Origin of the sequence: Bradyrhizobium sp. BRP19 (assembly GCF_020194195.1) — a bacterium.
In the GTDB taxonomy this organism is placed as follows: domain Bacteria; phylum Pseudomonadota; class Alphaproteobacteria; order Rhizobiales; family Xanthobacteraceae; genus Bradyrhizobium; species Bradyrhizobium yuanmingense.
This window is the reverse complement of record NZ_JADYVZ010000005.1, coordinates 277,335-335,005: the sequence shown is the minus strand read 5'-3', so window position 1 is coordinate 335,005 and position 57,671 is coordinate 277,335. Positions and strand designations below refer to the sequence as shown.

At 64.3% G+C, this 57,671-nt stretch carries 50 protein-coding genes (2 of these 50 cut by a window edge); 23 read left to right on the top strand and 27 right to left on the bottom strand.

Features of this window, described 5'->3' with window-relative positions; genetic code table 11:
• The 3 genes from fmdA to I6F36_RS19065 form a co-directional block, all read left to right on the top strand.
• Nucleotides 1–606, top strand: the 3' portion of a protein-coding gene (gene fmdA / locus I6F36_RS19075; protein WP_028133835.1) for a formamidase. The gene continues 624 nt to the left of window position 1, outside the view; only the last 606 of its 1,230 coding nucleotides appear in the window; its start codon lies beyond the left edge, outside the window; its stop codon occupies nt 604–606.
• A 109-nt stretch (nt 607–715) separates the two neighbouring features.
• The gene (locus I6F36_RS19070; RefSeq protein ID WP_036038468.1) at nt 716–1,093 is read left to right on the top strand and encodes a zinc ribbon domain-containing protein; all 378 of its coding nucleotides are present in this window, start codon (nt 716–718) and stop codon (nt 1,091–1,093) included.
• Nucleotides 1,094–1,127: 34 nt separating this feature from the next.
• Complete coding sequence (locus tag I6F36_RS19065) at nt 1,128–2,168, top strand: aliphatic amidase (RefSeq protein WP_036023905.1); 1,041 nt, start codon at nt 1,128–1,130, stop codon at nt 2,166–2,168.
• Nucleotides 2,169–2,370: 202 nt separating this feature from the next.
• Here the strand turns inward: I6F36_RS19065 and I6F36_RS19060 are convergent, their stop codons facing one another.
• From I6F36_RS19060 to I6F36_RS19045, 4 genes are all read right to left on the bottom strand, one after another.
• A complete protein-coding gene (locus I6F36_RS19060) occupies nt 2,371–3,198 on the bottom strand; it encodes an MlaD family protein (protein ID WP_225157966.1) in 828 nt (275 codons plus the stop codon).
• Between the two features lie 154 nt (nt 3,199–3,352).
• Nucleotides 3,353–5,569, bottom strand: a complete 2,217-nt coding sequence (locus I6F36_RS19055; RefSeq protein ID WP_225171950.1) for an acetate--CoA ligase family protein — start codon at nt 5,567–5,569, stop codon at nt 3,353–3,355.
• 134 nt (nt 5,570–5,703) lie between these two features.
• Nucleotides 5,704–6,273: a class GN sortase gene (locus I6F36_RS19050; RefSeq protein ID WP_225171949.1), complete on the bottom strand. Its 570-nt coding sequence runs from the start codon at nt 6,271–6,273 to the stop codon at nt 5,704–5,706.
• Between the two features lie 216 nt (nt 6,274–6,489).
• Complete coding sequence (locus tag I6F36_RS19045) at nt 6,490–8,751, bottom strand: marine proteobacterial sortase target protein (protein WP_225171948.1); 2,262 nt, start codon at nt 8,749–8,751, stop codon at nt 6,490–6,492.
• Between the two features lie 186 nt (nt 8,752–8,937).
• On the opposite strand from I6F36_RS19045, the gene I6F36_RS19040 reads away from it, so the two are divergent.
• From I6F36_RS19040 to I6F36_RS19000, 9 genes are all read left to right on the top strand, one after another.
• A complete protein-coding gene (locus I6F36_RS19040) occupies nt 8,938–9,708 on the top strand; it encodes a helix-turn-helix transcriptional regulator (RefSeq protein ID WP_036002093.1) in 771 nt (256 codons plus the stop codon).
• 130 nt (nt 9,709–9,838) lie between these two features.
• A complete protein-coding gene (locus I6F36_RS19035) occupies nt 9,839–10,975 on the top strand; it encodes an acyl-CoA dehydrogenase family protein (RefSeq protein WP_225171992.1) in 1,137 nt (378 codons plus the stop codon).
• A 116-nt stretch (nt 10,976–11,091) separates the two neighbouring features.
• The gene (locus tag I6F36_RS19030; protein WP_225114810.1) at nt 11,092–12,255 is read left to right on the top strand and encodes an acyl-CoA dehydrogenase family protein; all 1,164 of its coding nucleotides are present in this window, start codon (nt 11,092–11,094) and stop codon (nt 12,253–12,255) included.
• The gene (locus tag I6F36_RS19025) at nt 12,255–12,911 is read left to right on the top strand and encodes a glutathione S-transferase family protein (protein WP_225171947.1); all 657 of its coding nucleotides are present in this window, start codon (nt 12,255–12,257) and stop codon (nt 12,909–12,911) included. The genes I6F36_RS19030 and I6F36_RS19025 overlap by 1 nt, the downstream gene beginning before the upstream one ends.
• Nucleotides 12,912–13,097: 186 nt before the next feature.
• Nucleotides 13,098–13,898, top strand: coding sequence for an AraC family transcriptional regulator (locus I6F36_RS19020; RefSeq protein ID WP_036023887.1), 801 nt, complete (start codon nt 13,098–13,100; stop codon nt 13,896–13,898).
• Nucleotides 13,899–14,116: 218 nt separating this feature from the next.
• Complete coding sequence (locus tag I6F36_RS19015) at nt 14,117–14,983, top strand: 3-keto-5-aminohexanoate cleavage protein (RefSeq protein ID WP_225152359.1); 867 nt, start codon at nt 14,117–14,119, stop codon at nt 14,981–14,983.
• A gap of 110 nt (nt 14,984–15,093) precedes the next feature.
• Nucleotides 15,094–16,710 (top strand): acyl-CoA carboxylase subunit beta, encoded by a 1,617-nt coding sequence (locus I6F36_RS19010; protein ID WP_225171946.1) that lies wholly within the window; start codon nt 15,094–15,096, stop codon nt 16,708–16,710.
• The gene (locus tag I6F36_RS19005; RefSeq protein WP_225171945.1) at nt 16,707–18,683 is read left to right on the top strand and encodes an acetyl-CoA carboxylase biotin carboxylase subunit; all 1,977 of its coding nucleotides are present in this window, start codon (nt 16,707–16,709) and stop codon (nt 18,681–18,683) included. The genes I6F36_RS19010 and I6F36_RS19005 overlap by 4 nt, the downstream gene beginning before the upstream one ends.
• A 244-nt stretch (nt 18,684–18,927) precedes the next feature.
• Nucleotides 18,928–19,731 (top strand): hypothetical protein, encoded by an 804-nt coding sequence (locus tag I6F36_RS19000; RefSeq protein ID WP_036002177.1) that lies wholly within the window; start codon nt 18,928–18,930, stop codon nt 19,729–19,731.
• 105 nt (nt 19,732–19,836) lie between these two features.
• Here the strand turns inward: I6F36_RS19000 and I6F36_RS18995 are convergent, their stop codons facing one another.
• On the bottom strand, nt 19,837–20,811 hold the full coding sequence (locus tag I6F36_RS18995) for an ABC transporter substrate-binding protein (protein ID WP_036002174.1): 975 nt from the start codon (nt 20,809–20,811) through the stop codon (nt 19,837–19,839).
• Nucleotides 20,812–21,296: 485 nt separating this feature from the next.
• Nucleotides 21,297–22,268, bottom strand: a complete 972-nt coding sequence (locus I6F36_RS18990) for an ABC transporter substrate-binding protein (RefSeq protein WP_036023876.1) — start codon at nt 22,266–22,268, stop codon at nt 21,297–21,299.
• A gap of 627 nt (nt 22,269–22,895) precedes the next feature.
• On the opposite strand from I6F36_RS18990, the gene I6F36_RS18985 reads away from it, so the two are divergent.
• Complete coding sequence (locus I6F36_RS18985) at nt 22,896–23,129, top strand: hypothetical protein (protein ID WP_306469161.1); 234 nt, start codon at nt 22,896–22,898, stop codon at nt 23,127–23,129.
• A gap of 30 nt (nt 23,130–23,159) precedes the next feature.
• Nucleotides 23,160–23,540 carry a hypothetical protein gene (locus I6F36_RS18980; protein ID WP_225114829.1) on the top strand — a complete coding sequence of 127 codons (381 nt, stop codon included), beginning with the start codon at nt 23,160–23,162 and terminating at the stop codon, nt 23,538–23,540.
• A gap of 402 nt (nt 23,541–23,942) precedes the next feature.
• Here the strand turns inward: I6F36_RS18980 and I6F36_RS18975 are convergent, their stop codons facing one another.
• On the bottom strand, nt 23,943–24,314 hold the full coding sequence (locus I6F36_RS18975) for an SPW repeat protein (RefSeq protein WP_225131527.1): 372 nt from the start codon (nt 24,312–24,314) through the stop codon (nt 23,943–23,945).
• Nucleotides 24,315–24,851: 537 nt separating this feature from the next.
• On the opposite strand from I6F36_RS18975, the gene I6F36_RS18970 reads away from it, so the two are divergent.
• Together I6F36_RS18970 and ftsH are read left to right on the top strand one after the other, a co-directional pair.
• Nucleotides 24,852–25,133: a hypothetical protein gene (locus I6F36_RS18970; RefSeq protein ID WP_225157611.1), complete on the top strand. Its 282-nt coding sequence runs from the start codon at nt 24,852–24,854 to the stop codon at nt 25,131–25,133.
• A 227-nt stretch (nt 25,134–25,360) separates the two neighbouring features.
• Nucleotides 25,361–27,202, top strand: coding sequence for an ATP-dependent zinc metalloprotease FtsH (ftsH, locus tag I6F36_RS18965; protein ID WP_225171944.1), 1,842 nt, complete (start codon nt 25,361–25,363; stop codon nt 27,200–27,202).
• Between the two features lie 6 nt (nt 27,203–27,208).
• On the opposite strand, the gene I6F36_RS18960 is transcribed toward ftsH, so the two are convergent.
• Nucleotides 27,209–27,442 carry a hypothetical protein gene (locus tag I6F36_RS18960; RefSeq protein WP_128262508.1) on the bottom strand — a complete coding sequence of 78 codons (234 nt, stop codon included), beginning with the start codon at nt 27,440–27,442 and terminating at the stop codon, nt 27,209–27,211.
• A gap of 376 nt (nt 27,443–27,818) precedes the next feature.
• Here I6F36_RS18960 and rpoH point away from each other — a divergent pair, with 376 nt between their 5' ends.
• Entirely contained in the window at nt 27,819–28,706 is an 888-nt protein-coding gene (gene rpoH, locus I6F36_RS18955; protein ID WP_225171943.1) for an RNA polymerase sigma factor RpoH, read from the top strand.
• A gap of 344 nt (nt 28,707–29,050) precedes the next feature.
• Here the strand turns inward: rpoH and I6F36_RS18950 are convergent, their stop codons facing one another.
• From I6F36_RS18950 to I6F36_RS18895, 12 genes are all read right to left on the bottom strand, one after another.
• On the bottom strand, nt 29,051–29,383 hold the full coding sequence (locus tag I6F36_RS18950) for a hypothetical protein (RefSeq protein WP_225153563.1): 333 nt from the start codon (nt 29,381–29,383) through the stop codon (nt 29,051–29,053).
• 79 nt (nt 29,384–29,462) lie between these two features.
• On the bottom strand, nt 29,463–31,082 hold the full coding sequence (groL, locus tag I6F36_RS18945) for a chaperonin GroEL (RefSeq protein WP_225171942.1): 1,620 nt from the start codon (nt 31,080–31,082) through the stop codon (nt 29,463–29,465).
• 36 nt (nt 31,083–31,118) lie between these two features.
• Nucleotides 31,119–31,433, bottom strand: a complete 315-nt coding sequence (gene groES / locus I6F36_RS18940; protein WP_036002037.1) for a co-chaperone GroES — start codon at nt 31,431–31,433, stop codon at nt 31,119–31,121.
• Nucleotides 31,434–31,794: 361 nt separating this feature from the next.
• Nucleotides 31,795–32,781, bottom strand: coding sequence for an ABC transporter ATP-binding protein (locus I6F36_RS18935; RefSeq protein ID WP_225171941.1), 987 nt, complete (start codon nt 32,779–32,781; stop codon nt 31,795–31,797).
• Complete coding sequence (locus I6F36_RS18930; RefSeq protein WP_036002031.1) at nt 32,778–33,785, bottom strand: ABC transporter ATP-binding protein; 1,008 nt, start codon at nt 33,783–33,785, stop codon at nt 32,778–32,780. Before I6F36_RS18930 ends, I6F36_RS18935 begins: the two co-directional genes overlap by 4 nt.
• A complete protein-coding gene (locus I6F36_RS18925) occupies nt 33,785–34,678 on the bottom strand; it encodes an ABC transporter permease (RefSeq protein ID WP_036020171.1) in 894 nt (297 codons plus the stop codon). Before I6F36_RS18925 ends, I6F36_RS18930 begins: the two co-directional genes overlap by 1 nt.
• Before the next feature lie 9 nt (nt 34,679–34,687).
• Nucleotides 34,688–35,635: an ABC transporter permease gene (locus I6F36_RS18920; protein ID WP_036002026.1), complete on the bottom strand. Its 948-nt coding sequence runs from the start codon at nt 35,633–35,635 to the stop codon at nt 34,688–34,690.
• Between the two features lie 33 nt (nt 35,636–35,668).
• On the bottom strand, nt 35,669–37,267 hold the full coding sequence (locus I6F36_RS18915) for an ABC transporter substrate-binding protein (RefSeq protein ID WP_225171940.1): 1,599 nt from the start codon (nt 37,265–37,267) through the stop codon (nt 35,669–35,671).
• Between the two features lie 413 nt (nt 37,268–37,680).
• Nucleotides 37,681–39,231: an AMP-binding protein gene (locus I6F36_RS18910; RefSeq protein ID WP_225171939.1), complete on the bottom strand. Its 1,551-nt coding sequence runs from the start codon at nt 39,229–39,231 to the stop codon at nt 37,681–37,683.
• An 18-nt stretch (nt 39,232–39,249) separates the two neighbouring features.
• Entirely contained in the window at nt 39,250–40,404 is a 1,155-nt protein-coding gene (locus I6F36_RS18905; protein WP_225171938.1) for an iron-containing alcohol dehydrogenase, read from the bottom strand.
• A 353-nt stretch (nt 40,405–40,757) separates the two neighbouring features.
• The gene (locus tag I6F36_RS18900) at nt 40,758–41,003 is read right to left on the bottom strand and encodes a PilZ domain-containing protein (RefSeq protein ID WP_036002017.1); all 246 of its coding nucleotides are present in this window, start codon (nt 41,001–41,003) and stop codon (nt 40,758–40,760) included.
• Between the two features lie 345 nt (nt 41,004–41,348).
• A complete protein-coding gene (locus I6F36_RS18895; RefSeq protein ID WP_225171937.1) occupies nt 41,349–42,683 on the bottom strand; it encodes a DUF2235 domain-containing protein in 1,335 nt (444 codons plus the stop codon).
• A gap of 314 nt (nt 42,684–42,997) precedes the next feature.
• Between I6F36_RS18895 and I6F36_RS18890 the strand changes: the two genes are divergently transcribed.
• Complete coding sequence (locus I6F36_RS18890; RefSeq protein WP_225114889.1) at nt 42,998–43,525, top strand: hypothetical protein; 528 nt, start codon at nt 42,998–43,000, stop codon at nt 43,523–43,525.
• A 277-nt stretch (nt 43,526–43,802) separates the two neighbouring features.
• Here the strand turns inward: I6F36_RS18890 and ftsZ are convergent, their stop codons facing one another.
• From ftsZ to rpmB, 6 genes are all read right to left on the bottom strand, one after another.
• Nucleotides 43,803–45,059: a cell division protein FtsZ gene (gene ftsZ / locus I6F36_RS18885; protein WP_225171936.1), complete on the bottom strand. Its 1,257-nt coding sequence runs from the start codon at nt 45,057–45,059 to the stop codon at nt 43,803–43,805.
• 148 nt (nt 45,060–45,207) lie between these two features.
• Nucleotides 45,208–45,723: a hypothetical protein gene (locus I6F36_RS18880; protein WP_225171935.1), complete on the bottom strand. Its 516-nt coding sequence runs from the start codon at nt 45,721–45,723 to the stop codon at nt 45,208–45,210.
• Nucleotides 45,724–45,804: 81 nt separating this feature from the next.
• Nucleotides 45,805–46,035, bottom strand: coding sequence for a DUF2235 domain-containing protein (locus tag I6F36_RS18875; protein ID WP_346656663.1), 231 nt, complete (start codon nt 46,033–46,035; stop codon nt 45,805–45,807).
• A 140-nt stretch (nt 46,036–46,175) separates the two neighbouring features.
• A complete protein-coding gene (locus I6F36_RS18870; protein ID WP_225171934.1) occupies nt 46,176–47,030 on the bottom strand; it encodes a 3'-5' exonuclease in 855 nt (284 codons plus the stop codon).
• Nucleotides 47,031–47,125: 95 nt separating this feature from the next.
• The gene (locus tag I6F36_RS18865) at nt 47,126–48,238 is read right to left on the bottom strand and encodes an ATP-dependent endonuclease (protein WP_225171933.1); all 1,113 of its coding nucleotides are present in this window, start codon (nt 48,236–48,238) and stop codon (nt 47,126–47,128) included.
• A 202-nt stretch (nt 48,239–48,440) separates the two neighbouring features.
• Nucleotides 48,441–48,749, bottom strand: coding sequence for a 50S ribosomal protein L28 (gene rpmB / locus I6F36_RS18860; protein ID WP_036045358.1), 309 nt, complete (start codon nt 48,747–48,749; stop codon nt 48,441–48,443).
• 595 nt (nt 48,750–49,344) lie between these two features.
• Between rpmB and I6F36_RS18855 the strand changes: the two genes are divergently transcribed.
• The 5 genes from I6F36_RS18855 to I6F36_RS18835 all read left to right on the top strand — a co-directional run bounded on the left by I6F36_RS18855 (nt 49,345) and on the right by I6F36_RS18835 (nt 56,209).
• A complete protein-coding gene (locus I6F36_RS18855; RefSeq protein ID WP_109145579.1) occupies nt 49,345–50,163 on the top strand; it encodes a DUF3108 domain-containing protein in 819 nt (272 codons plus the stop codon).
• A 694-nt stretch (nt 50,164–50,857) separates the two neighbouring features.
• Entirely contained in the window at nt 50,858–54,289 is a 3,432-nt protein-coding gene (locus tag I6F36_RS18850) for a helicase-related protein (protein ID WP_225171932.1), read from the top strand.
• Between the two features lie 28 nt (nt 54,290–54,317).
• Nucleotides 54,318–54,569 (top strand): RNA-binding S4 domain-containing protein, encoded by a 252-nt coding sequence (locus I6F36_RS18845; RefSeq protein ID WP_074447665.1) that lies wholly within the window; start codon nt 54,318–54,320, stop codon nt 54,567–54,569.
• Between the two features lie 132 nt (nt 54,570–54,701).
• The gene (gene fdxA, locus I6F36_RS18840) at nt 54,702–55,040 is read left to right on the top strand and encodes a ferredoxin FdxA (RefSeq protein WP_018643465.1); all 339 of its coding nucleotides are present in this window, start codon (nt 54,702–54,704) and stop codon (nt 55,038–55,040) included.
• 344 nt (nt 55,041–55,384) lie between these two features.
• The gene (locus tag I6F36_RS18835) at nt 55,385–56,209 is read left to right on the top strand and encodes a CarD family transcriptional regulator (RefSeq protein WP_074447640.1); all 825 of its coding nucleotides are present in this window, start codon (nt 55,385–55,387) and stop codon (nt 56,207–56,209) included.
• Between the two features lie 84 nt (nt 56,210–56,293).
• Here I6F36_RS18835 and I6F36_RS18830 read toward each other — a convergent pair whose 3' ends face one another.
• Nucleotides 56,294–57,671, bottom strand: the 3' portion of a protein-coding gene (locus I6F36_RS18830; protein WP_225128588.1) for an adenylate/guanylate cyclase domain-containing protein. 11 nt of this gene lie beyond the right edge of the window; 1,378 of the gene's 1,389 nt are visible here — the last part of the coding sequence; the start codon falls outside the window, past its right edge — the gene reads right to left on this strand; the stop codon is at nt 56,294–56,296.

The window sequence follows — 57,671 nt, the reverse complement described above, 5'->3', positions numbered from 1 at the left end:
GCCGAGGGTGCGCGCACCGTGCCGCCGCGCGAGCATGGCGGCAATTGCGACATCAAGGATCTCTCGCGCGGCTCGAAGATCTACTTCCCGGTCTACGTCCCCGGCGCGGGTCTTTCGATGGGCGACCTGCACTTCAGCCAAGGCGACGGCGAGATCACCTTCTGCGGCGCGATCGAGATGGCCGGCTGGCTGCACCTGAAAGTCGAGGTGATCAAGGACGGCATGTCGAAATACGGCATCAAGAATCCGATCTTCAAGCCATCGCCGATCACGCCGAACTACAAGGACTATCTGATCTTCGAGGGCATCTCGGTGGACGAGGCCGGCAAGCAGCACTATCTCGACGTCCACATCGCCTATCGTCAGGCCTGCCTCAACGCCATCGAATATCTCAAGAAGTTCGGCTATTCCGGCGCCCAGGCCTATTCGATCCTCGGCACCGCGCCGTGCCAGGGCCACATCTCCGGCGTGGTCGACGTGCCCAACGCCTGCGCCACGCTATGGCTGCCGACCGAGATCTTCGACTTCGACGTGATGCCGTCGGCGGCCGGACCCATCAAGCACATCACCGGCGACATTCAGATGCCGATCTCGCCGGACAAGTGACGCCGCGCTCCCTCTCCCCGTTCTCACGGGGAGAGGGTTCGGGGTGAGGGGCTGTCTCCACACGCACGGTGGCAGCGAGTTGTGTTGAGCACAGAAGTGGGATGATGCGATGCCGGTCTACGAATATCTCTGTGACGACTGCGGTCCCTTCAAGGACCTGCGCCCGATGGCGGAATGCGACGATCCGCAGAGCTGCCCCCACTGCGAGACGATGGCGCCCCGCGTCATCCTGACGGCGCCGAACTTCTTCTGCATGCCGGCGGAGAAGCGCAAGGCGCACGCCGTCAACGAGCGCAGCACGCACGCACCGCAGACGCTGGCGCAATACAAGGCCTCGCACGGCCCGGGCTGCGGCTGCTGCTCCTCGGGCAAGACCGTGAAGGACAAGAGCGCAGCGGACAGGACAAAGCCGGCGCGGCTGGTGACCAAGACCAGGAGCGGTGCCAAGGGCTTTCCGACCGCACGCCCTTGGATGATCAGCCACTAACCCACGCCAGCATCAGACAACAGGAGCGCTCCACATGCTTCACGGTGACATCTCCAGCAGCAACGACACGGTCGGCGTCGCGGTGGTCAATTACAAGATGCCCCGCCTGCACACCAAGGCCGAGGTGCTCGACAACGCCCGCAAGATCGCCGACATGATCGTCGGCATGAAGGTCGGGCTGCCCGGCATGGATCTCGTGATCTTCCCGGAATATTCCACGCAAGGCATCATGTACGATGCCAAGGAGATGTACGAGACGGCCTCGATGGTGCCGGGCGAGGAGACCGCGATCTTCGCGGAAGCCTGCCGCAAGGCCAAAGTGTGGGGCGTGTTCTCGCTCACCGGCGAACGCCACGAGGAGCATCCGCACAAGGCGCCCTACAACACCCTGATCCTGATGAACGACAAGGGCGAGATCGTGCAGAAGTACCGCAAGATCATGCCCTGGGTGCCGATCGAAGGCTGGTACCCCGGCAATTGCACCTATGTCTCCGAGGGGCCCAAGGGTCTGAAGGTCAGCCTGATCATCTGCGATGACGGCAATTATCCGGAGATCTGGCGCGACTGCGCCATGAAGGGCGCGGAGCTGATCGTGCGCTGCCAGGGCTACATGTATCCGGCCAAGGAGCAGCAGGTCATGATCTCAAAGGCCATGGCCTGGGCCAACAACGTCTATGTCGCGGTCGCCAATGCCGCCGGCTTCGACGGCGTCTATTCCTATTTCGGCCACTCCGCGATCATCGGTTTCGACGGCCGCACGCTCGGCGAATGCGGCGAGGAGGATTACGGCATCCAGTACGCGCAGCTGTCGAAGCATCTGATCCGCGACGCGCGCCGCAACGGCCAGTCGCAGAACCATCTCTACAAGCTGGTTCACCGCGGCTACACCGGCATGATCAATTCCGGCGACAGCCCGCGCGGCGTCGCCGCGTGCCCGTATGATTTCTACAAGAACTGGATCAGGGATCCCGAAGGCACGCGCGACATGGTCGAGGCAATGACCCGCTCGACGCCCGGCACCGAGGAATGCCCGATCGACGGCATTCCGAACGGCGCGGCGGCCAGCAATTACTGAGCCGTCGCCGATTCCGCCTTACCCTCCCCTGGAGGGACCCTGGAGGGGGAGGGTCGATCGCGCGTAGCGCGAGCGGGGTGGGGTGATCCCTCCTCTCGGGCGCTGTTGGATGGGGAGAGACCGTCACCCCACCCCGTCTCACATTTCGCTACGCTCCATGTGAGCCGACCCTCCCCCTCCAGGGGAGGGTAAGAAAGAGGCGTTACCGCTTCTGCTCCGTGGGCCTGCGCGGCGGGCGCGGGGGTGCAGGCGCCGGCGTGCCGCTCATCTTGTTGGCGGCCTCGCTGACGTCGAGCAGCGAGCGGCGAATGTCGTCGAGGTAGGCCGCCGATTTCTTCTTCATGGTGCCGGCAAGCTCGTGCAGTCCCTGGATCTTCTCGAACAGCTCGTCGGCCTTGCCGTCGACGAAGCCCGGCACCGCGCCCTCGATCTTGGCGACCGCCTTGTCGAAGCCCGCAAAGGCGCTGTCGACCTTGGCCATGACCGAATCGATCTCGGCGCCCTTGCTCCTGAGGTCGGCGGTATAGGTCTCGAACGTGTGCAGGCCCTCCTTGATTGCGGGGGCGTTGTTCACGATGGTGCGGTCGACGCTGTGCAGGGTTTCGACGATGGTTTCGGCGTCGCTGAGATCGGCCGTCAGCACCGGGATGCCGTCCGCGTCCAGCGGCACCGGCGGTGCAGAGGGGGCGCCGCCGATGAGTGAGATCGCGGCAATGCCGGTGAGGCCCTGGAACTCGATTCCGGCCACGGTGTCCTTGCGGATCGGCGCGGTGTTGTCGAGCATGACGAGTGCCACGATCCTGCGCGGACTATCCAGCTTGATCGACAGGATCTGGCCGGCGGGCACGCCGTCGAAATTGACCGGCCCGCCGCGGCGCAGCCCGCTGGCGGAGCCGCCCTCGAACACCACGCGCAACTGGCTGCGGCTCTGGATGGTGCGCCATTTCTGCGCGCCGAGCAGGCCGCCGAACGCCACGGCGATCGCCGCCAGCGTTGCCGTTCCGATCACAAGATTGCTCGCGCGTGCCATGAGGCTGAGTTTAGGGCCAAAGCGGGATGGTTGGAAGAAGGTCACGATGGTACGTAGGGCGGGTTAGCGAAGCGTAACCCGCCAACGCCTCGCGCGTGGATGCACCGAATTGGTGGATTACGCTGCGCTAATCCACCCTACGGACCTACGCACCTCAATGCCCGGCCGCCCGCTTTGCCGCAGCATTGTTCAGCACGATCAGGGCGTCGACGGCCACACCCGTCCTGGTGTTGATCAGGAACGGGTTGATGTCGATCGAGGCGATGCGATCACCCGCATCCGCGATCAGGTTGGACAGCCCGACCAGCGCCTTCACCGCCGAGGCCTCGTGCAAGACCGGCCTGCCGCGATAGCCGCGCATCTTGACGCCGGCCTTGGTGCGGCCGATCAGGAGCCGTGCCTCGCTCTCATCCAGCGGCGCGCCGGCGAGCGCGACGTCCTTCATCAGCTCGATGTCGATGCCGCCGGTGCCGAACAGCACGACCGGCCCCATCTCGGCGTCGAGCGAGGCGCCGACCACCAGCTCGAGCTCGGCCTTGACCTGCTGTGCGATCAGGATGCCGTCGAGCTTCGGCTTGCCCTTGAGCTTCGCCACCCGCGCGGTGATGTCGGCGAACGCCTTCTTTACCTCGGCTGCGCTGTTGAGGTTCAGCACCACGCCGCCGATGTCGGACTTATGCAGGATCTCCGCACTGACGAGTTTTGCCACGACCGGAAAACCGATCTGCTTCGCAATCTTCACGGCGTCCGCCGCAGTCTGCGCGATCGCCTCCTTCGAGATCGGGATCCCGTAGGCCTTGAGCAGCTTCTTCGAGGCGACCTCGTCGAGCGCAGCACCGGTCGCCGATCTCAACGTCTTCTCCAGCACGGCGCGGGCGGCGGGTTTCGAGCTCGAGACGATATCGGGCACCTCCTTGCGCAGCTTCGCATAGGCGAGCAGCGACTTGATCGCGGTCACCGCGCGGTCCATGCCCTGCATGACCGCGAGATGCGGCAGCGATTTCCGCAAGTCCTTGGTGTATTCGGTGAAGCCGATCGACATCGCGCTGATGTAGATCACCGGCTTGCCCGCCTCGCTCGCCATCTCGTTGACGATGCGCAAATTGCGCTCGCGCAGCTCGTGCGGCGCCTTCGGCAGCTCGGCATCGACGATGACGATGTCGATATCGGGGTCGTCGATCATCAGCTTGATCGACTTCATGTAGACGGAGGGATCGACCACTGCGGCGAAGCCGGCATCGAGCGGATTGCCGACGATCGAGCCGGGGCCGAGCATCTTCGCCAGCTCCGCGCTGACATGCGGGCTCAGCGGCGTGAAATTCAGGCCTGCGGCATAGAATGCGTCGATCAGCATGCCGCGCTTGCCGCCGGACAGCGTCACCGCGGCGAGCCGGTCGCCTTTCGGAACGGCCGCGTGCACGAAGCACTCGGTGGTCTCGATCAGCTCGTCGAGGCCGCCGACCCGGATCACCCCTTCGCGCGTCGCGATCGCGTCGAACGTCTCGATCGAGCCGGCGAGTGCGCCGGTATGCGCCATCGCCGCGGCGCGGCCGCCTTCGGAGGCGCCGAGCTTGAGCGCGATCACGGGCTTGCTCGCCGCGCGCGCCGCCTTGCAGGCATCGCGGAACGCCTTGGTGTTGCGCACGCCTTCGAGGTAGACGACGATCACCTTGATGCTCGGATCCTCGGCGAAGTAGCGCATCAGATCCGGCGTCTCGAGCCCGGCCTCGTTGCCCGTGGTCACCATGTAGCCGACGCCGACACCCCGGTCTTCCAGCGTCTGGCGGATCGCCATGACGATCGCGCCGGATTGGCCGGCGATCGCCACCGCGCCCTGTTCCATGGTGACGATGCGATCGTCGATATTGGTGAAGAGCTTTTCGCCGGCGCTCAAATTGCCGAGGCAGTTCGGGCCCGTGACCGCGAGCCCCGTCTCGCGCACCGCAGCCTGCAATTCGGCAGCGAGCTTCTGGCTTTCGTCATCCTGCAGCTCGCTGAAGCCGGAGGTGACGATGGTGGCCGACCGCGCGCCGGCTGCGGCGGCGTCGCGGATCACCTGCACGGCAAAGCGCGCAGGCACCAGCACCAGGACGTGATCGGGCTTCTCCGGAAGACTCGCAAAGTCCTTGTAGCAGGGAACGCCCCAGACGGTGTCGCGCTTGGCGTTGACCGGATAGAGCCCGCCTTCGAAACCATACTTGATCAGATTGTTCCAGATGCGCTCGGCATAATTGCCGGGCTTGTCGGTCGCGCCCACCAGCACGATGTTGTGCGGGTGCAGCATTGCGTGGATGCCCTTGACGATGTCGCTGGCATCTGGCGGCGGAGACCATGGACGTGATGCGGGCGCAGCAGACACACGGGCTTCCATGGCGTGACCTCACCTGTTGTTCTTATTGGTGTCGCGTCACTCTGTTCTATGGCGAGTCCTTTGGCAACTGTGTGGCTGGTATGCCGTGTGGTGGAATGAAGCGCGCACCGGTGCGTGTCAGTCCGATCGGCGATCTAGCCGTCGGCGCCAATCAATGTCGCATGCACGATGTAGCGCTCGGGGCCGGATGTGACGGCATCGAATGGCCAGCAGGTCGCGAGAACAAGCTCGAAACCCTGTGCCATGGGATCGATGCCGGATGCATCGAAGCGAACCACGGCCGAGGAATCCGCGCGATAGCGAAAGTGTCGACCGTCACTGCGCGTGACGTCGATGACGTCGCCAATGGCAACATCCTTCAGGAAGCGGAAATGAGTGTCGCGATGGGCGGCATAGACGGCAATCCCGCGTTCGCCCGCATCAGCCGTGTGCTCGATATGACCGGGCCCGAAAGCGAGCGCCTGTCCGCTCGTGCCTTCCAGCACGATGGCGCTGGCACCGATCCGCTTCACCTCGATCCGCGCGACCGGCCAGATGTCGGCCCAGGACCAGGGCTTTACCGCCTGTCCCGTGGCAATGCTCCGGTCGAAGGCGCGCTCCAGCAGCACCTGCGCCAGCCACGCCTTGGCATGGATATAGGCGCCGTCGCCGAACAGGAAGAGGCCGACAAGCGCGAGGACCGGCGGAGAGATGAAGCGGGGCATTGTGTTTCGTCTCTCGTCATTGCGAGCCACCGGGTCCGCGCGAAGCGCGGCCCGATGACAGGCTCCGCGAAGCAATCCAGACTGTCTCCGCGGCGGCAGTCTGGATTGCTTCGTCGCTTCGCTCCTCGCAATGACAGTGAAAAAAGGCGCGCGCGGCCGTTTGGAGGGGACGGGCAGCCGCGCGCGCTAACAGAGGAGTTCGGGGGAGCTCCTCTCTCAAGCGGCGTCGGTGAGCAAGGTCCGACGCCGGTTGAACACGAACAGGATCAGGGCGAGCACGATCAGGATGAAGCCCGCGATCATCTTCAGCTCGGCCGAGGTCGCGGTCTTGGGCAGGCGGATCGCATCGGGCGCAGCAGGCATAGGCCGTCGCGTTGCCGGCTGATTGCGCGCATCGGCATGGCGCTCGTGCAGCTGTGTCGGCGTCAGATGCGGCCGCTCGCCGAACACCTTCTCGAAATCCCAGCCCGCGGGCAGGTTGATCGGCAGCTCGCTGAGCTTGAGCGGTTCGCCTTCGGGACGGCTTGGCGTCTTGTCGACCGCGACGAGGCTGGTCAGCCGCGTGACGATCTGATGGTCGAGCGCCAGCGCCAGGATCGCCTTGTCAGCTTCCTCCGGCGTCATCTCGCGCAGGGTGCGCGCGACCTCCGCATCGGCGATCTTCCGCCTGGCCCAGAGCTTCGACAGGCCCTTGCCTTCGGCTGCGTTTTGCAGCGGCAGCGTCACCGACCACGGACGGTCGCCGACGCGGCCCTTGATCTCGAGCGAGCCTGCGAGCTTGTCGAGTCTCGCCGCCAGCACCAGGGGCTCGTCGCGATAGACGTCGGGGATGATCGCCGGGGTGACGTCGGCATTGGCCTCGGAAAACCTTGCGGTGAGGCCGGTCACGGCCGGATTCTCCAACTTGGCGAACAGGCCGCGCATGCGCTCCTCCACCTGCTCGGTGGAGCCGATATGGGTGAAGGCGCCGCGGCCGAGCTCGGCGGCACGGGTCATCAGATAGGTGTTGGGCGCGGACCCGATGCCGACCATGAAGACGCGCGAGCGGCCGCGCATCGTCGTGATCGCATCGAACAATTGCTGCTCGTTGCCGATCGCGCCGTCGGTCAGGAACACGACCTGGCGGACCATGCCGGTGTCGCCGAGCCTGTCGGCCAGTGCCGCGCGCATCGCCGGCACCATCTCGGTGCCGCCGCGCGCCTGCAAGGCGCCGACGAAGGAGGTCGCCTCGCCGATATGGGCGGCATCGGCCGGCACGGCGGCCGGAAACAGCATGTCCATGGTGTCGTCGAAGCGGATCACGTTGAAGCGGTCATTCGGCTGCAGGCGTCCGAGGGCGTAAAGCAGGCTCGCCTTGGCCTGCACGATGGACGTGCCGCCCATCGAGCCGGAATTGTCGATCACGAACACGACCTCGCGGGGCAGCGGCTTCTGCGTCGCCTGCTCGGCGCTCGGCGGGGTGACGAAGGCGAGCAAATAATCGGCATCGCCGATGTGCTCGCGGAACAGTCCGACCGACGGCGCTGTCTCGGCAGCCGGCTTCCAGGTCAGCTCGAAATCACGGTCGGCGGGCACGGCACCGTCGGCGAGCGTCACCACGCGCGTCATGTTATCCGGGCTTTCCGTCTTGACGTTGTGATGGTGGCTCTTGACCTCGCCGAGCGCAAAGCCGGCCTGCAGGCGCACAATGATGCTGGTCGGATTGAGCGGCGCATGTTTGGCGGGATCCAGCACAGGGGGCGAGATGCGCTCGCGATCCGGCACCGGGTCCGACGTCGCGCCCCAGCCCGAGCCGTCCTTGCGGAAATCGACGCTCTGGATGATCGGTGCGGGATTGTAGCGCGGCCCGACCACGAGCGGCAGGCGCAACGAATATTCGTTGCCGACTTGATGCACCGGCTCCTGGTACTCGATCTGCACCAGCACGGTTTCGCCGGGACCGATATTGGCGACCGAGTTGGTGAAGATGTTCGGCCGCTCCTGCTCGGTGAGCGCGGCCTTCTGGCCGGCGCGGCGCGCCTCCTCGTAGATCACGCGCGCTTGCTGCCGTTCCTTGATGTCGCCGATGATGACGCGGTCGCCGACCACCATCTTCAGTGTGTCGACGGCGCCGCCGGCCGCGAGCGGATAGACGTAGGTGGCCTCGACCCAATCCTTGGTCGGGTTGCGAAATGCTTGCGTGACGCGGGCGCGCAAGGTCGGGCCCGACACGGTAATGTCGATATCGGTCCCGAGGCGAATCGCCTCCGTGGTAGTGCCGTCCTCTTTCAGTAGCAGGCTGCCCGACCGTGCTTCGCCGGGCTGGAGCAGGCTGGCCTGTTCGGTCGTCGCCGACCAGCTCGCCCCGAAACTCACCAGCAGGGCCAGGAAGGCGACCAGCATCACGGCGATGCCCTGCGCCAGAAGGAACAGTCCGACCTTGATGAGGCGGCTCAACAGCGGGTGTTCGTCGCTATCGGCCGTGTCGTAGGCGTTCATTTGGCTTGCTCCGAAGCATGTTTGCTGGTCCTCAGCATCCGCCGGCGGGGCGGGATTTCGCGAGCAGAATGATCGGCAATGTTCCGCCGCGGCCGGCCCAGGCTCGCTTGAGCCGGGGCGGTCATGTGCGGTTTTGTGCTGGTCTGTCCGCCCTGCTAAAGTGACCGGCCTGGAGCGGGGCTGACGATGCAGATGCAGGACAAACTCACGGACAAGCAGCTTTCGGACGAGCAGAGCCGCGAGATCGCCGAGACCATTCGCGAGGAGCTCGCCCGGCGCCGGATGTCCCGGCAGGCGCTGGCCGAGCAAGCCAAGCTCAGCCTCTCGACGCTCGAGAAGGTGCTCGGCGGCCGGCGGCCGTTCACGCTGGCGACGACAGTCCGGCTGGAGCAGGCGCTCGGCGTTTCCTTGCGCAAAAATGTCGTCGCGGCGGCGCCTCCCGCCGCAAACGACGTCGCGCCCGACAGTCTCGGCTCCTATGCCCATCGCGCGGTGACCTGGCTCGAGGACGTCTACATCACCCTGCGGCCGTCGTTCGGCGACAAGGATGCGATCTTCGCCTATCGCACTGAGATCGCCTGGGAGCCGAAGCTCTCGTCGCTGGTCTTCCGCGAGGGTGAGCGGACCGATGCCGCCTACGAGCATACCGGCGAGGTCGCCGTCCCACATCAGTCCGGCTTCATCTACCTCGTCATCATCAAGCACGGCCAGCACCGCGTGATCACGGTGTCGCGGCCGACGGTATCAGGCGAAATGTACGGCATCATCTCGACGCTGCGCGCCGGGCCCGGCTCGCAGCTCACGCCGATCGCCGCGCCGATCGCCTATGTGCCGCTCAGGAATATCCCAAAACCTTCCTTGGGCCGGGTTGCGCCCGAGGATCCCAACCACGCCTTGTATCGAAAGCACTTGCGCCGCACGGTGGAAGAGCCGTTCGCGTTGTTTCTGACGCTGTGACAGCAATCCGCTGGGGGTGCGTTGCTGGCTTGCTCGAAGCGTTCGCGCCCGATCAGCCACTCCGCGCAAGTGAACGGCCCAGGTTAGAGCCATGGTGGCTGAGACGAAACCGTTCGAGGCAAGTCTCGCGATGAAGAGCCCGTTCTATACCGCCGAGCACGACGCGTTCCGCGACGTGATGCGGCGCTTCGTCGAGAAGGAGATCACGCCCTTTGCCCATGAATGGGACGAAGCGGGCGAATTCCCGCGCACGCTCTATCGCAAGGCGGCCGAAATTGGCCTCTTGGGACTTGGATTCCCGGAAGAATATGGCGGCATCGCCGCCGAGCAATTCATGAAGATCGTGGCGAGCCAGGAGCTTGCGCGCGCCGGCGCAGGCGGCGTCAGCGCCAGCCTGATGAGCCACACCATCGGCTCGCCGCCGATCGCGCGGGCCGCACGCGCCGAGGTGAAGGCGCGCGTGCTGCCGCAGGTGCTGGCCGGCGAGAAGATCTCCGCACTGGCGATCACCGAGCCGGGCGGCGGCTCCGACGTTGCCAACCTGAGCACGCGCGCGCGGCGCGACGGCGATCACTACGTCGTCAGCGGGGAGAAGACTTTCATCACCTCAGGGATGCGTGCCGACTACCTGACCGTTGCGGTGCGGACCGGCGGCGAGGGCGCCGGCGGCGTCAGCCTGCTCCTGATCGAAGGCGATACGCCCGGACTGTCGCGCACCAAGCTGAAGAAGATGGGCTGGTGGGCCTCCGACACCGCGACGCTGCATTTCGACGCGTGCCGCGTGCCCGCCGCGAACCTGATCGGTGAGGAGGGCCAAGGCTTCAAGATCATCATGCAGAACTTCAACAGCGAGCGCATGGGCATGGCCGCGAGCTGCACCGCCTTTGCCCGCGTCTGTCTCGACGAGGCGATCGCCTATGCCAAAGAGCGCACGACCTTCGGCAAGCCGCTCGCGCAGCACCAGGTCATCCGCCACAAGATCGTCGATATGGCGCAGAAGGTCGCGGCTTCGCAAGCGATGCTGGAGATGCTGGCCTGGCGGCTGGAGCAGGGCGAGAGCCCGGTCGCCGAAATCTGCATGATGAAGAACCAGGCGACGCAGACCATGGCGTTCTGCGCCTCGGAGGCCGTGCAGATCTTCGGCGGCGCCGGCTTCATGCGCGGCATCAAGGCCGAGCGCATCTACCGCGAGGTCAAGGTCAACGCCATCGGCGGCGGCACCGAGGAGATCATGAAGGATCTGGCCTCGCGGCAGATGGGGTTGTGACTACGGCCGTCATTCCGGGGCGCGAAGCGAGCCCGGAATCCATCGGGCCGCAGACACCGTAGACAAATGGATTCCGGGCTCGCGCTACGCGCGCCCCGGAATGACGAGAGGACAAAATGTTATTCACCGCCGATCACGACGACATCCGCCGCTCCCTGCAGAAATTCATTGCGGGCGAGATCAATCCGCACGTCGATGCGTGGGAAAAGGCCGACATCTTCCCCGCGCACGAGCTGTTCAAGAAAATGGGCAGCCTCGGCTTCCTCGGCCTGAACAAGCCGGTCGAATTCGGCGGCTCGGGCCTCGACTATTCCTACGCGCTGATGATGGCGGAGGAGCTGGGCGCCATCACCTGCGGCGGCGTGCCGATGGCGATCGGAGTGCAGACCGATATGGCAACGCCCGCACTGGCGCGGTTCGGCTCGGATGAGGTGCGGCGCGAATTCCTGGCGCCGTCGATCTCGGGCGATTACGTCGCCTGCATCGGCGTCTCCGAGCCCGGTGCGGGGTCGGACGTCGCCTCGATCAAGACCCAGGCGCGCTCTGACGGCGACGATTACGTCATCAATGGCGGCAAGATGTGGATCACCAACGGCACCCAGGCCGACTGGATCTGCCTGCTCGCCAACACCGGCGACGGCCCCGTTCACCGCAACAAGTCGCTGATCTGCGTGCCCATGAAGGCCAAGGGTGTCACTGTCGCGCGAAAACTCGACAAGATGGGGATGCGCTCCTCCGACACCGCGCAAATCTTCTTCGACAATGTCCGCGTGCCCAAGCGCAACCGGATCGGCGAGGAAGGCCAGGGTTTTACCTACCAGATGATCCAGTTCCAGGAGGAGCGGCTCTGGGGCGCGGCCGCCTGCCTCAAGGCGCACGAATACATCATCGACCAGACCATCGAATACACCCGCAACCGCAAAGCCTTCGGCAAGTCGATCCTCGACAACCAGGTCGTGCACTTCAAGCTCGCGGAGATGCAGACCGAGGTCGAGCTCCTGCGTGCGCTGATCTATCGCGCCGGTGAGCAGCTGGTCGCCGGCGAGGATGTGACGCGGCTCGCGACCATGGCCAAGCTGAAGGCCGGCCGGCTCGGCCGCGAGCTCACCGACGCCTGCTTGCAATATTGGGGCGGAATGGGCTTTACCAACGAGACGCCGGTCAGCCGCGCCTATCGCGACAGCCGCCTGACCTCGATCGGCGGCGGCGCCGACGAGGTCATGCTGATGGTCCTGTGCAAGATGATGGGCACGCTGCCCGGCAGCAAAGGAAACGCCTGATGATCACGCTCTATCATTGCGACGCTGCGCGCTCGTTCCGTCCGCTCTGGATGCTGGAGGAGATGGGGCTGCCCTATGAATTGAAGATGCTGCCGTTCCCGCCGCGCGTCTTCGCCAAGGACTATCTCGCGCTCAATCCGCTCGGCACCATTCCCTTCATGATCGACGGCGAGACCAGGATGACGGAATCCTCCGGCATCTGCCATTACCTCGGCATCACATACGGCCCGACGCCGTTGATGGTCGGTCCTGAGGATCCCGCCTACGGCGCGTTCCTGAACTGGATGTATTTCAGCGATGCCACGTTAACCTTCCCGCAGACGCTGGTGCTGAGATACACCCAGCTCGAGCCGGAGGAGCGCCGCAACCCGCAGGTCGCCACCGATTACGCGAAATGGTTTCTGGGAAGACTGCGCGCCGTTGAGGCAGCGACGGCGAATGCCGAAACATTGTGCGCGGGCCGCTTCACCGCTGCCGACATCGTCATCGGTTACGCGCTTCGGCTCGCGAGCAATATCGGGCTTGCCAAGGATTTCGGGCCAAACGTCGCAGCCTATTGGTCGCGTCTGCAGCAGCGCGAGGGTTTCAAGCGCGCGGTTGCTGCGGAGCAGAAGGCCGGGCAAGAGCAGAATGTCGCGCCGAGGGTGAGGGCGTAAGGTCTAGGCTGTCATTCCGGGGCGCGGAAGCGCGATCCCGGAACCTCGAGATTCCCGGTTCGCGCTATTGCGCGTCCACGACGCGCCATGTCTTTTGACAGCGCTATCCTACCGTGACAGCGCCCAAATTTCCGCTAAGGTGACCTCCGTCCGCAGCGGCCAGAGAGCCGCGCGAGGAGGAACCCAATGGAATATAACGGTCGCGAATCCGACCACCTGATGCTGATCACGCCGGAGCGGGTGTTTTATGCGGGCCTGCTTGGTCGTCCGCGCAAACGGACACCCGGCTGCTGCCATGTCTATGTCGCGGTGAAGGGCAATCTGCACCTGACCATCGACGACGTTCTCGCCACCGGCGAGCTGTTCGTCACCCTGCCGAACCAGCGGCACTCCATCGCCAGCGACTATCGCACCGTCATCAGCGTGACGCTGGAGCCGGAAAGCATGGCGGATGGCGTGATCGAAGCCTTGGCCGCACGCCTGACCGGACCCGACCAGGCCGCCTATGCCCGCAAGATCCTCGCCGCCTACGCACTTTTGCGTCAGCGCCGCTATGGCGACATCACCACCGCCGAGTTCGACGAGATGTGCTTTGGCGAGGCGCTGCCGCGCCGCGTGCTGGATCCGCGCGTGATGCGTGCGGTGGCCCGCATCGAGCGCTTCTCCGGCGAGCCGGTGACGGCGGATACCTGCGCCGCTGAAGCCGGCCTCTCGGCCTCGCGCTTCCTGCACCTGTTCAAGGAGGAGACCGGCATCTCGTTCCGCTCCTTCCGCGCCTGGAAGCGCGCGCGGTATCTGCTGCACTTCGCCAACCAGGACCTCAACCTCGCCCATCTGGCGCAGGACATCGGCTATCCCGATTCCACGCATTTCAGCCACTCGATCCGCCGCTTCTACGGATTGAAGCCGCGGGCGATCTTCGTCGGCTCGCGCGATCTTGCGATCTATCGCAGCACCGAGACCGTGCGGATGGCGGAGGCTTCGTAGCTTCGTAGGGTGGGTTAGCCGATCAGATGCGCGAAGCGCAGCTGCTCGGCGTAACCCACCTCTTCAATGTCCACGGAGGCAGACAGTGGTGGGTTACGCCTTCGGCTAACCCACCCTACGAAAGCTCGTCTTTTCCCAGCTTCTCCGCGCAAGAAGCCGCATGTCGCGCGTCACATGATCGCAAGCGTTGAATTCTCAACGTGCGAGACATTGAACGCATGAGCGACAAGGCCGTCATCACCTGCGCGCTGAATGGCGTGCTCACCGACCCCAAGCAGCACAACGTGCCCGTGACGCCCGAGCAGATGGCGCGCGAGGCCAGGGCTGCGTTCGAGGCCGGCGCGTCCATCATGCACATCCATCTGCGCCAGCAGGCGCCGGGCAAGGGACATCTGCCGTCCTGGGAGGTCGCGGTCAGCAAGGAGATCCAGCAGGCGATCCGCGAAGCCTGCCCGGGCGTGATCATCAACCACACCTCGGGCGTGTCGGGGCCGAATTACTCAGGCGCGCTCGACTGCATCCGCGAGACGAAGCCCGAGATTGCCGCCTGCAATGCCGGCTCGCTGAATTATCTGAAGGTGAAGGCCGACAACAGCTGGGCCTGGCCGCCGATGATGTTCGACAATGCGGTCGAGAAGGTGAAGGACTATCTCGACGTCATGAACGCGGTCGGCACCATCCCCGAGTTCGAGTGCTTCGACGTCGGTATCGTCCGCTGCGTCGGCATGTACCACCAGGTCGGCATGTACAACGGCCCGCTCGAGTACAATTTCGTCATGGGCGTCGCCTCCGGCATGCCGGCCGATCCTGAATTGCTGCCGATCCTCTTGAAGCTGAAGCGCCCCGAGGCGCATTGGCAGGTCACCGCCATCGGCCGCGAGGAGATCTGGCCGCTGCACCAGCGCTGCGCCGAGCTCGGCGGTCATCTGCGCACCGGCCTCGAGGACACCTTCTATCTCGCCGACGGCAAGAAGGTGACGTCGAACGGCCAGCTGATCGAGGCCGTCGCCGCCTGCGCAAGGCGCGCCGGCCGCGAGATCGCGAGCCCCGCCGAGGCGCGGAAGATCTTTGGGACGAACAGGTAAGGTATCGCCCCGTCATTGCGAGCGAAGCGAAGCAATCCAGAATCTTTCCGCGGATGCAGTCTGGATTGCTTCGTCGCTTCGCTCCTCGCAATGACGAGCAGGATCAAGTCATGTCCATTCTCGAAAACACCATCTCCCCCGGCAGCGCCGCCTACCAAGCCAACCGCGACGGCATGCTCGGCCTGATCGACCGCATGCGCGCGCTCGAGGAGCGCACGCGCGCCGCGTCCGCCGCGGCCAAGGACCGCTTCCACAAGCGCGGCCAGTTGCTGCCGCGCGAGCGCGTCGCGCTGGTGCTCGATCCCGGGGCGCCCTTCATCGAGCTGTCGACGCTCGCCGGCTACATGTTCGACGTGCCGGATGCGAACAAGAGCGTGCCGGGCGGCGGCGTCATCGCCGGCATCGGCTTCGTCTCGGGCATCCGCTGCATGGTCAGCGCCAGTGATTCCGGCATCGACGCCGGTGCGCTGCAGCCTTACGGTCTCGACAAGACGCTGCGGGTGCAGGAGCTCGCGCTGGAGAACAAGCTGCCTTATGTCCAGTTGGTCGAAAGCGCCGGCGCCAATTTGCTGCGCTACCGCGTCGAGGATTTCGTTCGCGGCGGCAACATCTTTCGCAACCTGGCGCGGCTCTCCGCTGCCGGTCTGCCGGTCGTCACCGTCACGCACGGCTCCTCCACCGCGGGCGGCGCCTATCAGACCGGCCTCTCCGACTACATCGTCATGGTCCGCGGCCGCACCCGCGCCTTCCTCGCCGGGCCCCCGCTGCTGAAAGCCGCGACCGGCGAGATCGCGACCGAGGAAGAGCTCGGCGGCGCCGAAATGCATACGCAGATCTCCGGCCTCGGCGATTACCTCGCCGAGGACGATCGTGACGCATTGCGCATCGCGCGCGAGATCATGGCCGCGCTGCAATGGGAGCGGCCGGGCAAAGCGGCGGCGCAGTTCAAGCCGCCGCGCTATGACCAGGACGAGCTGCTCGGCATCATGCCGATGGACCACAAGCGCCCGGTCGACATGAAACAGGTGATCGCGCGCATCGTCGACGATTCCGATTTCACCGAGATGGCGCCGAATTACGGCCCGGCCACCGTCTGCGGCCATGCCCGCATCGAGGGCCATGCCATCGGCATCATCACCAACAATGGCCCGCTCGATCCCGCCGGCGCCAACAAGGCGACGCATTTCATCCAGGCCTGTTGCCAGACCCGCACGCCGATCCTCTATCTCAACAACACCACCGGCTACATGGTCGGCAAGGCCTATGAGGAGGCCGGCATGATCAAGCACGGCTCCAAGATGATCCAGGCGGTGACGTCGGCGACGGTGCCGCAGATCACCATCTATTGCGGCGCCTCGTTCGGTGCCGGCAATTACGGTATGTGCGGTCGCGGCTTCCATCCGCGCTTCTGCTTCTCCTGGCCCAATGCCAAGACCGCGGTGATGGGCGGCGAGCAGGCCGCCGAGACCATGGCGATCGTGACCGAGGCCGCTGCCGCGCGCCGCGGCAAGCCGATCGAAAAGGACAAGCTCGACGTCATGAAGGCGCAAATCATCGGCGTGTTCGACGGCCAGATGGATGTGTTCTCGACCAGCGCCCGCGTGCTCGACGACGGCGTGATCGATCCGCGCGACACCCGCGCGGTGCTATCGGAGGTGCTCGCGATCTGCCGCGAGGGCGATGCGCGCACGCCCCAGCGCATGCAGTTTTCGGTGGCCCGCCCATGAGGAACGGATCAGTGCAGCACCGGCCGTTCTCTAGGGTTCTGGTTGCCAATCGCGGCGAGATCGCACTGCGCGTGATGCGCAGCGCGCGAAAACTCGGCCTCGGTGTCGTCGCGGTCTATTCCGATGCGGATCGCGATGCGCTTCATGTGAAGCAGGCGGACCAGGCCGTGCGCATCGGCGAAGCCTTGCCGGCGCAATCCTACCTCAACATTCCCGCGATCATCGAAGCGGCCAAGGCCAGCGGCGCGGATGCCGTTCACCCCGGCTATGGCTTTCTCGCCGAGAACGAGGCGTTTGCGCGCGCCTGCAAGGATGCCGGCCTCGTCTTCATCGGCCCGTCGCCGCAGGCGATCGAGGCGATGGGCAACAAGGCAGGCGCCAAGGAGATCATGAAGAAGGCCGGCGTGCCCATCGTGCCCGGCTACCAGGGCGCTGAGCAAGGCGACGAGGTCATGCTCGCCGAAGCCGGGAAGATCGGCTTCCCCGTGATGATCAAGGCGGTCGCCGGCGGCGGCGGCCGCGGCATGCGGCTCGTCACTGACGCTGCGTCCTTCCCCGAAGCCCTGCGCAGCGCGCGGTCGGAAGCGAAAGCCGCGTTCGGCGATGCGGCCGTCATCCTCGAGCGTGCGATCCAGAATCCGCGCCACATCGAGATCCAGGTGTTCGGCGACAGCCACGGCAATGCCATCCATCTCGGCGAGCGCGATTGCTCGGTGCAGCGGCGGCACCAGAAGCTGATCGAGGAGGCGCCGTCGCCGGCGGTCACGCCGGAGCTGCGCGCGAAAATGGGCGAGGTCGCGGTGTCAGCGGTCAAGGCGCTGCGCTATGAAGGCGCCGGCACGCTGGAATTCCTGCTCGATGCCAGTGGCGCGTTCTACTTCATGGAGATGAACACGCGGCTGCAGGTCGAGCATCCCGTCACCGAGGCGATCACCGGGCTCGATCTCGTCGAGCTGCAGCTGCGCATCGCGCGAGGCGAGCCGCTGCCGATCAAGCAGCAGGACATCAAGTTCTCCGGGCACGCCATCGAGGTGCGGCTCTGCTCGGAAGACGCCGCGCAGGATTTCATGCCGCAGTCGGGTCGCATGGCGCGCTGGCAGGTGCCTGAGGGCATCCGCGTCGAGCACGCGTTGCAACCGGGCTCGGAGATTCCGCCATTCTACGATTCCATGTTCGCCAAGGTGATCAGCCACGGCGCCAATCGCGAGGAGGCGAGGGGGCGGCTGATCGTCGGGTTGGAGCAGCTTACGGCGTTCGGCGTGACGACCAATCAGGCGTTCCTGTTGTCGTGCCTGCGTCATCCCGGCTTTGCCAAGGGGGAAGCGACGACGGCTTTCATCGGCGCCCATCGCAACGAGCTGCTTGCGCCGCGTGCGGACGCGGCATTCGAGATCGCGCTGGCAGGCCTGCTGCTCTACGTCACCAACCCGCGCGCGCCGTCGTGGCAGGGCGGGCGGAGCCTTGCCGCCACCTTTCCGCTGCCGGCGAAAATCGACATCGGCGGCGATGCGCACGAGCTCGACATCATGCGCGAGCGCGACGGCAGCTACACCGTCGCCGTCGAAGGCCGCCAGCATAAGTTCGAGATCGACCAGCTCGATCTCGACGCCGTCCGCTTCCGCCACGCCGGCGTGATGGACAGCGCAAAATTCCTGCGGGATGGCGATCGGCTGTACGTCCAGCACCGCGGCATCCCGCTGGTGGCGAATGATCTCACCCTCGCCGCGCCGAAGGCGACTTCAACGAATGGCGGCGACGGCAAGGTCCGCGCCGCCATGAACGGCCGCGTGGTCGCCGTCCTGGTCAAGCCCGGCGACCGCGTCACCGCCGGCCAGCCGGTGCTGACGCTGGAAGCGATGAAGATGGAGCACGTCCACAAGGCCGGCATCGACGGCGTGGTCAGCGCGATCGACGTCGCCGAAGGCGAGCAGGTCACGACGGGCCGCATCGTCGCGGAGATCGGGGCGGGTTAGCGCCACAAACGCGGTCTCGTAGGGTGGGCAAAGGCGCGCAGCGCCGTGCCCACGAATGTCGATCATAAGCGGAATGGTGGGCACGCCGCTTTGCCCACCCCACGGCTGCGGTGGCCGCTCACGTTGAAAAACAAAAGCAATTTCAATATCTTGCTTGTTGCGGAAATTTCGCGACCTTTCCCATTGAACATAGTTCATTTTCGAGCTACTAATATTGAACAATGTTCAATATCTGGAGCTATTCATGCTGCGCGCGCGCGACCAAGCTCAACCGGCCAATGCACTGGTCCCGCCAGTCGTTCGCCGACTCTCGTACGCCCCCCTTCAAACCGGCGAGAAATATCTTATCGGTGCCCTCCTCGTCCTGACGCTCACCGCGCTTCTGGCGCCCACGATGCCCGCCGCCGCCTGGCACATCCCGCATTTCGTCGATAGCCGCACCTTCCTCGGCGTGCCCAATGCCGGCGACGTGCTGAGCAATCTCGCCTTCCTCGCGATGGGCGTCTGGGGCTCGGAGCGGCTGCGTGCCCGCCACGATGCGCCGGTGGGTGCGAACTGGTTCTTCGTCGGCCTGATCCTCACGTGCCTCGGCTCGGGCTTCTATCATCTCGACCCCGACGTGCCGCAACGGCTCATCGCCGATCGTCTCGGCATGGCGGTCGCGTTCGCGGGCTTTCTGGGCATCGCGGCCAGCGAGCGCATCAGCACGCGCGCAGGCGAAGCGGTGCTGGTGCTGACGATGATCGCGGGCCTGTTGGCGGCCTGGGTGGCACGCGAGAATCTCACGCCCTGGGTGGTCGTGCAGTTCGGCGGCATGGCCCTGGCCGTGGGCCTCGCGTTCACACGCCCGCGACCCGGCGCGCTTGGCGTGCCGCTCGGCGGCGTGATGGTCTTCTATGTGCTGGCCAAGCTGTTCGAACTCGGCGACGTGACCGTGTTCGAAGCGACCGGCCACATGGTCTCGGGCCATACGCTCAAACATCTCGCCGCCGCGCTCGCGGCCTGGCCGGTGATCCGGGCACTGGGATCTAGGCCGTGTACGCATTAAGCGGCTGGCCGTCGACTGATGTCCGCTTAAGCCCCAACACCAGCGGAGAAGCAGCAATCTTCCAATGTCGCTGAAGGGCCACATGCGGACTCATGCAGCGCAGCATCATTCAATCACCTCGTCAGCCGTCGCGAGTAGCGCGGTTGGAATATTCAGACCGAGAGCGCGAGCAGTCTTAAGATTGATCACCAATCGGAAGCGTTCCGGCTGCTGGATCGGGAGTTCGGCCGCTTTCGCGCCCCGCAGCAGTTTTGCAACATAACCGGCGGAGCGGCGATTGAGGTCAATGATGTCAGGGCCATACGCGAGAAGGCCACCTTCGACCGCTTCTTCACGCCAGTGATACACCGCCGGAATGCGGTTTTGCGCGGCGAGCTCGATGATCTTGCGCCGGTTGGCGAACCCGATGGGGTCCACAAGCACGAGCAGGCCCTGAATATCCTTCGAAGCTATGGTCTGGAAAGCAGGGCCTATGTCCTCCACCGAGCGTTTGATCACCGGAAGTATCTCGACCTGCCGGTCCGCGGCGGTTTTCTGGAAGTCGGCCATCAGCCGTGCATGATATTGGTTGTCGGGGTCGAGGAGCACCGCGAACCGCGACGCCCGTGGCAGTAACTCCAACAGAAGCCCGAAATTCTTGCCGCTGCTTGCGACCCCGGTCAGTCCCGTCACGTTTCCACCCGGCCGCGCAAGACTTGCCGCAAGGCCGACACCGACCGCGTCTGCGGTGGCAGTCACGATGGGGATCGTGCCGGTGACTGCCCTGGCGGCAATTGCCTCGGGCGTGCTGGACGCCACAATCACCTCGACTTCGAGAGCCACCAGCTCGGCGGCAAATCTCGCCAGTTGTTCCCGGTCATTCTTCCAGAACCGGCGCTCGATGATGATGTTCGCGCCCTCCACATATCCCATCTCGCGGAGTCCGCGATCGAAGGCTTCGATTCGTTGGTGCGGAACTGACGCCAGGAAACCGATGCGAGGCATCTTCTTCATGAGCTGATGGGCGGGCTGCGCGATCAAGCTGCGCGGCCAAACGGCACCGATGGCCCCGATCAGTGCAATGAACTCCCGCCGCTGCATGTACCCTCCAAGGACCACGCCTGGGGACATTAGCATTTTGCCATGGGACCGTGTGATCGACGGAGGTATGCGGGATTGAGATGGGCCGTTTGGGTTGAATAAGTCGAAAATAACGTCACAGCAAGAACCTCGCTGAATTAGGTCAGAGCGAGTGATGAAGTTCTCGCCTTCAACCCAACTATGCTCTCGGAGCTTTCGCAGAAAAGCATCGAGCGCGCGTTGTACCAACTCCCGGCTCGGAGCACTTAGATAAACAATTCGATGGACACGTTCCTTTTGCCAGGCGCGCGGCAACTGGCCAAATTGCAGCCAGTCCGCCGAGGGTCGACATGAAATCGCGTCGCCTCATGACTAGCCTCCAAATAGCGGAGCATTATGGGACGCAATCAGGACCGAGGATAGGGTAATGAGTCCGCAATGGGTCGAATGCAGACGGTCGCGGTCGCGCGGCAAGGTCGCTACGGGCCGACATGGGGCGTAGAGCCTTATTCGATCACCTCGTCCGCACGGGCGAGCAGTGATGGCGGGATTTCGATGCCTAACGAGCGCGCGGTTGCTGAGTTGAGAACCAAACTGAACTCCGTGGGCTGCTGAATGGGCAAATCCTCCGGCCGAGCACCTCCCAAGATTCGTGCGGCGTAGATGCCGGCTTTTTCAAAGTTTGCGACAAGGCTCGGCCCGTAGCTCATCAGGCCACCGGCCGCCGGAAATTCGCGGAATTCATAGGACGCCGGAAGCGAATGACGATCGGCCAATGCGACAAGTTGCGCACGCAGGTTGAAAAATATCGCATCGTTGCTGACGAGGACCGCCCCGACTTGGGCACTAACAAGCTGCCTGAAAGCTGGCTCTAATTCATCCTGGTTGCGCGCCTTGGCTACTTTCAAGGTCCGCCCGGTCGAACGGGCAACTTCGTCAATTTCCTGAAGCAAGTCTTGATTGTCAGGGTTCACCAAAAATCCGACGGTAGCCTTTTGCTGGAGCAGCTCCTGGATCAGTTCGAGGCGCTTTAGGACAAGCCTCGCTGTCATCATAGATATGCCCGTGGCGTTGCCCCCGGGGTGAGCGAAGCTCTTTGCCAGTCCGAGCTTCACGGGGTCTGACGCGATTACGAATACGATCGGAATGGTTGAAGTCACTTTCCTTGCGGCGAGCGCAACCACATTGCCCCCTCCGATGATCAGCGCTGGATTGAAATGCAAGAGCTCCTGAGCGAGCTCCGGAAGCCTACTGTGGTTTCCTCGTGCCCACCTACGTTCTATCGTAACGTTTTTGCCAACTACGAAACCCCTCTCCGCGAGACCTCTTTCGAATGCTGCGTCATAGGGACTCGCAATGTCAGGGGAACCCACGGACAACACACCGATAACAGCTACCGCTGAACGTTGCGCGCTCGCCGTCAGCGGCCACAGAGGTGCCGCGCCGACAAGAAGCGTGATGAACTCCCGCCGTCTCATGTGCGCTCCTAAGCTCTCTGGTGACGGCATCGTAGCCGTTCAGGCGAGCTCATTGAAAGTGGCCAAGGTCAAAAGTGTTGCATCCGCGAACCGCCGCAGACTTCTGTCTCCCCAGCTCCACGAAGCGAGAAGCATTTGTTCCCGCTCCTAGAATTGCAATATGGCAAGCCAATTTGCGACAGCATTACTGCTACACATCTCGCTGGGATTGCTGACCATGCCATTGTTTAAGGAGATCAGGGACCCTGACGATGCTCACGTTCCGGCGTCAGGCACGTGCAACCGCAAGAATGAGTTTCGACCCGGGCGGTTGAGGGGTTGGAGTGCAGGCTCAGACTTCTGCTACGGGTCAAAAGCGGTGCTCGGAGGGCGAGGTCCCAATGGTCGGCTGAGGGCCACAAGCGGACATCAACGGGACGATGCAAGAGCACATGGCGGATTTTCGGTTGCCATGATCCGGCCCCGCGCTGGGGAGCACGGAGCGTACAGAACGCTGGCTTGAGGTTGAGGCAATTGGTCCAATCTTCTGATCCATCTTGAAACAAGATCAAGCCTCTCTAAGTCTCACGCCGGAAGGCTCCTCCGACCTCTTTTGGAAAGGATTGCTTGTAACCGTCGAGGACGACGATGATGACTCTGGAAGAAAAGCTCGCCCGCTTGCGCACCCACCGCAATAGCATTCACCGCTACCACCGGCTGCTCAAGACCCGCCTTTCCGATCTGGAGCGCGAGTACATCGAAAGCCGTCTCTCCGAGGAACGGGCGGCGCTGGTAAGCCTCGCGCGCACGCCGTTCCCCATTCCTTTTAAAATGCCGCCGCCAGAGCAGCAGCCGCAGACCTTCAAGCCTGAGGTGACCTGAGCTTGCCGTGGGCATCAGGAGGTCGCTCCCGTGCGACAGCGGCCCATCAACGGCGTCGAGCCGGAAAGAACCGAGGATGACATTACGCGTGAGCTGCTCGGCCCCAGGGGCGTTCCGGGCGGTCCCGATCCCGCCCGCATGGTCCCGCAGGTCGAGAAGAACACGCCAAAGCACATAAGGTGGAGAACCCCGAGCTCCCGCGATGAACCGAGCGCCAGAAACCGGAACCTTGTTGATCTGGTCAAGGGCAGAGAGGCGGAACGGGTAGTGACAAATCAACGTTGCTCCGAATTGCGGGGCGCCTTTGATTGCGGTGCAATGATGCAGGACGCTCAGAAGTACATCAACATTGCCGCTCTAATCGCGCTCGCTGGTTGGCTTGGTCTCTGTTTCAAGATGGGCTGGTACTGATGGGGCGGCTTACGCCCGGAGTAGACCACATCGGCCCCAGCCTGGAGGTTTTTCCGGATCGAAAAACGAGCTGGGACCGAGAGGTCTGCCGTCGGATGGCAAACGCAGCTTGGTCCCAAAAATCATGCCACGTGGCATTCAAAATTTGGGAATCCGACGCAAACGGAATGCCCGATGAACCTAGCCCCGGAGCAAGGCCTTTCCATCGGCACTTTCGGAATTTGGCGCCGGGAGTAAGCCGTCCAGCAAGGCTAGCTCGAGCTACGGCACTTGCGGCTGACCCAAGGCCGACTGCGCTGAGTAGCTGCCGGCCCCAGGTCCGCACCGAATTTCGTCCGCGTCGGCTGGACAGGTTTTTCCGGTGACGGCGAAGCTATGCCACGAGCCAAACGATCCAGCTTCTCAGCTACCGGTGGTCAGCCGCGGCGGGTTGCGGGACATAATCCAGAGCTCGATCGCTGCCAAGATTGCGACCGCCGCGCCGATGATCACATGCACGGTCATCGCGGTGGTTCCCTGGAAGCCCAATATCCAGGGCGATACCAGTGCCCACAAGCCGACGACGAGGTTCAGCCATTCCTCCCACACCGCGAACGCCGCCAGCGCTGCGACCGCAAGGATCGCGATGGCGATACCGGTGATAACGGCGTTCTGAGAGACCGTCCCCGCATCGAAACCGAATATCCAGGGCGAAACGAACAGTACCGCGCCGAGGATCAGGTTCGCAACATCACAAAACTTTGCGTTCGTCCAATTCCCTTCCCAATTCTGCATGGCACCCTCCATTGGAGGTTTCGATGCCAAATCAACCGCGTAATCGCCGAGCCGGTTTCCATCGCGGCCCGCGGCATAATGGCAACGGAGAGGCGGACCCGCCGCGCCGGTGCTGTCCTAGGCTGTGTGCTCATTAAGCAGCTGACCGCCTGCGGTCCCAACCTTAACAGCGGCGGGAAAGCGGACGGCTCCGGAGGTCGCTGAAGGGTCAAAATGCGAAGAACTCAGGTTGAGCAAATCTGGACCGCTCTGCCGCGATAAGCAGACCTCTGTGAGACGCAGCGCAACTTCGCAGATGGACCAAAGGCTGAATTTACGGACTTAGTCACTATTGGCACGCGCCAGCAGGGACGTTCGAAGCCCTTCTTCGATTGACACGATCTGACTGTTCTCTCCACTTGGCCAATTGTCGGTTAGAGGCTTGAAGTCGTCGCCGCCCATCCTAAGTTCAGACGCTGCCGGCTGTGTCCGGCAAAACGAAACTCATGCAAAGGATCGAGAAGCCCGCTTGCGCGGGCATAAGTCGAGGGAAGTCACATGAGAAAGCTTGCTCTTGCAATCGCCGCGGCAGCAACGCTCCTCATCGGAACCGTTGCGCCGGCCTCGGCCCATTGGCGGGGCCATCATCATCATTGGGGCAGTCCAGGCATTGGTCCGGCCATCGCGCTCGGCCTGTTCACCGGAGCGCTGGCCGCCGCGGCCGCACCTCCGGTCTATTATGCGCCGGTCTATGGTCCGCCGCGATACTATTATGGCCCCCGCTATTATCGGACCGTCCGGTATTATCCGGCGGCATATCCTTACTGGTATCCCTGGTGAACTGATGCAAAGGCCCGGCCCGCAACCGGGCCTTATCGCTGTCCGGCATCTCGATCGCCTGCGTCCAGCGCTGCCGAGCCCGCGTTTGGGATGACTGGAACCGATGGCAGCAGGAGAAGTTCTGTCGTGAACATGCAGGTCCGGAGGCGCACCGGGCCCGAGCGAGCGCGCCAAATGCGCCTCGACGCTAGCCCGGCCCGCGTAACACGATCGGATCTGGTCTTCGCATGAACAAGAATGCCCGTTTCAATATCGGATACGCCATCGCCGCAATTTTCGCGGTCTTCCTGATTCAGTATCTGATCTCGGCGGCGAACCAGATCGCGGTGATCCCCTACAGCGAATATCAGCAATTGCTGCGCCAGGGGAAAGTTGAGACGGTCGGCATCTCCGACCGCACCTTGCAGGGCACGCTGAAGGAGCCGCTGTCCGGCGGCCAGAAGCAATTCGTCACCACGCGCGTCGACCAGGACGTCGCCCAGGAGCTCGAGAAGCACAACGTCCGTTTCACCGGGCAGATCGAGAGCACGTTTCTGCGCGACCTGTTGTCCTGGGTGATGCCGGTTCTGCTGTTCTTCGGCGTCTGGTGGTACATCGGCCGCCGCATGGCCGAGGGCGGCGGGATCGGCGGCGGGCTGATGGCGATCGGCAAGAGCAAGGCCAAGGTCTACGTCGAATCCAACACCGGCGTCACGTTTGCCGACGTCGCCGGCGTGGACGAGGCCAAGGACGAGCTGCGCGAGGTTGTCGATTTCCTGAAGAACCCGACCGACTATGGCCGGCTCGGCGGCCGCATGCCGAAAGGCGTGCTGCTGGTGGGCCCGCCAGGCACAGGCAAGACCTTGCTGGCCAAGGCCGTGGCCGGCGAGGCCAGGGTGCCGTTCTTCTCGATCTCCGGCTCGGAGTTCGTCGAGATGTTCGTCGGCGTCGGTGCGGCGCGGGTGCGGGACCTGTTCCAGCAGGCGCACGAAAAGGCGCCGGCCATCATCTTCATCGACGAGCTCGATGCGCTGGGCCGCGCCCGCGGCATCGGCCCGTTCGCCGGCGGCCATGATGAAAAGGAGCAGACACTCAACCAGCTGCTGGTCGAGCTCGACGGCTTCGATTCGCGCTCCGGGCTCGTCATCCTCGCCGCCACCAACCGGCCCGAAATCCTCGATCCCGCCCTGCTCCGCGCCGGCCGCTTCGACCGGCAGGTGCTGGTCGACCGGCCCGACAAGAGGGGCCGCATCGAGATCCTCAATGTGCACATGAAGAAGGTGCGCCTCGCCGACAATGTCGATGCAGACGCCGTTGCCGCGCTCACCCCTGGTTTCACGGGAGCGGACCTCGCCAATCTCGTCAACGAGGCCGCGCTGCTGGCGACGCGCCGCGGCGCCGATGCGGTGACCATGAGCGATTTCAACAATGCGGTCGAGCGCGTGATCGCAGGCCTGGAAAAGCGCAACCGCCTGCTCAACCCCAGGGAACGCGAGATCGTCGCCTATCACGAGATGGGGCACGCCCTCGTCGCACTCTCACTGCCGGGGACCGATCCCGTGCACAAGGTCTCGATCATCCCGCGCGGCGTCGGCGCGCTCGGCTACACCATCCAGCGGCCGATCGAGGACCGTTTCCTGATGACCAAGGAGGAGCTGGAGAACAAGATGGCGGTGCTACTCGGCGGCCGCGCCGCGGAGCTTATCGTGTTCGGGCACTTGTCGACCGGTGCGGCGGACGACCTGCGCCGCGTCACCGATATCGCCCGCAGCATGGTGACGCGCTACGGCATGTCGGAGCGTCTCGGCAGCGTCGCCTATGAGCGCGATCCCGGCAACTTCCTGGCCGGCCCTGACCGCCCCTATCCGACGCGCGAGCGCGACTATGCCGAGGAGACCGCGGCCGCGGTCGACCACGAGGTGAAAACCATCGTCGACCAGGTGTTCCAGCGCACCCAGGGCATCCTGACCACGCGGCGGCCGATCCTGGACCGCGCCGCAAAAAAGCTGCTCGAGAAGGAAACGCTGGAGCAGAGCGACATCGATGTGCTGATCCGGGAGATGCCCAAGGAAGGGCTGCGGGCGATCTAGGGCCACTCACGCGGCGCGCTTGCGCCTGATCTCGGCGGGAAGCTCGATCATCCGCCTGTCCGGAGGCGAACCGTTCGAGATGAGCGGCGCGGGCGCGCCCTCGCGCTTCGGCGCCTCGATCCCGATGCCGGGATCGGTGCTTCTGGCGTGCCATTCGATCAGGAGATGGCCGGCCACCAACATCAAGCCGGCGCAGAACAGCGCAAGAGCTGCGCTCACGAGATCACGATAGTCATCCATCCCACGAACCAAGCATGCGTGCAGCCTCATCGGCGCCTGCGTGGACCAGATTGGAATGAAGGCTCCGCGTTTCAAGAGCCTGTCTGCAGCGGCAAAGGCATACGGCAATCGCAATTTCCGTCACGACCGTTCACGCTGGAACATTCCGGCCATTTCCAAATTCTAGTGGCGCCCACCGGCCTGAGGCGTCTGGGTGCCATGATCGGGCTCAGCGGATCAGGTTCGCGGTGGTCCAACCATCTTGCTCTAACGAGGATTTGGCCATGAAACCTGACTGCGCTCGGACCGCGCCGCTCTCGGCGCTTCACTCAGATTATCGCTTGGATCGGCAAGGCGCCCCTGATCGGGGCGAACGGTGCTCGTGAGGGAGGGCGCGATGTTGGTTGCCTCACTTCCTGCCCTTCACAGGGAAAGCGGGCTATCCCGCTATCTCAAGGAGATCCATCGTTTTCCGCTGCTCGAGGCATCGGAGGAAGCCGACTATGCGAGGCGATTGCGCGATAGCGGCGATCGTGACGCCGCCTATCGGCTGGTGACGAGCCATTTGCGGCTCGCGGCGAAGATCGCGCTGCAATATCGCCGCTATGGCCTCGCCATCGCCGACCTCATCTCGGAGGCCAATGTCGGGCTGATGCTGGCCGTCAAGCGGTTCGATCCCGAGAAAGGCTTCCGGCTTGCGACCTATGCCTCCTGGTGGATCAAGGCCTCGGTTCAGGAATACATCCTGCGATCATGGTCGCTCGTCAAGCTGGGCACCACTGCTGCGCAGAAGAAGCTGTTCTTCAACCTGCGCAAGCTGAAGAACAAGCTTGGCGTTGCGGAGGATGGCGAGCTCCGGACGGATCAGCTGACATCTATCGCGAGGCATCTCGACGTCAGGGAAGCCGACGTCGCCGAGATGAACGGCCGGCTGCGCGGCGACATCTCACTCAACGCGCCGATCAGCGTCGAGACGGAAGGCGACCAATGGCAGGACCGGCTGGTGGATCTCTCTCCCGATCCGGAGAGTCTGCTGCTGGACGCGGCCGACCGTGAACGCACCAAGGCTGCCCTCGCCGATGCACTCGCTGCGCTGACACCGCGGGAGCGCAGCATCGTCGAGGCGCGATATCTCGGCGAGCCGCAGCAGACGCTGGATGCGCTCGCCGGCAAGTTCGGCATCTCGCGCGAGCGCGTCCGGCAGATCGAGCAGCGCGCGTTGCAGCGGATCAAGGCGAAGATGTCCGCGCGTCTCGATGAGGCGCGCCTTGCGACGTCGCGTTAGGCGAGCGAAGAAGAATGCTGATCGGCCAAGGCCGATCAGCATCCTCTGCAGATATCGGGGACAAGACGTTCGGGCGAAAACTCCCGGCTCCTGCGCTCGGTCTGGCCGGACTTCTCAGGATTGCTCCGAGACGCTCCGACGGAACTGGTCGCAAGCTGCCGGGCGGGCTCGGCCGAGCTCCGCATCTCGGCGCGAGGCGTGTCGGCCTCCTTGGCCTGGAGCCCATTGGCCATGCCCAACAAAGCGACGGCGAGGACAATGCCTCTCATCTGATGATCCTCCTTTCGCGTGAGCGATGAGTGGCTGCAACGATGAGGAGCGGCCTCGCCGGCCGCTCCCCCGTATCAGCTGGTGGCAGGCTCCGGCCTGTCCCGATCAGGCGGCGTGAGGTCGAGCCGGATCCCGGATGGCCCGAGGACCGGCAGCAATGTGTCCACCTTCATGGTCGGGCTGCCCCGGTCCCAGCTCGACCACGGCATCGTGTCCAGGTACGGGATCGGCGGCAAGGCGAGCCGCTCGAAACTGTCCGCCGTCTTGGCGGCAGGGCCGGGGCTTTCGGCGCCAAAGGCCGCAAAGGGCACCAGCGAGAGGCCAGCCCCAACGGCCAAGGCGGCGAGCCGCCGCAACGTTTTCCGAGTGGTTTCCCCGCGAGCGGAGAAAGCACGATCCTTGATCATTTCATCCTCCTTTCGTTCGAGAACACAGTCACAGATCCATGGCAAACGAGCCCGGCCGTTCGGCCGGGCTCGCCCGTCCTTAGAAGTCCATCGCGGGAGCGCTCGGCGCTTCCGTCTTCTTCGGCTTCTCGGCCACCAGCGCTTCGGTCGTGATGAGCAGCGAGGCCACCGAGGCCGCATCCTGCAAGGCGGTGCGGACGACCTTGGCAGGATCGATCACGCCGGCCTGCACCAGATCCTGGTACTCGCCAGTCGCGGCATTGAAGCCCCAGGTGTAGGTCTGGTTCTCGAGCAGCTTGCCGACGACGACGGAGCCGTCCTCACCCGCATTCTGCACGATCTGCCTCGCCGGCACCTGGATGGCGCGCCGCACGATGTCGACGCCGGCCTTCTGGTCGGCATTGGCGGTCTTGACGCCGTCGAGCGCCTTGAGCGCGCGCAGCAGTGCCACGCCGCCGCCCGGCAGGATGCCTTCCTCGACCGCGGCCCGGGTCGCATGCAGAGCGTCGTCGACGCGATCCTTGCGCTCCTTGACCTCGACCTCGGTCGCGCCGCCGACCCGGATCACCGCGACGCCGCCGGCGAGCTTGGCGAGGCGCTCCTGCAGCTTCTCGCGGTCGTAGTCCGAGGTGGTTTCCTCGATCTGCGCCCTGATCTGCTGGCTGCGCGCCTCGATGTCCTTCTTGGCGCCGGCGCCGTCGACGATCGTCGTGTTCTCCTTCTCGATCACCACTTTCTTGGCACGGCCCAGCATCTTCACGGTGACGTTCTCGAGCTTGATGCCGAGATCTTCGGAGATCACGGTGCCGCCGGTGAGGATCGCGATATCCTCCAGCATCGCCTTGCGGCGGTCGCCGAAGCCCGGCGCCTTGACGGCTGCCACCTTCAGGCCGCCGCGCAGGCGGTTGACGACCAGCGTCGCCAGCGCCTCACCCTCGACCTCCTCCGCGATGATCAGGAGCGGCTTGCCGGATTGCACGACCTGCTCCAGCAGCGGCAGCACGGTCTGCAGGCCCGACACCTTCTTCTCGTGGATCAGCACATAGGGATCTTCGAGCTCGGCCTTCATCTTCTCGGCGTTGGTGACGAAATAGGGCGAGATGTAGCCGCGGTCGAACTGCATGCCCTCGACCACTTCGAGCTCGGTGTGCAGGCTCTTCGCTTCCTCGACCGTGATCACGCCCTCATTGCCGACCTTCTGCATCGCATCCGCCAGGAAGCGGCCGATCTCGGTGTCGCCGTTGGCCGAGATGGTGCCGACCTGGGCGATCTCGTCGTTAGAGGTGATCTTCTTGGCGTGCGACTTGAGGTCGGCGACGATCGCATCCACGGCAAGGTCGACGCCGCGCTTGAGGTCCATCGGATTCATGCCGGCCGCGACGGCCTTGGCGCCCTCCTTGACGATGGCCTGCGCCAGCACCGTCGCCGTGGTGGTGCCGTCTCCGGCGAGATCACTGGTCTTCGAGGCGACCTCGCGCACCATCTGGGCGCCCATATTTTCGAACTTGTCCTCCAGCTCGATCTCCTTGGCGACGGTGACGCCGTCCTTGGTGATGCGGGGAGCGCCAAACGATTTCTCGAGGACGACGTTGCGCCCCTTTGGACCGAGCGTGACCTTCACCGCATTCGCCAGTGTGTCGACGCCCTGCAGCATGCGCTCGCGGGCCTCGGTCGCGAACTTCACGTCCTTGGCAGCCATGTTGTTAAACTCCTTTCCGTTCGATGACTGTCAGCGTTACGCCGCCTTCTTCAGCGTGCCGGCCTGCTCGGCCACGCCGAGAAGATCGCTTTCCTTCATGATCAACAGCTCCTCGCCGTCGATTTTGACCTCGGTGCCCGACCACTTGCCGAACAGCACCCGGTCGCCGACCTTGACGTCGAGCGGCACGAGCTGGCCCTGCTCGTTTCGCCCGCCCGGCCCCACGGCGATGATCTCGCCCTGCTGCGGCTTCTCCTTGGCGGTATCGGGAATGATGATGCCGCCGGCGGTCTTCTCCTCGGCATCGATGCGGCGCACGAGCACACGGTCGTGCAACGGGCGGAAATGCATGCACATCCTCCTTAGGTAGGTTCAGCGATGTCCAAAATCCGGGTCCGGAACCGGCCCCCGGGCGGCAAACGACCTAGGAATACGCGGATTTCTAGTCAAGAGGACCTGCAAAAATTTTTGCGCTACTTCAAGGTTCTTGTCCGGATGGATGTGCCGCCGTCCCTGTCACGCCTGCTTGGCGGGCGAGGTGCATCGGCTTGGGCCCGCAAATCTCGAGAGCCGCCCTTACTGGTCATTTCCATGTGAGGATGATCCCATATAGCCCCTTGAGGTCCGCTTCGGGTCAAAAGCGGTAACGCCCTGCCGAGCAGAAGATTTCCGCTTCTCCCTCAGGAGCTGACATTTCTTCTATGAGTCCGCCTTAGCGGCCTCGCCCCGTCCCGTCATTGAGCAAACACGCGACCTGATGCCCGTCACCGGCGTCCAGCAGCGCCGGGCGTTCCGTCTTGCACCGCTCCATCGCAAACCGGCAGCGGGTGTGAAATGCGCAGCCTGACGGCGGATTGACCGGGCTCGGCACGTCGCCGTCGACCAGGGGCGCGAGCTTCTTCGCCAGCGGATTGGCGATCGGCACCGAGGCGAGCAGGGCCTGGGTGTAGGGGTGCCTGGGATTGCGGAACAGCTCGTCCTTGTCGGCGATCTCGACGATGCGGCCGAGATACATCACGGCGACGCGGTGGCTGATATGAGCGACCACGGCGAGGTCGTGCGCGATGAAGAGATAGGAAAAGCCGTGCTGCCGCTGCAGGTCGATCAGAAGGTTGATCACCTGCGCCTGGATCGAGACGTCGAGCGCGGAGACCGGCTCGTCGCAGACGATCAGGCGTGGCCCCAGCGCCAGCGCGCGGGCAATGCAGATGCGCTGGCGCTGACCGCCGGAGAATTGATGCGGGAAATTGCGCATCTGGTCAGGCCGCAATCCCACCTGCTCGAACAGTGTTGCGACCCGGGCTTCCAGCTCCTTGCCTGTGGCAAGTCCGTGCACGGCGATCGGCTCGCCAACGATGTCGCCGGCGGTCATGCGCGGATTGAGCGAGGCGAACGGATCCTGGAACACGATCTGCATCGAGCGGCGATGCGGCCGCATCGCCGTTTTCGACAGATGCGTGATGTCCTCGCCGTCGAGACGGATCTGGCCCGAGGTCGGCTCGACCAGCCGCAGCACGCTGCGCGCCACCGTGGACTTGCCGCAGCCGGATTCGCCGACGAGGCCGAGCGTCTCGCCGGTGCCGAGCGCGAACGAGACGCCATCGACCGCGTGCACGGTGCCAACCTGCCGGCGCAACACGCCGGCGCGCACAGGGTAGTGCTTCTTGAGGTCGGTGACTTCGAGCAGCGCCTCGGTCATGCCACCTCCGCGACTTCTTCGGCGCGCCAGCAGGCGGCCAGATGCCCGCCGCCCCAATCGGCCAGCGGCGGATACTCGGCCTCGCAACGCTTGATGGCGAGCTTGCAGCGCGGCGCGAAGGCGCAGCCTTGCGGCAGCCGCACCAGCGATGGCACCGTGCCGGGGATTTCGTTGAGCCGCGCCTGCGCAGCGGCGCCGGAAGCCGGCACGGCCGGGATCGAGGCCATCAGCCCGCGCGTATAGGGATGCTTCGGCGCGGCGAACAGCGCCTCGACGCTGGCTTCCTCGACCTTCCGCCCCGCATACATCACGATCACGCGTTGCGCGGTCTGCGCGACCACGCCGAGATCGTGCGTGATCAGCACGAGCCCGGTGCCGAGCTCCTTCTGCAGGTCGAGGATCAGCGCCAGGATCTGCGCCTGGATGGTGACGTCGAGCGCGGTGGTCGGCTCATCCGCGATCAGGAGCGCCGGCCGGCAGGCCAGCGCCATCGCGATCATCGCGCGCTGGCGCATGCCGCCGGAGAGCTGGTGCGGATATTCGCGCGCCCGCCGCGCCGGCTCGGGGATGCGCACCAGCCGCAGCATCTCGACCGCGATGCCTTGCGCCTCTTTCGCCGAGATATGCCGATGCAGCCGCACCGCCTCGACGATCTGGTCGCCGATCCGCATCACCGGATTGAGCGAGGTCATCGGCTCCTGGAAGATCATGGAGATGCGATTGCCCCTGACCGCGCGCATCTGCGCCTCATCCAGCGCCAGCAGGTCGGTGCCTTCCAGCGAGACGGAGCCGCCGACGATCCGGCCGGGCGGATCGGGCACGAGACGCATCAGCGACAGCGCGGTGACGCTCTTGCCGCAGCCGGATTCACCGACGATCGCCAGCGTCTCGCCGCGCCTCACGCTGAAGGAGAGGTCGTCGACCGCCTTGAACAGGCCGGAATTGGTGAAGAACACCGTCTTCAGGTTCTTCACGTCGAGCACGAGATCGGTCTTGTCCGCCATCAGCCGCGCTGCCTCGGATCCAGGATGTCGCGCAGGGCGTCGCCGAACAGGTTGGCGCCGAACACGGCGAGGCTGATCGCGACGCCCGGGAAGATCACCAGCCACGGCGCGGTGCGGACATATTCGGCGGCGGATTCGGACAACATGCGCCCCCACGACGGATAGGGTTCGGGAATGCCGAGGCCGAGGAAGGACAGCGAAGCCTCGGTCAGGATGGTCGAGCCGAGCTGGGCGGTGGCGAGCACGATCAGCGGCGCCAGCGTGTTCGGCAGCACGTGACGCAGCGCGATCCGCATCTCGCTCATGCCGATCGACTTGGCGGCCTCCACGAACGGCTGTTCGCGTAGCGCCAGCGTGTTGGCTCGGATGACGCGCGCCACCGTCGGGATCAGCGGAATGGCGATGGCGATGATCACGTTCGGCAGCGAGGGCCCGAGCGCGGCTGTCATCACTAGCGCCAGCACCAGGAGCGGCAGCGCCTGCAGCACGTCGGAGACGCGCTGGAACACCAGATCGAACCAGCCGGAGAGATAGCCGGAGGTGAGGCCGACGATCACGCCGATGGTGCCGCCGAGCACGGTCGAGCCGATTCCGACCGCGAGCGAGATCCGCGCGCCGTGGATGATGCGGCTGAACACGTCGCGGCCGAAGGAATCGGTGCCCATCCAGTGCGCCCAGCTCGGCCGCGCCAGCGCGCGGGCGGAATCGACGGTCAGCGGATCATAGCGCGCGATGACATCGGCGAAGATCGCCGTCAGCACGAACAATGTCATGATGACGAGCCCGGCCGCGCCCAGCACGTGCCGCTGCGCCATGAACAGCACGCGCCGCCAGCCCCCGGTCGCATGCGCCCCGGCCCGCCTCAGCTCAACGTCGAAATCGATCGCGGCCAAGCTGATCTCCTAATCCGTGTACCTGATCCGCGGATCGAACACCGCGTAGAGCATGTCGACGGTGAAATTGGCGAACACCACCACGACCGCGATGAACATCACGAGGTTCTGCACGATCGGATAGTCGCGCCAGCGGATCGCCTCCACCAGGAAGCGCGCGACGCCGGGGATGTTGAACACGGTCTCGGTGACGATCAGGCCGCCGATCAGGAACGCGGCCTCGATGCCGATCACGGTGATCACGGGCAGGATCGCGTTCTTCAGCGCGTGGTGATAGTTCACCGCCGCTTCGGATGCCCCCTTGGCGCGGGCGGTGCGGATGTAGTCCTGCCGCAGCACCTCCAGCATCGAGGAGCGCGTGATGCGCATGGTCAGCGCCGCGCTGCGGAAGCCGACGGCGGCAGCCGGCACGGCGTAGGTCGCGAACGCCTCGAGCCAGGTCTTCGGATTGGGATTGAAGATCGGCATCTGGCCGAACATCGCCACCGAGGCGGTGAGGATCAGAAGCCCCAGCCAGAACGAGGGCAGCGACAGGCCGCTGAGACTGACGACGCGAAGCGCGTAGTCGAGCTTGGTGCCCTGCTTCACCGCGCTGATGACGCCGAGCGGAATGCCGATCGATGCCGAGAACAGCAGCGCGAGGCCGGCGAGCTTTGCCGTGATCGGAATTCGCGGCAGGATCTCCTGCAGCGCCGGCTTCTCCGAGACATAGGAGAAGCCGAAATCGCCGCGCATGAAACCGCTGATCCAGTGCCAATATTGCACGATCAGGGGACGGTCGATGCCGAGCTCCTTCTCCAGATTAGCCTTGTCGGCCGGGTCGACATAGCCGGCGGCGGCGAACAGGATGTCGACGATGTTGCCCGGCACGATGCGCAGCAGGAAGAAGATGACGATCGAGATCCCGAACAGGGTCACGAACATCAGGAACAGGCGCCGCACCAGATAGGCAAACATGCACCGCCCTCCGCGCCAGCCGTTAGCGTCGCGTCACTTGTCGAGCCACACGTCGTCGTAGCGGAAGCCGTTGTAGGAGCTGTTCGACATGATCGTGACGCCCTTGACGTGGGGGTGCCAGCAGGTGCCGGCGCGGGCATGGAAGATGATCGGGCGGGCGACGTCCTCCTGCAGCTTCTTGTCGATGTCCCACACCAGCGGCCTGCGCTTTCCGATGTCGGTCTCCTGCGACTGCACGTCGAACAGCTTCTCGATCTCCTTGTTGCAATAATTGGTGTAGTTCCGTTCCGAGCCGCAGGCATAGTTCTCGTAGAACGACTGGTCGGGATCGTCGACGGCATTGCCGGTCAGGTTGAGGCCGAGCATGTAATCCTTGCGCGCGACCTTCGGGAACCAGTTCGCGGTTTCCACGACGTCGAGCTCGCCGTCGATATAGATGGTCTTGAGCTGGTCGATCAGGATCACGGCGGGGTCGCGATATTCCGCGATGTTGCGCGTCGAGACTTTCACGGCGAGGCGCTTGTCCGGACCGTAGCCCGCCTTCTGCATCAGCTTCTTGGCTTCCTCGCGGTTGGCATTGATGTCGCGGCCATAGCCCGGAATGGTCTCCAGCCGGTCCTTCGGCATGCCCCAGAGGCCCTGCGGCGGCGGCAGCATGGTGCCACCGATGTCGCCCTGGCCTTCGAACAGGATGTCGACGAACGCCTTGCGGTCGAGCGCGAGCGCCATCGCACGGCGGATGTCGATGTTGTCGAACGGCGCGGAGGTGGAATTGACGATGATGTTGGTCGAGACGTTGGTCGGCTCGACGACGCAGGTCGCATTCGGCGCCTGCGACTTGATGTCCTTCAGCAGCGGGATCGTGATGTGCGTCGGAAAGGTCATGTCGAACTTGCCGGCGACGAAGGCCAGGATCGCGGTCGAGCGGTTGGTGATGATGGTGTATTCGATGCCGTCGAGATGGGGCAGGCCCTTCTTCCAATAATTGGGATTGCGCGTCAGCTTGATCGATTCATTGGCCTTGAACTCGACGAACTTGAACGGTCCGGTCCCGATCGGATGAGTGCGCATGTCCGCCGGCGAGACATGACAGGGATAGACCGGCGTGTAGCCGGAGGCGAGCATCGCCAGCAGCGAGGGCTGCGGCCGCTTCAGGTCGAAGGTGACCTCGAATTCGCCGTTGGTCGTGACCTCGTTGACCTCGCTGTACCAGGCCTTGCGCGGATTCTGCCGCAGCTTCTGCTGCGACTTGCCCATCAACAGATCGAAGCTGCATTTGACGTCGGCCGAGGTGAACGGCTTGCCGTCGTGCCATTTCACGCCCTGACGCAGCTTGAATGTCAGCTTCTTGTTGTCGCTGCTCCAGGACCAGCTTTCGGCGAGGTCCGGCCGCAGCGTATCGGGGCTGTTCTGCGCGATGTGCTGATCGTAGATGAGGAGATTGTTGAACACCCCCATGAAGGGGATGTTGATCGAATAGGTCGCGCCTTCGAGGATCGAGGCGTTGGCCGGACTGTCGCGGTGATACATCCGCAAAATGCCGCCCTGCTTGGGCTCGCCGGCGAGCGTGGCAGTTGAGGCCGTCAGCACAGATAACGCCGCCATTGCGGCGAGCGCCCACACGCTCCGCATGCTCATCCTCCCTGGACCTCGGCCTTTTGCGGCCTGTTGATCCAGACGATAGCGAGGCGCGTGCAGCGAGGCAACCCGCAAGGCTCGCTGCGCCCTCGACAATTCGGATGACGGAATATCTCGGGTGCTTCTCTCGCGATGTGAGAGTGCAGGTGCGAAGACGCGATTCCCTGTGAGAGTTTGCGCGAGGTCGCCTCAACAACCTCTGCTGTCATCCCGGACAAGCGCGCCCTCAGCGCGCGCCGATCCGGGATCCATAGCCACAGGGAGGAGTTTGGCGAAGACTCGGAGTTGCCAGCCCATGCCGCAACTCCTTCCTGGGGTTATGGGTCCCGGGCTCGCGACTTCGTCGCGCCCCGGGAAGACAGTTGCGTGTATGGCGCTTGCTTGCGCACCTTACGTAGCGGAAACCCTCACACGATCCGCGAGGCCTTGTTCCCCCAGTAGCGGTCCCGCAGCAGCCGCTTGTACAGCTTGCCGGTCGGCAGCCGCGGCAATTCCTTTTCGAAATCGACCGAGCGCGGCACCTTCTGCCGCGACAGCGACTTTGCGCAGAACGCGATCAGCTCCTCGGCGAGCGCCGGCCCCGGCTCCACGCCGGGCATCGGCTGCACCACCGCCTTCACCTCCTCGCCGAGATCGGCATTGGGTACGCCGAACACCGCGGCGTCCGCCACCTTGGGGTGGGTGATCAGGAGGTTCTCGCATTCCTGCGGATAGATGTTCACCCCGCCGGAGATGATCATGAAGGTGGCGCGGTCGGTCAGGTATAGGAAGCGGTCGGCATCGACATAGCCGACGTCGCCGACCGTGCTCATGCTCCCATCGGCAGAGCGCGCCTCCTTGGTTTTCTCGGGATCGTTGAAATATTCGAACGGCGTTGCCGTCTTGAACCAGACCTGGCCGGGCGTGCCGGTCGGGCATTCCCGCATGTTCTCGTCGAGAATGTGCAGGTCCCCGAGCAGCACCTTGCCGACGGTGCCGCGATGCGCCAGCCATTCCTCGCTGTTGCAGGCGGTGAAGCCGAGGCCTTCGGTGGCGCCGTAATATTCGTGGATGATCGGTCCCCACCATTTGATCATCTCGTCCTTGACCTGCGGCGGACAGGGCGCGGCGGCGTGGATGGCGATCTCCAGCGAGGACAGATCGTAGCGGGCGCGCACCTCCTCCGGCAACTTCAGCATGCGCGAGAACATCGTCGGCACCAATTGCGTGTGGGTGATGCCCCATTGCTCGACCAGCTGCAGGTAACGCTCGGGATCGAAGCTTTCCATGATGATCACGGTGCCGCCCATGCGGATCGTGAGGTTCACGGCCGCCTGCGGCGCCGAATGATAGAGCGGCGCCGGCGACAGGTAGACCATGCCCTCGCGGTAGTGCCAGAGCCTCAACAGGAAATCGAACAGCGGCAGATTGTGCTTCGGCTTCTCCTCCGGCAGCGGGCGCAGGATGCCCTTAGGTCGTCCCGTCGTGCCGGAGGAATAGAGCATGGCGGTGCCGAGCCACTCGTCGGGAATCGGCGTTGCCGGCAGGCCGGCGGTCACCTCCGATAGGCCAACGATGCGCTCGCTCTCGCCCGGGCCGTCGGCGACGATGCAGAGCTTGATGTCGGGACAAGCCTCGATCGCCTCGCGCGCGATGGCGAGCTTGGCCATCGACGTGATCAAAATCTTCGACTGGCTGTTGACGAGCAGATAGGCGAGCTCGCCCGGCGTCAGGAACGAGTTGATGCAGGTGTAGTAGAGCCCGGAGCGCTCGCCCGCGCCGCAGGCTTCGAGATAACGCGCATTGTTCTCCATGAAGATTGAATAATGGTCGAGCCGCCTCAAGCCGTGCTGGCGGAACAAGTGCGCCAGCCGGTTGCTGCGCGCCTCCAAGTCGCGATAGGTGACGGCCTCGCCGGTCGCCGCCATGATGAAGGCGGGCTGCAGCGGACGCAGGCGGGCGTGGTGACCTGTGTACATCGATCCTCCGGATGTCGATCAGGCGGCAAGGAGCAGGATCTCGCGCACATCGGCGGAGCTAGCGATCTTGCGCGGGTTGCGCGGAATCCAGTTCGTGCGCATCGCGGCTTCCGCGATCGCATCGAAATGCTCCGGCGAGATGCGCACGTCGGCAAGGCTGCGCGGCATGCCGAGCGAGCGGATGAAGGCGTCGAGCACGTCGGCAGCATTGCGGCCGGGATAGCCCATGGCCGCCGCGACGATCATCTGCCGCTCGGCATTGTCGCGCGCGTTCCAGCGCATCACCGACGGCAGCATGACGCAGGAGGTGTAGCCGTGCGGCACGTCGAAGGCACCGCCCAGCACGTAGCCGATGCCGTGGCTCGCGCCCATGGGAACGCCGGCGGCGAGCGCCCCCATCGACAGCCAGGTGCCGATCTGCGCGTCCATCCGCGCATCGAGATCTAAAGGATCGGCCTTCACCCGCGGCAGCGCATCGGCGAGCATGGCGAGGCCCTTCACCGCCTGCGCATCGGCGTAAGGATGCGTCTCGCGCGAGTAGATCGCCTCGACGCAATGGTCGATGGCGCGGATGCCGGTCGACAGGAACAGCCATTCCGGCGTGTGCACGGTGATGGCCGGATCGAGGATGGTCGCGCGCGGCACCGCGAGCGGATGCCGCAGCATCTGCTTCACGTGGCTCGCGCGGTCGGTGACACCGGCGATCGATGAGAACTCGCCGCCGGCGATCGTGGTCGGCACGCTGACCTGCCGCACGTGAGGGGCGTTCATCTCGGGCGCAACGCCCTTGTGCACGCGGATGCGGTCGATGCCCGCGATATCGTCGATGCCGTTGGCAAGGCAGAGCTGCACCGCCTTGGCGCCGTCGGTGATGGAACCGCCGCCGATTGTGACGATCAGATCGGCCTCCGCCGCGCGCGCCGCTTGTGTCGCCGCGATCACCGCCTCGCGCGGCGTATGGGCCGGCATGGCATCGAACAGGCCGGCGCAGCGGGAGCCGAGCGCCTCCCTGATTTTCGTGATCTCATCGGTCTGCCGGTTCAGCGTCCCCGACACCATCAGGAAGGCGCGGCTTGTTCCGAGCCGGTCCATCTGCGCGACGATGGCTTCGGCCGCAGGATGGCCGAACACGACCTCCTCGATCGCGCCGAACACGACACGTCCCTGGTGCACGCCTGTCCTCCCCGGACAATTCGTTGGTGTTGTTGTGGCCGCAATCTAGCCGACCCCGCCACGTCAGTCATGCGCGAAGACGCTGGCCGTTTCGCAGCGCGAGGGGCGGGGCTGTTGAAGATGAGATGTGGCGGCGGCCGGCGCGCACGCCTCGTCCTTCGAGACGGCGCTACGCGCCTCCTCAGGATGAGGCTCATCGGCGCCGGTGCCCGTCGAGAACTGCCGCCGCGCACTCCACCCTCATCCTGAGGAGCCCGCTTAAAGCGGGCGTCTCGAAGGATGGCTGCAGGGGAAAATCTCTCCAAGGCGAGTCCTTGCCAAAAAGGCAGGGCCAGCAACCGGCCGCTATTCCCTCAAAACACCACGCCCACGCGCGTGCCGCGCTTCCAGGCTATGCGGCAGCGCTTCTTGGTGTTGACGTGCAGCAGCTCGAAGCGATCGGGAATCGTCACCTGCCCGCCGAGATCGACGCAGGCGCCGCCGGGCGAATAGTCGATCAGCGTGCACGGGATCACCGGCGCGCGCGGGTCGGTGATGATCTTGGCCTGGCGTGACACCAGGCCCGCGGGCTTCACACGGACAAACTTGCGCGGATGCATTGGCACGTCTCCTCCAACTCCGCAGGTCGCGGCGGCTGATCTGTCCCAATCATGGAAAAGAGTTGATGCGATCCCCCTAAGCCGCGCCCGAGAATTTTAACGAAAAGTGTCAGCGAAAGGCAAAAGCAGCGGTAGCGGAGTGCGCTTCCCCTCTCCCCTTGTGGGAGAGGGTGGCTTCGATGCGAAGCATCGAAGCCGGGTGAGGGGTTCTATCCTCGCGAACGGTCCCACGCGCGGCAACAACGCCTCATCCGGCGCCGTAGCCGACGCTACGCGTCGGCGTATGCTTAAGACGGCGGCCGTAGGCCGCCTATGCCACCTTCTCCCACAAGGGGAGAAGGGAAGTCACCCCGTCACCCCCTCCACCTCCGCCCCCACATCCGCCCCCGGCGGCACCGGCATCGGCACCGTCACGTAATCCTTCGGCAGGTTCACCGGCCGGTAGCCCGGCTCCACCGCCATGCGCTTCAGCACACTCTCATGCACATGCGCGCCTTCGGGGATCAGGCGCGGCTCGCCATCGGGGATGTAGAAGCCGAAATAGACTTTCCGCGCCGGCCATTCCCTGTACTTCGCGCGCTTCGGCAAGAACTCCAGCAGGCGCCAGGCCGCCGTCATGGAATCGTGCAGCATGCCGCTCTTGCCGGTAAAAGCGGGCTCGGCGTAGGTGAACGGCGAGTTCTTGCGCTGGATGCCCCAGGCGAGCTGGTTCACCGTGCGCGGGTTGAACTTCAGCCCGGCCTTCTCGGCCTCGTCGATCATCCACAGCAGCGGATATTTGGACTCGCCGCTCTCGGCCTCCGGATAGCCGCCGCCGACGTCGCAATGCACGCCGGCGAACCACACCTGCATGATGTCCTGCGGCACCTTCTTCTCGTCGGGCACGTAGCGGTTGCTCCAGAACTCCTGCGGCTCCGCGTAGGGCTTCAGGCGGAACATGCGCCGCCGCTCGTCGATCGCGATCGCCTGCCGGAAGATCCTGATGCTGGGATCGCGCAGTGTGAAGGCGAGCTCCTCCAGGCTCGGCCAGTAGAAGCGATCGGCGCGCGGCACGATCACGCTCGCCACCGTGTCCCAGACGCCGACGAAATGGATGGTCGGCCAGCGCGTCGAGGTGATGCGCGCGAACTGCGCGGCGAGGTCGAATTCGTCCTTCGGCAGCGGCCCGCTCTCGTCGAACACGATGTTCTTGATATCCTCGACGTCGTTGCCGCGCCCGCTGCCGGAATATTGCTTGTAGGCGATGAGCCCGCTGCCTGCGAGGTTCGCCTGCTCCGGCGAGATCAGGCCAATTTTGTGGATCAGCCCCGCCAGCACGCGCACGGTGTAAGCCCCGCGCGAAAAGCCGAACAAATAGATCTTGTCGCCCGGCGCGTAATGCTGAACCAGGAAGCTATAGGACGACAGCACGTTGTCATCGAGCCCGTATCCGGTGGCGAGCCCCCACACCAGCTTGATGTTGGCCTTCCAGCGCCCCCACGTCGACGGCTCCGTCATGGTGCCGACCCCGGGATCGTAAAACACCATCTGCCTGGGCTGCGTCTTGTCCGTCCTGCGCAGGCAGCGATAGAGCTTCAGGACGTTGGAGATGTTCTCCGAGATCTCGTTGCCGGTGCCGTCACAGCAGATGACGAGGTTCTTGCCAGCGGGCTTGTGGTCGGCGGTGTGGGCGGATTCCATGGGATGCGCCTCCGGGTGATGCTACCGGGGCGAGTATAGCGGAAAATGGATGGCAGCGAGGAGGCGACGTCGCCGGCACCCGGTCCCATGGCCGAAGGCTGTGTTGACATTAACCTCTTGTTAACCATGCGGTTGCCTAATGTTGACGATGGGGGATCACCATGTCGGCCCATGTGACGCGGCGGAAGTTGATGCCTGTTTCGGCCGATCCGGCCATCCGGTCGGTGGCGAGGCTGGCGGTTCGCGCCAGGGCCGTCCTACAGGGCAGAACGCCTGTCCTACGGAGCAAAGCCATGTTCGCAAGGGACGACTTAGTGGACAATCTCAGCCGCGATCTCGATCGCGCGCGCGGCAGACGCGATGCGCTCGCATCTGAAGCCACGACCCTGACGGCCCAGATCGCCGAAATTGAAGCCCGCCTTTCGGAGGAGAAGAAAAGGCGGGAGCGTGAGCGCGTCCTGAGCGAGATCGAACTGATCAAGACGCGAATCAAGCAAGCCGCCGGAGCGTTTGCACCTGTCGTGGACGGTCTCTCCAGGGCGGTCGAATCGGCTGCGGCCGTTGTGCCCGAGGCGCGCGAGCTCAATAGTTTCCTGGTGTCGGTGGCGACCGAGGTCGACAGCGTGCTCGATCCCCTGTTGCGTGAACTGGATCAGCGCGCGGATGCAGTGCGATCCGGCCACGCGGCGCTGGACTTGCCGAGTTCGGCCGTTGAAGCCCCGCCCATCGAACTGCCGAAGGACACCAACGAACGCCTGCTTCGCTTTCCGGCCTGGCTGTCCCGCGACAAGGAAACGGACAAGAAGGAAACCGCCGAGAGCCCGCGCAGCACGGCGGCGTGAAGCATCGGCGGCTGGTTTCGTTGCGGCGTATCCTTCGAGACGCCCGCTTGAGGCGGGCTCCTCAGGTGCTGCTTTGCTCCGTCATTCCGGGGCGCGCCCCTTGGCGCGAACTACGGTGCGCAATTGCGCACCTGAGAATCCATTGCTCAACGGTCACCGCGGCTGAATGGATCCTCCGATGCGCAATTGCGCATCATAGCTCTCGCTTCGCGAGCCCCGGGATCACGACCTGTTATTTGGCTCGCTGGTCGTCCGATCCGCAGCCCGGCTCGACCACTCAGCTCGCCGAGCGGCGCAAGAAGGCCGGAATATCGAGAACGGCCTCGTCGGGCGCATTGCGTGCAGGCGCGCGGCCGTAAGCATCGAGCGGCTGAAGCGCCGCCTGCTGCGCATGGTCCAGGCTCGGCCGTGCCGGCGGTCCCACGGGGTGGTGCGGCTGCGGCCGCAGCGGCGGGCTTGCCGCTTGCGGAAGGGGGGCACTGCGCTCGATGCGATCGGCGATGCGACGGCCGTCATTGCGCAGCCTGCCGGCGAGCTGGGTGAGGGCGGTTTCCACCGGGTGCGCCTGCGCCGGATCGAGATTATCGATTCCGGTCGCCACCACCGAGACGCGGACGATGCCCTCTAAGCTTTCGTCAAAGGACGCACCGACGATGATGTTGGCGTCCGGGTCCGCCTCGTCGCGAATCCGGGTCGCGGCTTCGTCGACCTCGTACAGCATCAGATCCTTGCCGCCGGTGATGGAGATGATGAGGCCACTGGCGCGTTTGATCGAGGGATTCTCGATCAGCGGATTGGAGATCGCGGCCACGGCGGCGGCGAGCACGCGCTTCTCGCCGGAAGCCTCGCCCCGTCCCATCATGGCCTTGCCCTTCTCCTTCATGACGGAGAGGACGTCGGCAAAATCGAGATTGATCAGGCCTTCCTTGACGATGAGGTCGCTGATGCAGGCCACGCCCGAATAAAGCACCTGGTCGGCAAGGGCGAAGGCGTCGGCGAACGTGGTCTTCTCGCTGGCCACCCGGAACAGGTTCTGGTTCGGGATGATCAGGAGGGTGTCGACTGTCTTCAGCAGCTCCTCGATGCCGGCTTCGGCAAAGCGCATGCGGCGCTGGCCCTCGAAATAGAACGGCTTGGTGACGACGCCGATGGTGAGAATGCCGAGCTCGCGCGCGATTCTGGCGACGACGGGTGCAGCCCCGGTGCCGGTGCCGCCGCCCATGCCTGAAGTCACGAACACCATGTGCGCGCCGGTCAATTGCTCGCGGATCGTGTCGATCGCCTCTTCGGCTGCGGCGCGTCCCAGTTCCGGCTGCGAGCCGGCGCCGAGGCCCGCGGTCACCTTCGTGCCGAGCTGGATGAGGCGGTTCGCCTTCGACATCGCCAGCGCCTGCGCGTCGGTGTTGGCGACCACGAACTCGACCCCTTGCAGCCCGGCCGTGATCATGTTGTTGACGGCATTGCCGCCGGCGCCGCCGACGCCGAACACGACGATGCGGGCCTTCATTTCATGAATATCGGTGTTGCCAGTCATTCTTCCCTCGCGATTGCTCCGGCAAGCCGGGGGTTAAAGAAAGTCTCGCGTGCTACCTGCAAGCATGATCCGGAAAAGTGCGAAGCGGTTTTCCGAAAAGATCATGCTCGAACAAAAACCTGGAGCGCGATGACGATTCATCCCAATCTCATCGCGCTCTAGCCGCGCGGTCTGCTTGCACGATGAAGGCGGCCAGATGTCCCAACCGGCGCGCCGCGTGTCCTGCGATCGAGCCGCCAGGGCGGCGATCGCTCCGCAGCGCCGCCACTTCGTCTTCCAGTCGTGCCGCCCATGCATTGGCGGCCGTCGTCTCGGCGGTCGCCTGCGTCAGCTCGACGGCGAGGCGATCGGCACGTTCGCGCTCGCGCTCGAACACGGCCCTGTAGGCGGTTGCGACGGATTCGAGCCGCGCGATCTCCGCCTTGAAGACTTCGGTCTTGACGGCCTCGATCCTGGCCAGGGAGACCCCGATGGGATCTGCCCGGCGGGCTCGTCGCGGGCGGGGCGTGTAGCGGAGCGCGGCGAGATCGACGCTCACCACCGCCTTGCCGTCCCCCGACCGCGAGCGCGGCAACCGCCGACGCCGCGCCACTGCCCGCGCGGCCTCGCGCGAGACATTGAGGCGGGCACCGAGATCGGCATACGTCAACAACTCAACGCACATCCGCGCTTCTCCTGGAGCGAACCGGGAAGGGATTTCGAGCTAGTGATGGCTGGACGATTGCAGCAGGCTAGGGTGCGTTGGTTAATGGACGGTTAACGCGCGCGGGGGGTGTTTACGGGTGGCGCTGCGGTGCCGGCTGCCGGAGACGTAGGGCGCCATCTGTCGCGGCTGCGTGTTGTCCGGCTTGCGCAGGCAGCGATGGAGCTTCAGGGCGTTGGAGATGTTCTCGGAGATTTTGTTGCCCGTGCCGTCACAGCAGATGACGAGGTTTCGTCGGTGAGGGGTTGCGGTCGGTGTCGACACGTGCTCCACGGGATGTGCGTTCAGGTGATGCTCTCGGGGTGAGTATGGCGGAAAATGCGACCGGGGAGCAGGATGTTTGTTGTGGCCTAGCTATCAAGATCACGCGCGTGTGCGTGTCGTGGCCGAGAAACGTGATATGCTCGCTAGGACTAAGACGACGGCAGGTTCTGCAATAGTAGTACGCAGGGGTCGCCTTTCGGGGTCAAGATTGTGGTTTGAAATCGAGCGCGCGTTACGCTGACGCGGAGATTTTGGCGATCTTGACTCATGTTTTCGTTGGCGATGTTGTTGCGCACTATCCGATCCGGATTCGTAGCAATCTTCCGTCCGACGAAGCGTGGCCAGCCTTCGAAGATTATGACCTCATCAAACTGCTTACCCTTAGCCTTGTGCATATTCATAATGATCACTCCACGCTCGGGTCGACTGTTTGTCGCGAAATGTTCCTGCACGAATGCTTGTCTGACGATTGCTAAGCCATTTTCGTATCTGCCATAAACACGCCAATCCAGAGACAGGGCCTGGCGTAGCGCCGTGCCCCGCTCTAAGATGCGAATACAGCGAGCCTCTTCCGCGATCTCCCTAAGCCGTGGGCAATCACTTTTCTCGAGCACGGCTCTTATCTCTAGCCAATCTCGATCTGGGTCGCCTGAGAGCTGTAGCGAGTGAACTTCGTTTACAGTGCGTCGCATTGCTTGAACGATACTGTTCGCGGGCCATGGGTCGTCAACGGTCCATTTCTTGCGGCGCTTATAGTAAGCTTTTTGGATTGCGTCTGCTTCCGTGAGGTTTCCTTTGCCAGGCTCGTCCCCATCGCGGCCACGATAGAACGCGCATAGCAGCTCGATGAAGCCGGTAAGGTTCGTGCTCGCTTCTTGCTGTAGCAGATAAGCAATCAACTCGGCAGCGAGTATAGGGCCTTCCATGTCGACGATGGCTGAATGTGCTATCGAGGGCATCTTGGCTGTCGCCGATCGGAAAGCTTCGGAGACTTGCCGAGTCATTCGCTTTGTCGGAACAAGAACTGCGACCGTCCAATTCTTGTTGCCTGCCCTTAGCCGCCGCTGTCTTGCTTGCAGCGTTTGACCACGCAACGCCGCTAACGCTTGGTTCGAGTTAACACGACAGTTTCTTCGATAGCGAATTCCTCCAGCACATAGGGGGAATGCGACGTGAAGAGGGTCTGCGCGGAAAGTTTTCGTAACTCATGCACGATGCGTTTTTGAGCATATGGAGGAATTGCGGTTTCTGGCTCCTCCATAGCAAAGATCACGTTCTGTCTGTCTTCTGCAATCTGAGACAGCATTGCCAAGAGTAGCAGGTTTATGGTGCCCGTGCCCTGGCGAAAATAAGGGGCGGAGTACGACCCGGCTCCCGTGTCGATGAAGGCGGTGATAACTTCACGTAAATGCCTTCGCGTAAGAGCTGATACTCGAAGATGAGGTTGAATGCCCCACTCGCGAGGTACGTATTTCTTCAGAGCCCTATCAATACTGCCTAAAACTCCGGAGATGCCTAACTCTGGATCGCCCGCTACGTCGAATGTCGATAGTTCGGAAAGAGTAGCTTCCCACATCTTGGGACGGATTTCCTTCAGACGAAGAATGATGTCGAGGAGACTCCCTCGTTCAAGACTAAGCGCGCGCCCGCCGGTCCGGAGCGGGCGCAAGTATAAGAACCCGCATTTTTGTTTGTCTGGTTTTGAAAAATGCGCGGGAGTCTCGTCCTCTTCCAAAGTTCGGGCGAAGTACGTTCGTCCTTCGAAGTCGTCTTCATTGGGATCGTATCTGCCAATGAATGAGACACGTAAAGCAGGAATCGTCGGCGACGAATCGAGCTCTGCGGGGGCGGAAACGTCTGATAGTTGCTGCTTCGATGTGTCCCACCACTCGATGTAGTCTCGAAAGTGTATTTGTTGTTCTTCGGAAAGGCCGGTGACAATTGCCCCTATGGTAATGTGCGGCGCAGGGCCGTTTGGGCTCGCCTCATTGGCCAGATACTGACCGAGATGAAAGTCATGTTCATCGATTGGTGATTGTCGCGAGAGACGATCTGGTCCCATAACCAAATCGAGGGCTTCCAGGATTGTCGATTTGCCGACGTTGTTGTCCCCAATGAGGACGGCATGGTCCGGAAGGAGCACGCTAGCGTTGCGAATTCCTCGAAAGTTCTCGATTGAGAGATGGCTTATTTTCAAATTGGCCTCGGACAAAAGCTCTCGACTTAATGCACGTCATGGTTGTTCGAGCTTTGATCAAAATCAATCCGTCTCTCGTTAGCTTTCAGCAGAAAAATTCGCCTGCGCCGCACAAACAAAAACGGCCGGATCTTCAGATCCGGCCGCTACTCGAACTCTACTCGGCTAAGCCTACGCCACGCGACGCAACTTAGCCCCCGCCCTATCCTGAAAAATCTCAGCTCGCCTGCTTGGCCGGCTGGGTGTCGCCGACCTTCTTCTGGATGGCGCGCTTCAGCTCGACGGCGCGCGGGGAGAGCGCGTCGGCGTTGGCCTTGAGCAGATAGGCATCCAGGCCGCCATTGTGGTCGACGCTCTTGATCGCGTTGGTGGAGACGCGCAGGCGCACGTTGCGGCCCAGGGCTTCCGAGATGAACGTCACGTTGACGAGGTTCGGCAGGAAGCGCCGCTTGGTCTTGATGTTGGAGTGGCTGACCTTGTGGCCGACGAGGGGGCCCTTGGCCGTCAGTTCGCAGCGGCGAGACATGGCATAAATCCTTTAGTTCGAACCCCCAACGAGTGCGGCCGCCATTTCGGCGCCACGGGGGCAAATTCTTTCGTCCTTGCAGGGAGCGGGCGGACGTATAGGGGGGAAGGGGCCTTGCGTCAAGGCGACGGGCCGTTTTTGGCCCGTCGTCCCGGGGCGGGCAGAGCCCGAACCCGGGATCTCGTGCCCCGCGCTCCGTGTCATCGCCCGGCTTGACCGGGCGATCCAGTACGCCGCAGCGGCGCGGCCAGAGTCGAGAGGCCGCGGCGTACTGGATGCCCCGCCTTCGCGGGGCATGACGGCGGAGGGTGGGGAGAGCTCGGAACGTCCTCCGTTACCGTCCGATCACCAAAACGGCAATGATTGTCGCGCCTTACCATCACATAAAGGGCGTATTCGCCGTCGAAGAGTCCGGTGGAGTTCCCGGGGCTGCACGCCCCGACACATTGTTTGCCGCCGGTTTTCGCTTAAGTAACAGCACATCGCGCTCTGATTGGATTATTTCGTGCCGACAACGCTTCATTTCGCGCAAGTCCTGCGCTCAGCCTGTCTGTGTCGGGGCGTCCGCTTGGACGTCCCCTTGGCCGGCCGGCTGATGGCGCTTTGTGGCCTGGCGGCGGTGCTGGGCCTGGCGTCCGGCGCAGCGCCCGCGGCGGCGCAAGGCAAGCTCGAGGCGCAATATGAAGCGACGCTGGCCGGCATTCCCGTCGGCAAGGGCGCCTGGAACATCGATATCCAGGACGACGTGTTCTCGGCGGCGGCCGCCGGCGGCACCACCGGGCTTTTGAAGTCGTTCACGGGCGGGTCCGGCACCGGCGCCAGCCAGGGGCGCGTCGTTGGTGGCGCGCTGGTTGCGACCGGCTACCAGGCCTCCACCACCACCCAGAAGAAGACCGAAGAGATCCGCATCACCCTCGACAAGGGCAATGTGAAGGATTTTGCCATCCTGCCGGAGCCGCCGGTCGATCCGGACCGCATCGTCGTCACCGAGGCGCATCGCCGCGGCGTCTGGGACCCGATGACCGCCTCGCTGCTGCGCGTGCCCGGCACCGGTGATCCCGTTTCGCAGGACGCCTGCCACAGCTCCGCGCCCGTGTTCGACGGCCGCATGCGCTACGAGCTCAAGCTCGATTTCAAGCGCATGGAGACCGTGAAGGCGGAGAAGGGGTACAAGGGCCCGGTCGTGGTCTGCGCGATCTATTTCGTGCCGATCGCCGGCTACATTCCCGACCGCCCGGTGATCAAATACCTCGCCGCCCAGCGCAACATGGAGATCGCGTTCGCCCCCATCGCCGGCACGCGCATCCTGGTCCCGTTCTGGCTGAAAGTGCCGACGCCGCTCGGCCCGGCCATGCTGGAAGCCACCAGCTTCATCACGTCGCCCCAGCCGCCAAGGGTCGCCAAGACGCAGTAAGTTTCTCCGTCATTCCGGGGCGCGCCCCTTGGCGCGAACCCGGAATCAATCAGGCTACAGAGACGGTTGCGCGATGGATTCCGGGTTCGCGACTGCGTCGCGCCCCGGAATGACGAGCGAAATGGGGGCCCAAAAGCGCGCCCTAATGATTTCAACGACTTACCTACTGTGCATGGGGTTGTTTTCGCACTCTTCGTTTGACCAACCCCCGCCGCAGGGAATCCATTTGACTCCGCCCCGATTCTGATTCGACTCGACACCATCCCCAGCTTTAACCAGTCCGCTCGCTTGTGCGCTCCCGCAAAACTCCATCTAGTGCGCAACCAAGACGAGTCCCGCGACATGTTGCGTGAACGGAACGGGACTCACAGGGGAGTCAGCGATTCGGCCGCGATTCGTTCTAGAGTCGTTCCGAAGCTTAAAGCGAACGGGAAAAGCGTCGCAAAGTGAGACAGTTGCGCGGGATTTGGGGCGGGCGTTTTCACGCCCGCGGTGTGCCCCTCACCCTGAGGAGGCCGCGCAAGCGGCCGTCTCGAAGGGCGAGGGGCTTGGCTCGCCCAGCAGCACCAGCCGGGCCTTCATCCTTCGAGACGCGCTGACGCGCTCCTCAGGATGAGGAACGAAGAGCCAGCCCCCTCACCGCCCCATCCAGCACTGACATTCGCCCAAATCGCCATTACCTAATCCCCTAGACATGGCTTTTTCCTCCTCCCCCTTCGCTTCCGAGCGCGCACCCGGCGCGGGCGTCACTGCGGTGCTCGGGCCGACCAACACCGGCAAGACCCATCTCGCCATCGAGCGGATGCTGGCGCATCCCTCGGGCATGATCGGCCTGCCGCTGCGCCTGCTCGCGCGCGAGGTCTACAACAAGATCGCCGCTCGATCCGGCGAGGCCAGCGTCGCGCTCGTCACCGGCGAGGAGAAGATCAAGCCGAAGAACCCGCGCTATTGGGTCTCGACCGTCGAGGCGATGCCGCGCGATATCGACGTCTCCTTCCTCGCCGTCGACGAGGTCCAGATCGCCGCCGATCTCGAGCGCGGCCACGTCTTCACCGACCGCATCCTCAACCGCCGCGGCCGCGACGAGACGCTGTTGTTGGGCGCCGCCACCATGCGCCCGATCATCGAGCGCCTGTTGCCTGGTGTCTCCATGATCACGCGGCCCAGATTGTCGCAGCTCGAGTTCGCCGGCGATCGCAAGATCACGCGCCAGCCGCGCCGCACCGCCATCGTCGCGTTCTCGGCGGATGAAGTCTATGCGATCGCCGAGCTGATCCGCCGCCAGCATGGCGGCGCCGCCGTGGTGCTGGGCTCGCTGTCGCCCCGCACACGAAACGCGCAAGTGGCGATGTTCCAGAACGGCGACGTCGATTATCTCGTCGCCACCGATGCCGTCGGCATGGGCCTCAATCTCGACGTCGACCACGTCGCCTTCGCCTCCGACCGCAAGTTCGACGGCTACCAGTTCCGCCGCCTCACGCCGTCCGAATTCGCGCAGATCGCAGGGCGCGCCGGCCGCGCCACCCGCAACGGCACCTTCGGCACCACGGGCCGCTGCGCGCCGTTCGAGCCCGAGCTCGTCAACGCGCTGCAGAACCACACCTTCGATGCCGTGAAGGTGCTGCAATGGCGTAATTCGAAGCTCGATTTCTCCTCGCTCGGCGCGCTCCAGGTCTCGCTGAACCTCGCCCCCGGCCACGAGACGCTGACGCGCGCGCCGATCGCCGAGGACATGCGCGTGCTCGATCACGCCGCCCGCGACGGCGAGGTGCGCGATATCGCGCATGGCAAGGCCGCCGTGGAGCGGCTCTGGGAAGCCTGCCAGGTCCCGGACTACAGAAAGCTGTCGCCGGCCGCCCATGCCGAGCTGGTGACGACGCTGTACGGCTTCCTGATGCGCAAGGGCTGCATTCCCGATGCCTGGTTCGAGTCCCAGGTCACCCAGGCCGACCGCATCGACGGCGACATCGACACGCTGTCGGCCCGAATCGCCCAGATCCGCACCTGGACCTTCGTCGCCAACCGCCCGGACTGGCTGAAAGACCCGGAACGCTGGCAGGGGATCGCGCGGGAGGTCGAAAATAAATTATCGGATGCGCTCCATGAACGCTTGACTGAGCGTTTCGTTGATCGCCGGACCAGTGTATTGATGCGCCGCCTGCGGGAGAACACGAGCTTGAATACTGAAATCGGCAAGACCGGCGAAGTCATCGTCGAAGGCCATGTCATCGGCCGCCTCGATGGCTTCACCTTTGCACCGGATGCGGCGGAAGCCGGCTCCGATGCGAAGGCCTTGCAGGCTGCAGCGCAAGCGGTGCTCGCCGGCGAGATCAACGCGCGCGCCGAAAAGCTGGGCAATGCGCCGGACGATCAGTTCGTGCTGACGTCCGAAGGCATCATCCGCTGGACCGGCGATGCCGTGGCCCGCCTTGCCGCCGCGGACGAGGCGCTGCATCCGCGCATCCGCATCATCTCGGACGAGCGCCTGACCGGCGCGCCCCGCGACAAGGTGCAGGCGCGGCTCGAGCTCTGGCTCAAGACGCACATCGAAAAGCTGCTCGGGCCGATGTTCGAGCTGTCGAAGGCCGAGGACGTCACCGGCATTGCCCGCGGCATCGCCTATCAGCTGGTCGAGGCGCTCGGCGTGCTTGAGCGTCCGAAGATCGCCAGCGAGCTGAAAGATCTCGACCAGTCCTCGCGCGCCGTCTTGCGCAAATACGGCGTCCGCTTCGGCGCCTATCACATCTATTTCCCCGGCCTGCTCAAGCCCGCCGCGCGTGCGCTTGCCGCGCTGCTCTGGGCGCTGAAGCAGGACAATGTCGATCTCTCCGCGCTCTCGGGCGCGCAGCATCTGGCCTCCTCGGGCCGTACCTCGTTCCCGGTCGACAAGGCGCTGCCGCGCGATGCCTATCGCGTGCTCGGCTACAAGCAGGCCGGCGAGCGCGCGGTGCGCGTCGACATTCTGGAGCGCCTCGCCGACCTGATCCGCCCGGCGCTGGCCTGGCGCGAGAATTCGCCGGGCGAAAAGCCCGCCGGCGCGTTCGATGGCCGCAGCTTCGTGGTGACGCAGGCGATGACCTCGCTCACCGGATCTGCCGGCGAGGATTTCGCCTCCGTGCTGCGCGCGCTCGGCTATCGCATGGAGAAGCGCCCGCCGCTGCCGCCGAAGCCTGTCGTGACCGAGCCCGTCGCGACCGAGCAGGTCGTGACCGAGACCGTCGCGGCCGAGACGCCGCCCGTTGAAGGCAGCGTAGAGACCTCGACCGAGACTGCAGCCGAGGCCGTTGCCGGCCTGCCGGCTGAGGCCACGGCCGCTGATGCTACGGCCGAATCCGTCACGGTCGAAGACGCCCCCGGCATGGAGCCGCACGACGAGCCCGCTCCTGAGAAGGCTCACAAGGAGCCGGCGCTGGAAGCCTCTCCGGAAGCGCCCGTCACCCCCGAGGACGCCCCCGGAATCGCGCCGCCCGCAGAAGAGGCTGCGACGCCCGCCGAGGCTGCCGGCCTCGAAGCGGCCGCCGCCGAGACCGCCGCGACGGAAGCTGCTGCATCCCCCGATGCTGCCGCGCCTGAGGCAACAGTCGCACCGGCCGAGCCCGACCTGGTCGAGGTCTGGCGCCCTGCCGGTCGTCACGAAGATCGCAAGCCGCGCCACGAGCGCCATCGCCATCAGCGTCACAACAACCAGCGTCCGCGGCCCGGCGCTGCACCCGATGCAGCGAGCGCCGCGCCCGGCGAAGCCGCCGACGGCGCGAAGCCGGGCCATCGTCATGGCGGCGGCCATCGCCGCGATGGCGGCCGCGACTTCCGCAAGCCGCGTGAAGGCGGCGAGGGCGGTGAGCGCCGCGACGACCGCAATCGCAGCTTCCAGGGCAAGGGAGACCGCGACAAGGATCGCGATCGCAACCGCGACAACAAGAAGTTCGGTGGAGATCGCGACAAGGGCCGCGACAATCGTGGCCGCGACCGCGACAAGGGCCGTGACCGCCGCGATCGCGAGTCGGGTCCGTCACTGCGCCCCTACGCCTCGAGCGCGAACCCGCGCGAGCGCGATCGTCCGATCGATCCGAACTCGCCCTTCGCCAAGCTCGCCGCGCTGAAAGAGCAGCTGGGGCGGAAGGAGTAATCCCACGACGACGACCGAGCGGCAGCGCATCGACAAATGGCTGTGGCACGCGCGCGTGGTGAAGGCGCGCACCTCCGCGGCCGAGCTCGTCGTCACCGGCCATGTCCGTGTCAACGGCGTGCGCGAGACATCGCCGGGCCATGCGATCAAGCTTGGCGACGTCCTCACCATCGCGCTCGATCGCACCGTGCGCGTGCTGAAGGTCACCGCCTTCAACGAGCGCCGTGGCGATGCCGCTTCGGCTCGCGTGCTCTACGAGGAGCTCGGGACGCGCAATTAATTGCGCTTTGCATTCATTTCTTGATCGATCAAACACACAAAGCCGTCATGATCGGGCCTTCCCGACCTTGCGGCGCCCGGCCATCCGCGCTAGGCAAGCCGCGACTTCTAAAAGAGCTTTTCGGAGCGTTGGATGACTTACGTCGTCACTGAAAACTGCATCAAGTGCAAGTACACCGACTGCGTCGAGGTCTGCCCGGTCGATTGCTTCTACGAGGGCGACAACATGCTCGTCATCCATCCCGACGAGTGCATCGATTGCGGCGTGTGCGAGCCGGAATGCCCCGCCGACGCCATCAAGCCGGACACGGAACCGGGCCTCGAAAAGTGGCTCCAGGTCAACGCCGACTACGCCAAGAGCTGGCCGAACATCACCCAGAAGAAAGAATCACCTGCCGACGCCAAGGAATTCGACGGTATGGAAGGCAAGTTCGAGAAATATTTTTCTCCGAACCCCGGCTCTGGGGACTAATTCGCGCCCAAACTTAACCCTAATAGCGGCGCTGCCGCCGAAAACCAGCCCTCAAGACCCCTAAATCATTGATTTTTGCGGGAAATGTGCTATATTGGGCACATTAAGCCGAACCCCGTCAGCCCCGTTGGCCCCTCTGGGTTCCCGTGAAACCAAATGTCGAACAGGGGCGTGGCAGTTTCCGCGCGCAGGCTGTGTCACAGAAAACGCGTAAAAAGAGTACTTCAGCGAGGGCTTCCCATAAGGAGGCCAAAAAAGTCGCCGCGGCCAGCCGTAGCGCATCCAAGGGTCGGACCGCGACGAAGGCGCCGGCTGCAAAGTCCTCGAAGAACAAAAGAAGCGCAATGCCTAACAAGACTGCCAAACCGGCCGCGAAAGCGACCGCTGCCAAGCCTGCTGCCGCCAAGCCTTTGAATGTCAAGCCTGTGACTGCCAAGGCCCCCGCTGCCAAGCCCGCCGCGACGAAGGCTCCTGTTGCCGTTGCGCCCGCCAAGGCTCCCGTCGCCGCCAAGCCGGCCGCCAAGCCCGCGGCTGCGCCGAAGGTCGAGGAAAAGAAGGTCGTGACCCAGCGTCAGGGCTTCAAGGCCAACGAATTCGTGGTCTATCCCGCTCACGGCGTCGGCCAGATCCTGGCCATCGAGGAGCAGGAGATCGCCGGTGCGAAGCTCGAGCTGTTCGTCATCAACTTCATCAAGGACAAGATGACGCTGCGCGTGCCGACCGCCAAGGTCGCCAATGTCGGCATGCGCAAGCTGTCCGATCCGGCGCTGGTCAAGAAGGCGCTGGAAACGCTCAAGGGCCGCGCCCGCGTCAAGCGCACCATGTGGTCGCGCCGCGCCCAGGAATACGAAGCGAAGATCAATTCGGGCGATATCGTCGCGATCGCGGAAGTCGTGCGCGACCTCTATCGCTCGGAATCGCAGCCCGAGCAGTCCTACTCGGAACGCCAGCTCTATGAAGCGGCGCTCGACCGCCTGTCCCGCGAGATCGCGGTGGTGCAGCACTCGACCGAGACCGAAGCGGTCAAGGAGATCGAGGCGCAGCTCGCCAAGAGCCCGCGCCGCAATGCCAAGGCGGAAGCTGCCGAGGGCGAAGCTGACACGGATGCCGAGGGCGATACCGACGATACCGATGGCGACGACAGCACCGTCGCCGACGAGGCCGCGTAAGCCGGCACCGAACGCAAGCAATCAAAAGCCCGGCCGTTTGGCCGGGCTTTTTGTTTGGCTTCCTGAGGCCGCGGGAGTTCGGTTCTACGCGCCGCGCGGCTGGGTCCAGATCGCGATCGGCTGCTGAATGCCGCGGACCGCCCGCGCCTCTCGCGCTTCCAATGTCTGAAACGTTGTGGCTGCACCGCCCAGCTCGGCCTTCGCCTGGCTGACGAGGTCGTCACTTGCCACCAGCGCGCAGCCCAAGGTGCGGGTCAAGGCCTCGAGACGGCTTGCCACGTTGACGGTCGCGCCGATCACGGCAAATTCCAGACAGGTCTGCCCGAGGTCGCCGAGCACCACCGGCCCATAATGCAAGCCAAAGCTCACATGCAGCTTTGGCTCGCCTGACGCTGCCCGCTGATCGTTCCAACTCTCCGCCGCCGCGATCATCGCCTGGGCACATCGCAGCGCGTTGCTGGCGTCGTGCTCGCCGGCAAAGGGCGTGCCGAACGTTGCCATCAATCCGTCCCCGAGATATTTGTCGAGCGTGCCGCTATGGCGGAAAACCTCCTGCTCCATCAATCCGTGGAATTCCCGCAACGTCCGCACAACCTCCTGCGGCGATCGTCCATCGGCAAAGGCCGTGAAGCCGACGATGTCGACGAACAGCACCGCGACGTGTTGCGTGCGCACCTGCTTCAACGGCTCGTCCTGTTTCGACAATTCCGCCACGACATTGGGGGAGAAGTAGCGCGCCAGGTTGCCGCGCTCGCGCTCCACCGCGGCATGCCGGACCAGGAGGTCGTTGCTGCGGCGGACCGCGAGCGCCAAGGTCATGGCCACGATCATGAAGACGACGATCTCCTGGATGCGAACGTGGAACACGATCTCGCTCGGCGAGATCATCGCAAACAAGCGCTCATCGTTGCCTGTCGCGGCCGCGATGCGGGCCGTCAGCGCAGGATCGCGATCGGGTTGCCACCAGACCCAGGCGATGCCGATCAACCAGAGCGCAGCCGTCCAAACGCCGACCGCAATCACGGTCCGCCAAGTATAGGCCAGTGTGGCGCCCGCGAGCAGGACGAAGAAATAGATGAAGTTGCCGAAATGGTACTGCATCGCGACCGGCCAGTGCGAGGCTCCGAACGGATTGGGAACCACGATGAGGCACGTGAGCAGCGCCAAGTCGCAAAACAGGAGTGCCAATTCCGGCCGCGACACGCCAACCCGCCCAACCCTGACCTGGGCCCAGCCGATCAGCGCGAACAAGCCGAGCAGCGCCACGTAGTAGAGCTGCTCCCAGGCCGGGTTGATCACCATGATCAGGCAGCCAATGACGACGAGGGCGACATAGCGCGCCCGCACTGCGAGTTGCAGGCCCTCCCGCTTGGCGGACGTCAGCGCGGCCTGTGCGAACTGAACTGTTTCGGCATCGCGTTCGCTCGGCGCGGGCGAATGCGCAGCCGGCAGGTTGAAGCGC

Bases quoted from the DNA above. Each gene is read 5' to 3' on its own strand.
- I6F36_RS19070 (WP_036038468.1), top strand. From the start codon at position 716: ATGCCGGTCTACGAATATCTCTGTGACGACTGCGGTCCCTTCAAGGAC.
- I6F36_RS19065 (WP_036023905.1), top strand. From the start codon at position 1,128: ATGCTTCACGGTGACATCTCCAGCAGCAACGACACGGTCGGCGTCGCG.
- I6F36_RS19060 (WP_225157966.1), bottom strand. From the start codon at position 3,198: ATGGCACGCGCGAGCAATCTTGTGATCGGAACGGCAACGCTGGCGGCG.
- I6F36_RS19055 (WP_225171950.1), bottom strand. From the start codon at position 5,569: ATGGAAGCCCGTGTGTCTGCTGCGCCCGCATCACGTCCATGGTCTCCG.
- I6F36_RS19050 (WP_225171949.1), bottom strand. From the start codon at position 6,273: ATGCCCCGCTTCATCTCTCCGCCGGTCCTCGCGCTTGTCGGCCTCTTC.
- I6F36_RS19045 (WP_225171948.1), bottom strand. From the start codon at position 8,751: ATGAACGCCTACGACACGGCCGATAGCGACGAACACCCGCTGTTGAGC.
- I6F36_RS19040 (WP_036002093.1), top strand. From the start codon at position 8,938: ATGCAGATGCAGGACAAACTCACGGACAAGCAGCTTTCGGACGAGCAG.
- I6F36_RS19035 (WP_225171992.1), top strand. From the start codon at position 9,839: ATGAAGAGCCCGTTCTATACCGCCGAGCACGACGCGTTCCGCGACGTG.
- I6F36_RS19030 (WP_225114810.1), top strand. From the start codon at position 11,092: ATGTTATTCACCGCCGATCACGACGACATCCGCCGCTCCCTGCAGAAA.
- I6F36_RS19025 (WP_225171947.1), top strand. From the start codon at position 12,255: ATGATCACGCTCTATCATTGCGACGCTGCGCGCTCGTTCCGTCCGCTC.
- I6F36_RS19020 (WP_036023887.1), top strand. From the start codon at position 13,098: ATGGAATATAACGGTCGCGAATCCGACCACCTGATGCTGATCACGCCG.
- I6F36_RS19015 (WP_225152359.1), top strand. From the start codon at position 14,117: ATGAGCGACAAGGCCGTCATCACCTGCGCGCTGAATGGCGTGCTCACC.
- I6F36_RS19010 (WP_225171946.1), top strand. From the start codon at position 15,094: ATGTCCATTCTCGAAAACACCATCTCCCCCGGCAGCGCCGCCTACCAA.
- I6F36_RS19005 (WP_225171945.1), top strand. From the start codon at position 16,707: ATGAGGAACGGATCAGTGCAGCACCGGCCGTTCTCTAGGGTTCTGGTT.
- I6F36_RS19000 (WP_036002177.1), top strand. From the start codon at position 18,928: ATGCTGCGCGCGCGCGACCAAGCTCAACCGGCCAATGCACTGGTCCCG.
- I6F36_RS18995 (WP_036002174.1), bottom strand. From the start codon at position 20,811: ATGCAGCGGCGGGAGTTCATTGCACTGATCGGGGCCATCGGTGCCGTT.
- I6F36_RS18990 (WP_036023876.1), bottom strand. From the start codon at position 22,268: ATGAGACGGCGGGAGTTCATCACGCTTCTTGTCGGCGCGGCACCTCTG.
- I6F36_RS18985 (WP_306469161.1), top strand. From the start codon at position 22,896: ATGATGACTCTGGAAGAAAAGCTCGCCCGCTTGCGCACCCACCGCAAT.
- I6F36_RS18975 (WP_225131527.1), bottom strand. From the start codon at position 24,314: ATGCAGAATTGGGAAGGGAATTGGACGAACGCAAAGTTTTGTGATGTT.
- I6F36_RS18970 (WP_225157611.1), top strand. From the start codon at position 24,852: ATGAGAAAGCTTGCTCTTGCAATCGCCGCGGCAGCAACGCTCCTCATC.
- ftsH (WP_225171944.1), top strand. From the start codon at position 25,361: ATGAACAAGAATGCCCGTTTCAATATCGGATACGCCATCGCCGCAATT.
- I6F36_RS18960 (WP_128262508.1), bottom strand. From the start codon at position 27,442: ATGGATGACTATCGTGATCTCGTGAGCGCAGCTCTTGCGCTGTTCTGC.
- rpoH (WP_225171943.1), top strand. From the start codon at position 27,819: ATGTTGGTTGCCTCACTTCCTGCCCTTCACAGGGAAAGCGGGCTATCC.
- I6F36_RS18950 (WP_225153563.1), bottom strand. From the start codon at position 29,383: ATGATCAAGGATCGTGCTTTCTCCGCTCGCGGGGAAACCACTCGGAAA.
- groL (WP_225171942.1), bottom strand. From the start codon at position 31,082: ATGGCTGCCAAGGACGTGAAGTTCGCGACCGAGGCCCGCGAGCGCATG.
- groES (WP_036002037.1), bottom strand. From the start codon at position 31,433: ATGCATTTCCGCCCGTTGCACGACCGTGTGCTCGTGCGCCGCATCGAT.
- I6F36_RS18935 (WP_225171941.1), bottom strand. From the start codon at position 32,781: ATGACCGAGGCGCTGCTCGAAGTCACCGACCTCAAGAAGCACTACCCT.
- I6F36_RS18930 (WP_036002031.1), bottom strand. From the start codon at position 33,785: ATGGCGGACAAGACCGATCTCGTGCTCGACGTGAAGAACCTGAAGACG.
- I6F36_RS18920 (WP_036002026.1), bottom strand. From the start codon at position 35,635: ATGTTTGCCTATCTGGTGCGGCGCCTGTTCCTGATGTTCGTGACCCTG.
- I6F36_RS18915 (WP_225171940.1), bottom strand. From the start codon at position 37,267: ATGCGGAGCGTGTGGGCGCTCGCCGCAATGGCGGCGTTATCTGTGCTG.
- I6F36_RS18910 (WP_225171939.1), bottom strand. From the start codon at position 39,231: ATGTACACAGGTCACCACGCCCGCCTGCGTCCGCTGCAGCCCGCCTTC.
- I6F36_RS18900 (WP_036002017.1), bottom strand. From the start codon at position 41,003: ATGCATCCGCGCAAGTTTGTCCGTGTGAAGCCCGCGGGCCTGGTGTCA.
- I6F36_RS18895 (WP_225171937.1), bottom strand. From the start codon at position 42,683: ATGGAATCCGCCCACACCGCCGACCACAAGCCCGCTGGCAAGAACCTC.
- ftsZ (WP_225171936.1), bottom strand. From the start codon at position 45,059: ATGACTGGCAACACCGATATTCATGAAATGAAGGCCCGCATCGTCGTG.
- I6F36_RS18880 (WP_225171935.1), bottom strand. From the start codon at position 45,723: ATGTGCGTTGAGTTGTTGACGTATGCCGATCTCGGTGCCCGCCTCAAT.
- I6F36_RS18870 (WP_225171934.1), bottom strand. From the start codon at position 47,030: ATGACTCGGCAAGTCTCCGAAGCTTTCCGATCGGCGACAGCCAAGATG.
- rpmB (WP_036045358.1), bottom strand. From the start codon at position 48,749: ATGTCTCGCCGCTGCGAACTGACGGCCAAGGGCCCCCTCGTCGGCCAC.
- I6F36_RS18855 (WP_109145579.1), top strand. From the start codon at position 49,345: ATGGCGCTTTGTGGCCTGGCGGCGGTGCTGGGCCTGGCGTCCGGCGCA.
- I6F36_RS18850 (WP_225171932.1), top strand. From the start codon at position 50,858: ATGGCTTTTTCCTCCTCCCCCTTCGCTTCCGAGCGCGCACCCGGCGCG.
- fdxA (WP_018643465.1), top strand. From the start codon at position 54,702: ATGACTTACGTCGTCACTGAAAACTGCATCAAGTGCAAGTACACCGAC.
- I6F36_RS18835 (WP_074447640.1), top strand. From the start codon at position 55,385: ATGCCTAACAAGACTGCCAAACCGGCCGCGAAAGCGACCGCTGCCAAG.